We start from the raw sequence: 57,671 nt of genomic DNA on the forward strand, positions 1-57,671 counted from the left end.
CGTCGACGGTTTTGTTCTGCATCGAGAAGCCGTTGAGACGGTTCGACAGGTCGATCAGATCGGTGAAGGGGCCGTCCACCAGACTGCCCATCGAATCGAGCATGGTTCTCACGGCCACGATGTCGTTGCCGTACGAGGTGTGCTTCTCCACCAGAGTCCATTTGGGGCTGTTGAATTCGTCGCGCAGCTTGCGGGTGGAGGCCACCAGCTGCTTCGAGGCGGTGCCGATGTCGGTACTGCCGCCGCAGCCGAGGGCCGAGTTGGCCAGACTTTCGGCGGAGTCGATCATCCTGTTGGCCTCATGCCACATCGAGATCGCGGAGACGACGTACACACCCACCACGGAGAGGATCAGGCCGAGGATCGCGGAGGCGGCGCCGATGGCGATTCTGGTGGGCAGGGATGTCTGCTCCAGAATCCGATGTCCCTTCGACTTGCAGTGTCGTGGGTATGCCTGCATAACAACCGCCCATCATGTCGTCTGTATGTCGTCCGTCGTACGCCCCGCGGACGTCCCGTATATTCGCCGTGTGCCGCGGCCCGCCGTCCCGCGCCGATCGGCGGCCGACATGGCATCACATGGCATGCACAGGGTCAGATGATACATGCCGTACTTTAAAACGCCGGCGGAAGTTCCGGCACCACCACATTTTGTTGACGCCGTCCCGCCGGCACGCACGGCACCGCAGCCGGGAACCGTACCGACCGGCCGATCAGTCCCGCACGGCTCAGTCCTTCCTGGCTCAGTCCTTCACGTCCACGATCTTCTGACCGTATTTCTCCGCCAGCTCGCGCAGGTTCCTCGGCTCGCCGTAGATGCCCACCAGCTCACGCATGCGATCCTCGTTCTCCTTGCCGAACTTGGCGCAGCGGCTGATCGCCTTGGCGGCGGTGACGAACTTCGGCGGGAACGACTTGCTGTTGAAGTTGTCCGCGTACATCACCACCTCCTGTTCGAGGTTCTTCGGCGTGTAGTTGGCCGGCGGCAGCGGCAGATGCTGCTCCTCCACCATCTTCTTGGTGATGCCGACGCCGGTGTGGTTGCGGCAGAACTCGGCGATCTCCTCGTCCACGCCCTCGGCCTTGAGCAGATCGTAGCCGGCCAGTCCGTGCAGAATGTACCGGTCGCGGTCGAAGCTCACCGGCTCGCCGTTGGAACCGTCGTTGTCGATCACCGAATACGTGCCGATGTCGTGCACCAGCGCGCCGACCACGGCCTTGTCGGTGTTGAACAGACGCGGGGGGATGCGCGTCGTGTACTGACGGATCATGTCCTCGCCCAGCGTGCAGCGCTGCACGAAGAGGTTGTTCTGCCTGCGGCACAGCTCGCGAACCATGCTGGCCACGATCATGCAGTGTCGGTAGACCAGCTCGTACGCCTCCTGCGAGGGCGCGTACTTGCGGTGAAGCTCGTCGATCTCATCGAAATTAGGAATCATGCCTTCTATCTTAGGGAGGTGAGAGACTTAGGCACATGAACGATGTTTCAATTTCGGAGGCAAAACAGCTGACCGCCAAGCTGGCCATAGTGGTGGTGACCTACAAGCGTCAGGAGTTGTTGAAGACGCTGTTCGATTCGATCGAGCATTCGACCCTTGCACCGTGGCGCATCGTCATCGTCGACAACGAGAATTCCGAGCTCACCCGCGGCATGGTCGAGGAGTTCGGCGAGCGGATCACCGCGCAATGGGGCAAAACCATCGTCGATGCCGCCGGCAATCTCAGCCGCGTGGTATACGCGCCGCAGACCGAGAACCTCGGCGGCGCGGGCGGATTCTCGGCCGGCGTGAAGAAGGCGTATGATCTGGGCGCGGAATGGTTCTGGGTGATGGACGACGATGTGGCCGTCGAGCCCGACGGCATGCGGATGCTCGCCAAGTGGATGCCCTCGCATGATGTGATCCAGGGCAGCCGGTACGACTACGACGGCGGCCCGTTCTACTGGCAGTACGATTTCATCGTGCCGTTGGGCATTCCCAATCCGATCGCCCCGGCCGCATTCGGCCACGCCGGCTACCGGGTGATGAACACGCTGTGCTTCGAGGGCGGCCTGTTCCGCCGGAGCATCGTGGAGAAGGTCGGCTTCCCCGATCCGCGGTTCTTCATCTACTGGGACGACACGATCTACGGGTATCTGGCCAGCAAGGTCACCAATCCGATCGTCGTGGCCGATCGCGTCATGCGCCGCACCCGTACGATCGGCAACTGGGACATCGCCGGCCTCCGCCAGCTCAATTCCACCTCCGACATGAACCGCTACCACATCATGCGCAATCGCGGCTACATGGCCCGCTATTTCATGGCGAACGGCGATTACCGCCCGTTCCTGTTCGCGATGGGCACCGTCGCCACGTTCGCCAAGGAGGTGATCCGTCTGGTCGCGGTGGATCGCGAGCATGTCGGCAGCGGTCTGCGGAAACTGGTCCGAGGCTGGTGGGATTCGCGCGCGCTGATGCATGATCCGGATTGGAAGCCGATCCAGCCGCTGAAATAACGGCGATAGCCGCATTAACCGGAATACCCGGAATCACGACCCTCGGCGCAACGCTGCGGGAGACGCGGAACGGAAGCGGATACGCCCCCTGACTCAGCGTTCTCCCAGACTTCTTGCAGAATCACCGTAGGGTTCGGCAAGAGAAATCTCACACAGAGCGCCCATAGTGGGAGCCACGGGACGCCTCCGACCTGCCTACGCATGCGCAGGTCGCGCGTCCCGGCCAATGTTGGATGGAACTGGAGAAGTACATGTTCGTTCTGAAGAACGCGTGGTCGGCGATGTGGCGTCGCTGGTGGCGCACGCTGTTGCTGATGCTGCTGGCACTGGCGGTGTCGTTCGGCTCGATGATCGGCCTTTCGGTGCTGAAGGCCGAAACCACGGCGACCACCACCGACTACGACAAGCTCACCCCGGCGGTCACCTTCCGCCCCGATCGTGAAACCATCACCGAAGTGAAGGGCAAGGGGGACGCCGGCAAGGTTGACTGGACGAAGTACCGGCTCTCCTGGAACCAGTATTCCGAGTATGTGCAGAAGAGCGGCGTGCAGCTCACCAACGCCTATTACGGCGAAACCGCCACCGTTCGGCTCGACAGGCTGAAGAAGACGACCAACGCCTCGGACGGCGCCGATTCGATCACCGGCAAGCTCGCCGACGACACGTTCGCCATCACCGGATTCTCCGACGAGAACGCCGCGCAGGACGGTCTCAACGGCAAGTACACGATCGTGGACGGCGAGGATCTGAGCTACGACGAGAACGGCGCCGGGCAGGCTCTCGTCTCCGAAGCGTTCGCCAAGGCCAACGATCTCAAGGTCGGCAGCACGTTCACCGCCACGAACCCCTCGAAGACGTCGACCAGGCAGAATCTCAAGGTGACCGGCATCTACCGCAACACCGGGAACGTGACCGAACGGCGGACCGGTCTCGACCCGGAGAACACGATCTACACGAACTACTACACGATGACCGTGCTCGGGCTTTCCACCACGGATCAGAGCGGCACCTCCACCAATCTCGATGTGGCGATGATCCTGCAGAGCCCATCCGATTACGACAAGTTCGTCAAGGCCGTGCGCAAGGCCAAGCTGTCCAACGATTACGTGATCGGCTCCACCACGCTGGACGACTACAACGCCAAGGTGGCGCCGCTGAAGTCGCTGGCCGCGAAGATCCGGCCCGGTCTGATCGTTCTGGCGGTGGCGGGCGCGGCGCTGGCCGTACTGCTGCTGATTCTGGGCATGCGGGGACGCCTCGAGGAGGTCGGATTCCTGACGGCGATCGGCGTCGGCCGCGGCGGCATTGCGAACCAGTTCTCCCTGGAGGCTCTGTTCCCGCTGCTGGTGGGCTGGGCGATCGGCGTGGCTGCGGCCGCGTTCTCGGTCGGGCCGGTTTCGAACTGGCTGACCGCGGGCGCGAATGCGAGCGTTGACGCCGGTATGATCTGGACGATGGTGTGGATCGGCATCGGCGTGCTGGTGGCGAATGCGGTGATCTGCACGATATGGGTGGCATCCATCAAGACGACGACGATGCTCGGTTCCCGAATGGAGGCGTGACGATGAGCGACAAGACGACCGATATCAGCGATCTCGGATTGCACGATACCAACGGAGACGATGCGGATATCAGCGACATCGAGATCACGTACGACGACGTCGACCACAGCCTTGACGTGAAACCGGCGGCATCGGATGCCGACGGAGAGGCCGAGGAGGTGGAGCATGCGGCCAGTACGGTGGACGGCGAGCTGAGCCGGCATAAGGACACCTTCACGTTCAAGACCTATCCGACGCTGGCCATGAGGCATGTGTCGGTCGCCGCCGGTCGGCGCGGCAATGGCGGCGACGTGCTGCACGACGTGAGTCTGGAATTCCATCAGCGCAAGACGCATGCGGTGCTGGTCTCATCCGAGGCCGAACGCATGGCCGTCGTGGGCGTGCTGGCCGGCATCGTGCAGCCGAAGGCCGGCAAGGTGCAGTTCAAGAGTCAGGATATGCACGAGTTCACATCGCAGGAGTTCCGCGGTCATTTCCTGGGATTCATCCCGCAGATCGGAGCCGTGCGGTCGGATTGGAGCGCCTCCCGCAATCTCGTGGCCGCCATGGACGCCTCCAACCGCAACTTCCTGCGGCCGAAGCCGATTCTGGCCGAGCAGCTGCTGGATCAGGTGGGCTTCCCCGAGGAGCTGGCGAACAAACCGCTCAAGGAGCTGAAGGAGGTCGACCGTCGACGTGCGGCCATCGCCCGCGCCCTGTGCTGCGAGCCCTCGGTGGTGCTGGCCGACGAGCCCATCGCCAGGTTGGGCGATGACGCCGCCGAAACGATCTACGATCTGCTCGCCGGATTGACCCGTCACGACGACTACTGCGTGATCATCGTCACCGAGGATCCCGATCTGGCCGCCCGCGCCAACGTCACCTACGAGATCTAACAGCCGGTCAGCGCTCTAAGCCTCATAGGGTCCCATAAAGCGAGAGCCGTCGAGGTGAATCATGTGATCAGGAGTGTCGGCGCACCAAGCTTCCGTTTCCCAAGCAAGCAGGGCAAGGTATCTTTGCATGGTCTTGCGATCGGGGAAACAGGAGACGAGGACGACCTTATCCCACTGATCGGCGAAAAGACCGTGCAATTCGGCTTTGCGCGTCACGTCTATCGGGCCATGAGTGCTGGCCGCCTCCATGAGGAACAGCCATCCGCGCTCCGCATCCCATGCAATCACGTCGGGAGCCTTTTCGCGGGTCTTAAGGTCGATGCCGAGTCTTTCCATCAGCTCGGCATCGACCACACCATGCTGATGATCGGTATCGTCGATGTACACGATATGACAGGCGGCCGCAAAACGCGGCAACATTTCTTCGATCATCGACTTGATCAACACCGACTGGCCGCTGGGCGACAGTTCCATCGAAGAACCGGATGGCAGGATGACTGGGGTTTTCGGCAGGTTTCGCCGTTCTTCGGTCAGTGACGCGTACGAGACATGCTCGCGAAGGAACCGTTTTAGTTCGATCTCGAAAACCGACTTGCCATAACTGCGGAATACTTCCAGCGCCGCATCGGTGATGCGATAATTCCACTTCGGCGAGTTGATAGGTCGATCGGACCGGTCAGCGTTCTCCTCGACGATTTCGGCCATGATGAACTGGTGCAGGGTGAACCGGCGGATTGTCTCACGCGTATTCGGCTTGTAGTCCACGCCGAACTGATCGCGGATCCAATCCATGATCGCACGAGTACCCAGCATTGGATTCGTGGCCTGATCCCAGGAATCACCATCCTTGAGATGCAGCAGGGCCAGCAGGGTCATGGCACTACGGTCATTCAACTGATCCTTGCCGACTTCGAAGTCGCGCAGAATCTCAAGCGCCTCATCAATCAGCTTGCTTGCACCCATGAGAACAGCCTTCCAATCGTTTCGTCGATATGACTTTGGGATGCATCGGCGTCAATGGGGAGACTATCGGCCAATGCTGTCAGCTGCGCCTTCGTCGGACACGGCATCTGCCGTAGATCGGTAGCATTGACCTGCGTACTACCGGAAATCTGCCGGTACCACTCATCGATGACCGATGATGACATCCATAGCGTCAGACCGCAAGCCACTTTGTCGTCCAACGGCACCGTTCGACGGGATGTGCCTTGATGCACGTAGTTCAGCTTGTTATCTGCCACAAATCCCACGCTGCTGCACAGATACGATGCATGGATGCGACGCGACTGCTCCTTGGCGGAGAAACGATTCACCATGCAGTAGCTGCCGGCAGGAAGTATCACATTACGCGAATCGACTCCATCGGTCACCCACTGTTCTCGATCGCATTCGACCGGATGCACCATCATCATGCCGTTTTGATTGTCAGACCAGTACAACGGATGCCCCTTCGGTCTTTCCACGGCCGATAGCACATCACGGTTGCGGAACCACACCAACTTACCCGTAGATACCCATAATCCTTGATCGGATATCGTCCCGAAGCCCGACAAGCGCGGATCCTGCGGCTGAATGCGCACAATACGATCACGACCCATCAGCAACGCCTTAAGCGCCACCGATTCATGCGGCTGACTTTCCAACGGCGCGACCGGCATGGCTTCAGCATACACCGAGACTTTTTTGGTCTGAGGTCGCTTGGAAACCTTCACCAGCATGATTTCCTGCAGAATATTCATATCCTTGAAGTGCTCCTGCCGCGACCTATATACGGCCAGTACGTCAAGACTGCACTCGTTCAGCATCCACTTGCGGAAATCCTTGAAATAATCGCCGTTCATCCATGACCGCGGGATGATGGCCACGCATTCGCCGCCTTCGTCCAACGCCTGAATGGCCGTCACCAGAAAAGCGGTATATAGATTCGTGACTTTCACTCCACCATTGCTTGTGGCAATCACTGTCGGGCTGATCTTCTTATACGGCGGATTGAGAATCACCCGATCAAACTGAGTGTCCAGCAACACCTCAAAAACCGATTTATTGATAACTGTGACATCCTCGCACACCTGCCGCAACGACGATTCAGAGACCTGTGCAAGATCAGCGTCCTGTTCAATGGCGACAACGCTGCTGCCTCGCGTGGACCGTCTGGCCGTCACCGCGCTCAGAATACCCGAGCCTGAGCCGAGGTCAAGAATCCGCACCGGCTTGTCAGTCGGAGTAAACAGACTCACCGCCTGCTCGGCAATGGGCATGGGGGTCAGAAACTGCTCCCACTGCTGCTGTCGCTCCGGGGAAAGCGACGCAGCAGCCTCGTTGCGAATCTGTGCGATGGTCTTGGATGTCATACCCAACACAATAGCCTCAGCCGAAAACCGCGAGCGCCCCCTGTTCCTGTCTGGTCGACCCGCCGATCTGCTCGAACCAGACCATTGCCAATCCGCTTGGACGAACCCGTTCGCGGCTATTCATGGAACACGCCGTCGCGGATGTTCACATATCCTTCCGGTTCGATCTGGAACGTGGAGTGTTCCACCGACACGGGGAAATGATCGCGCACGCAGCATTGCAGCGAGGTGAGCACATCCGCGTAGTCGTCGACGTTCTCGGCGTCCACCACCACATGGGCGCTCAGGGTCGGCAGTCCGGTGGCCACGGTGATGGCGTGCAGATCATGCACGTCCACCACATGCGGCACGTTCTGCAGATGCGTGCGCACCGCGTCGAGGTCAAGCCCCTCCGGCGTCTCCTCCAACAGCACTCTCATGCTGGAGTGCAGCAGCTTGCCGGCCCGCGGAATCATCATCAGCGCGATCACCACGCCGGCGATCGAATCGAAGTTCGACCATCCGGTGGTCATCACCAATACGGCCGAAATCACCACGGCCACCGAGCCAAGCGCATCGTTGACCACCTCGAGGAACGCGGCCCGCATATTCATGTTGGACTGCCGGTCGCCCATCAGAATGATCATCGAAGCGATGTTCGCCAGCAGACCGAGCACACCGAAGAACAGCAGCAGCCTCGGCGCCTGCATCTGCTCTCCCCCGCCGAGCAGCCGCTGCACGGCCTCGACCAGCGCGAACAGGCCCACCGCCAGCAGGGCCAGCGCGCCGCCCGCCGCGGTCACCACCTCAAGCCGCGCCCAACCCCAGGTGCGTTCGGCACTGGGCTTGCGGCGCATCAGCACGGCCGTCACCGTGGATGCGGCGAGCACCGAGATGTCGGTGAGCATGTGGCCGGCGTCCACCAGCAGCGCCAGCGAGCCGGTGACGGCGGCACCGGCGATCTCCGCCGCCAGAATCGTCGCGGAAAGGCACAGCGCGGCGATCAGCCGTCGTGCGTGCCGGGGATCGCCGATATTCCCCGCGGAGTGCGTATGGGTCTGTTCGCTCATACGAGAGAGCCTACTCCTGCCTGATCTCCCGTCGGCGAATACGAACCTCCCGCGGTGATGCTACGCGGCCGACTGCGCAATGCTACGCAACCGATTGCACGGTGTCGCGCGGCCGGCTACTTCTGGAATACGTCCGGACGCTCCGGATCCCCCGGCTCGGTGTCGAGCGTGCCCTCGACGTGCAGGAACTCGCGCCAGAACTCCAGCGGCTGCCCGTAGGGTCGGGCGTCCTCGCCATGCGCCTGAAGATCGGCCTTGGCCTCGCGCACGTCCACCGCTCGCAGACCGTCGAAATAGCTCAGCAGACCCTCGAACTGCGCCCGATCGTAGAACAGGTTGGCAACGATTTCGGTCAGACGCTGGGCGCGCGGCAGCGGCAGCGAATCCCAGTGTCGCAGCTCGATGAAGTTCTTGAGCCGCACGTCGTTGAAATGCGTGGAGATCAGATGATTGATCTCCGCCTGGTTGAGTTCGCGATCCGGATACAGGTCGGCCGCCGTGTCGAACGGGGCCGCGAATACCGGCTTGTCGCCGGTGTATTCCGGGGTGTGCGAAAGATCGGCGATGAACACCGGAGTGGTGAGCACGTCCACCGCATAGTGCTCCCAGTCGTAGTTGTCGTCGTAGAGCCCCCACAGCTGGTCGGTGCGCTGCGGATCGATGTGGTCCCACATCTCCTGACGCAGCAGCGGGAACGGATTCGGCTCCTTCTCGAAGAACGGGGTGTTGCGGAAGAACCATGCCAGAATCGGCCCGACGGCCGTGCCGATGCGCAGCTTGTCGATGGAATCCTTCTCGCTGAAGTAGTCGATGCTCACCTGCGTGGAGGCGGAGGCGCGCATCATGCAGAACCCGTAGCGGGCGATGTGCGAGAAATACTTCTGCATCGCATGGTAGCGGGACTTCGGAATGATCTCGATCTCCTTGTAGGAGGTGTCGGGCTGGTAGCCGAAGTTGATCAGACGGATGCCGAAACGGTCGAGCACCGGATCGAGATCCCTGCGGAATTCGTGGTACAGCGCCTCCAGATCGTCGGCGTGGTTGAGCACGCCGAGCGAGCATTCGATCTGACCGCCCGGTTCCAGCGACACCGAGATGCCGTCGCGCCCGAGGCCGAGCAGATGGCCGTCCTCATAGTATTCGCGGGTGGGATCATAGAACTGCGCAAGCGCCTGCAGCACATTGCGAATGCCGTGCGGTTCGGCGTAGGTCACCGCCTTGCCGGTGCTCTTGCGAATCGGCAGATGCTCGATCTCCACGCCGAATCCACGGTGGTCCGGGGTCTTGACGCCGGATTCGATGAACCGGACCAGACTGGCCACATGCCTGGGATTGGGAACCGTGGTCTGGTGGGCGTAGTCAAAGGCTCGTATCGTCATGTCTCCCGAGACTACGCGACCATCGTCGGCAACACCCGAATGACGCTATACGAATAATCGATGACCGATCATTGGCATGCGGCTGCGGGGGCATGCGGCTGCGGGTTGCCGCCGCCCGATGACCGGCGTACGGCGATCGATGCGCGGCTGCCGGCCTACAGCGCCTCGATATGGAATTCGCCGGTACGGTTGGATGCCACGATCATCCGGTTGTTGTCCAGGGTCCGCCATCCGTCTCGCTCGCGCTGCTCGAATCCGGAGCTGGCGGCCACCACGCCGCCGCCGGGAAGCTCGCGGTAGCGGATGCGACGGTAGTCGTGGGCGTGTTCCTTCTGCCCGTAGCGTGCGTACAGGTCTTCGATCTCCGGCTCGGGGTCGAGACTGCCCACGGCATGCACGCAGATGAATTCGTCGCCGGTCTGGATCATGCAGTTGTACGAGGACTTCGGATAGCCGCCACGAAGATCCTTCACCGCCTCGCGCACGGCGTCGGGCAGTTCGCGACCCTTGTGGTAGTAGGCGAGCACAAGGGCGAAGTACACGGCGGAATCGCTTTTGCCACCGGTGCGCAGCATATCGACTTCGGAGACCGGCTTGCTGGGGGCTCGTACGATATTGCGCTGCTGGGCGTCGGAGATGTCGCCGTTGTGGATGAAGGAGACGCCGTCCGCGAAGAAGGGCTGCTGGTTCTCCATGATCAGCGGCAGACCGGACGATGCCAGCCGCAGATGATACAGCGCGCCGCGGGCGCCCTGGCATTCGATCGAGCGGAACACCGGATCGGCATAGGCCGATGACGTGGATTTGTAGACGCTCACATTGTTCGACGGCGTGGGGGCGCCTCCGTCGCGCACGCCGGACGGCTGGAGCGGATCGGTGACCAGGGCCGCGCCCCAGCCGTCGTTGTGAATGATGGCCATCTGCTGAAACGTCTCAAGTTGGGAGTTCGTCAGCACGTCATCAAGACTCAGGTTGTCCCCCGGTGTAGCGTATCCCAACAATCTGCACATAGTCCCCCACCATAGCGGCAGACCGATACGACGTGCCACCGGCGTTATAGCGAATGGCTATAACGCCCGATGCACCCGTTTGCCGCCGTCACCTTGGTCGTCTCCGATCCACAGCCTACTTGGCTTCAACGGTCGTCGTATCGGCCGACGTCGTATCGGCCGACGTCATCTTGGCCGACGTTCTCGGCCCGACGCTGGAGGCCGGCCGCAGATCGAAATTCGGCTTGGCTCCCCTACGCGCCCTACGCGCCACGGTTTCGCCATCTACCACGGTGGCGCGTTCCGCCCCGGCCCGCTCCACGGCAGGGGACTCCGCGCGGGATCCACGGCGACTCTCACGCTCAGCCGCCGCGCTTTCCGCCTCGGCCACGGCCGCGGCACGGATGTTCTCGGCCTCCTCATGCTGCTCGGCACGGATCTGCTGCAGGGTGATCGGCCGCTTCGGCTTGCGCAATGCCACGCGCTTGAGCGCCGGAACCTTGTTGGTGGAGACGAACAGCGGCTGCACCTCCACCACCGGGTTGTACGCGGCCAGACCGAACCATTTCACCGGATTGCCGGCCACATGGCGAATCGCATACTTCACCCGCAGCGAGGTCGCGCCACGGGAGGTGATCTTGGATTCCGGCATCAGCGCCTTGTGGACCAGCACGTACTGGATCGTGCCGATCTCCGGGTCCTCGTCCACCTTCGGGTAGATCACGGTCTGACGCGGCAGGGTCCCGTCGTTGATCAGATCATGCATGATCTGATGCAGATACGTGGCCACGTTCTGACTCACCTTGAATCCGAGGCGGATGCGCACACGGAACAGGAAGCTGGTGCCGAAGTTCTCCACCGAATACTCGCGCGTGAACGGATCGTCGGTCACCTGCACGGAGACCGCCCACCATGCGCGGGCGCGCTTGGGATGGTTGGCGAAGATCGAGTAGAAGATGTCGGTGTCGAGCCGGCGGAGTTCCGGATCGGAGGTCAGATACACCAGATTGTCGGCGTAGTAGGGGATCTTGAAGTCGCGGTGCAGCGCGTCGAGCGCGGGCAGGAACTCCTTGGGCCACATGTGGCGGCGCTGGGAACGCTCCACCTTCGTGCCCTGATCCCACGTATACATGACGCCCAGAATCGCGAGCGTGAGCAGCATCGTGAACCAGCCGCCATGCAGGAACTTCGACATCGACGCGATGAAGAACAGCGTCTGGATGGCGAGGAACAGGATCGCGAACACGATGGCGAACACCCGGCGCTTCCACGCGCACCAGATGTAGGCGGCCAGCAGGATCGTGGTGGTGATCATCGTGATCGTCAGCGCCAGACCGTATGCGGCGGTGATGTGTTCGGAATCCCGGAACAGCGCGAGCACGCTCAGCGTCGCCACGCACAGCACCACGTTGATGGCCGGAATGTACAGCTGGCCGCGGGTGCGGGCGGGGTACCGCACCTGCAGGTGGGGCATCCAGTTGAGGCCGGTGGCCTCCGAAACCATGGTGAACGCGCCGGTGATCAGCGCCTGCGAGGCGATCACGCCGGCGGCCACCGACAGGATCACGGCCACCGAACGCAGGTTCGGCGTCATCATCTGGAAGAACGGGTTGAGGCTTTTGACGTCATAGAGCTCGGCGTTGCCCTGATTGCGCAGGATCCACGCGCCCTGACCGAAGTAGTTGAACACCAGTGCGATCTTGATGAACGGCCAGGTGGCGTAGATGTTGCCGCGGCCCACATGACCCATGTCGGAGTACAGCGCCTCGGCACCGGTGGTGGCAAGGAACACGGTGCCCATCACGGCCAGACCGGCCTTGTTGCCCGGGTCGAACAGCAGGAACTCGATGCCGTACCACGGGTTGAGCGCGGCGAAGATCGTCCAGTCCGTGCCGATGTTCACCACGCCCACCACGGCGAGGAACGAGAACCAGATCATCACCACGATGCCGAACACCTTGCCGATGCTTTCGGTGCCGCGGGACTGGATGGCGAACAGCACGAGGATGATGCACACGGTGATCATCAGGGTGAGACTGTCATTGCTGTCGAACAGCGGTTCCAGCTGCGGGATGGTCTGCAGACCCTCGACTGCGGAGCTGATTGAAACCGCGGGGGTGAGCACGGAATCGGCGAGGAACGCCGCACCGCCGATCATGGCCGGATACGCCAGCCATTTGCCGTACCGGCGGACCATCGAGTACAGCGCGAAGATGCCGCCTTCGCCCTTGTTGTCGATGCGCATGGCGATCAGCACGTATTTGACGGTGGTGATCAGGGTGATCGACCAGAACAGCAGTGACAGCAGGCCGAGCACCGACTGCCGGTCGGCGTACTGGAGGCCTCCCTGCCCCGCCACGAACGACTGCGCCATGTACAGCGGGGAGGTGCCGATGTCGCCGTACACCACGCCGAGCGCCACGATCGACATGGCCAGCGTGACGCGATCCGGACCGCTCTGAACCCCGCGCCACCATTTGCCGAGTCGGGTCCTCGGGGCCTTCTGGGCCTTCTTCTGGGTTTTTTCGGCTTCCTTCTTCGCCCGTTCGGCCTCCGCCTTCTCCTCGGGCAGCACGATGTGCCGGGAGGTTTTCGGAGCCTTGACAATGCCCTTGAGCTGCAGGGATCCGGTGTCCGTCACCGACACGGGAGGAATCACCTTCGTCACCGGAGGAACGGTTTCGTCCGGTCCCGTGGCCTTATCGGTTTGCTCGGACTGTTCGGATCGGCCTGTCTTATCAGCCTTGGCGGATGTATCGGACTTCTCGGATCGGTCCGTCCTCAGCGATTGCTCGTCCTCCTGTCCGGGACCGGTACTTCCGGCCTCCGTATCTTCGGCGGCGTGTTTGGCGATGTCGCTCTGCTTCGCCATGGCAACCTCCAACATTCAACACAACGGTATTCGTCACTGCATCGGCTGCCGGGCAGCCGCGATCCAGGATTGCAGATTCATAAAATCTTTGCATTTTCCTAACGCGAAGAAAAAGGCTACCACTACCTCGCCAAAAGCGCGAACAACGCTTGCCCTCCATATGTGCAAACAGCGGCAACCGTTGAAATCACTGATATTTGCGGCCGAAAAATCCTAACGGTTTCCTAACGGTCGCTAACGACATTCGAACATCAGATGCCATATACGGACTGGGTGTTCCGTCTGGTGATCGCAGCCATGTCGTTGACGTTGATGCCCAGCACATCCGCCATGGCGGTGAGCGTGTAGGGGATCATGTACGGTGCGTTCGTACGGCCACGATACGGCATCGGCGTGAGATACGGAGCGTCGGTCTCCACGAGGATGTGATCCCGGGCGATCATGCGCAGCGAGTCGCGAATCCCCCCGTTGCCCTTGTAGCTCACCGTTCCCGAAAAACTCAGATACCACCCCTGCTCGGCGGCGATACGCCCCATGTCCGCATCCCCCGAATACGAGTGGAACACGGTGCGTTCCGGCGCTCCGTCCCTGAGCAGAACCTCGATGCAGTCGGCATGCGCATCCCGATCGTGGATCTGCATCGGCAGATTCAGCTCCTTGGCCAGCGCGATATGCGCACGGAACGCCTCACGCTGGTATTCCCGAGCCTCATCGCCGGTACGGAAATAGTCGAGACCGGTTTCACCGATGGCCACCACCTGCTCGGGGAACGTCGTCGCCAGCCGATGAACCTCGCCCAACGCCGCGTCGAAATCGATATCATGCCACGGCTGGTACTTGAGCTCCAGACCGTCCGGCCCCTTGGCCCCGCGATGCCCATGCAGCACGGATTCATTGGGATGGATGGCCAGTGCGGCGTGCACGCAGCCGGGGAATTCGTTCGCCAGATCAACCGCATCGCGCAGATGGGGGTATTCGCATCCCACGTCGATGATCCGTCGGACCCCCACGGCCTCGGCCTGCTCCAGAATCTCCCGCTCGCTGTAGACCGGCACGGGCGGCTGCCCCTTGATCTCGGCCTCATGTGCCATGGCCGCGGAAAACGGCACCACCGATTTCACATGCGTGTGATTGTCGTAGGTCCATTCGGTCAGCGGCTCCGGGGCCGGCGCCCAGCTTCGATTGCGATGATGCTTGCTCATGCGCACCAGTATGGCGTGAGGGGTTCCCGAACCGCCGTGCGGAACAAAAGAACGTGCGGAACAAGGAAAACGGCGGAACAAAGAAAAACCCGGCGGGATTGGCCGCCGGGAAATCAGAGAAAGGAAGAGAGAAGAGAAGGGTTCAGTTATGAGGATTCAGTTATCATCCGCTTACCGAGTGGTTCGGCGTGCCGCACCATCCGCGGGATGTGTTCGGATCCTTCCGGGTTGCACCTCCGGGGTTTCCGTTGACAACTCTTATATAACTCGCCCTTACTGAATGCAACGATGCCATAACCTGAAAATAACCTGAAAATCATGCGCGGGAAATGTGCGACCGGTGTGCCCGAAATCCAGACCGATGGCGGTTTTCCGTACCGTGTCGTGGTTTCGCGGCCTGATCCATCGAACCCGAACCGTCCGGGCATGCAACTTGGTCAATGCGATCATTAAGAAGCCGATTCGGACGTATTCATAAGCACTTCGACCAAGTAACGAGGCTGATGAGCGGTTCCGCCAGTTCACCCCAAAAGCCGATCGGAAAAGAAAAAGCCCGGTGGGAGAAAACACCGGGCTAGAGAGAAGAGAGAAGAAGGGTTCAGTTATGAGATTCGACTGGGAATCTCGCCGGCGGTGCTATCCGCTGACATGACTGATATAACCAGCCCTTTCTTGGCGGAACGATATGGGAACCTGAATCTTTCCTGAAAATGTGTGACGGAATCGTGAAATGTGGCAGGCCGTGCTGGCTCAGCCACATTCCACGGCGGACATTGCAATCATCCGTCCGATCGTCCGTTTCCGGCGATCGGGCGGAATCACTTCGCCTCCTCGGCCAGCTTCGCCTTGGCAGCGGCCAGACGCTCCGCCTCCTTGGCGCGACGGGCATCAAGCTCGGCCTGGAATCGATCAAGCTCCTCCTGCACGGCTTCCTTCGGAATCTTCGCGAAGATCGGCTTCGGCTTCGGCACTGCGGCACCGACCTCGATGGGCTCGCTCTTCCACGGATGCACGTTCACGCCGAGCTGGTAGTCGCCGGTGATGATCGGGTAGGTGAATCCCGGCTTGTCGAGATCCTCCACCTCTTCGATGTGCGGCAGCGGGGAGAACGTGCCCTTGCCACCGAGCGCCTCCCACACCTTCTGCGCGGAATGCGGCAGGAACGGGGCGAGCAGATGGTTGGCGTCGGATACGGCCTGCGCGGCGACGTGCAGCACGGTGCCGAGTCGCGCCTCGTCGTCCTTGATCTTCCAAGGTTCGACGGCGGAGATGTACTTGTTGATCTCGCCGACGATGCGCATGGCCTCGGCCAGCGCGGCCTTCTGGTGATGCTTTTCGAGGAACCCGCCGACGGTGTCGAACGCGGCGACGGTCTGCTCCAGCAGCGCGCGATCCTGATCGGTGAGCTTCGACTCGTCGACGGCGGGGATGGCGCCGAAGTTCTTGGCGATGAGGTTGGCCACGCGGTTGACGAGGTTGCCCCATGCCGAGGCGAGCTCCTCGTTGTTGTGGCGCACGAACTCGGCCCAGGTGAAGTCGGAGTCGGAGGATTCGGGGCCCGCCACGGAGATGTAGTAGCGCACGGCGTCCACCGGGTAGCGGGAGAGGATGTCCTTCACATAGATCACGATGCCGCGGGAGGAGCTGAACTTCTTGCCCTCCATGGTCATGAACTCGGAGGCCACGACCTGCTCGGGCAGGTTCAGCGGGCCGAGCTCGCCGGTTTCGCCGCCCTTGGAGCCGGCACCGTTGTAGGCCAGCATTTCGGAGGGCCAGATCTGGGAGTGGAAGGTGATGTTGTCCTTACCCATGAAGTAGTAGCCGGGGGTCTGCGGATCATTCCACCAGGCGCGCCACGCTTCGGGATCGCCCTTGCGGCGGGCCCATTCGATGGAGGCCGAAAGGTAGCCGATCACGGCGTCGAACCACACGTACAACTTCTTGTTCGGGTTGTCGATCCAGCCTTCCACCGGCACCGGAATACCCCAGTCGATGTCTCGGGTGATGGCGCGCGGCTTGACCTCCTTGAACAGGCCCTTGGAGAAGTTGATGACGTTGGTGCGCCATCCTTCGCGGGTGTTGAGCCACGCGAGATTGGCTTCGGCCAGCGCGGGCAGGTCAAGGAAGAAATGCTCGGTCTCCTCGAAGCGCGGGGTTTCGCCGTTGATCTTGGAGACGGGGTTGATCAGGTCGATCGGGTCGAGCTCGTTGCCGCAGGCGTCGCACTGATCGCCACGGGCGCCGTCGGTATGGCAGATCGGGCATTCGCCTTCGATGTAGCGATCGGGCAGGGTACGGCCGGTGGAGGGGCTGATGGCCACCTGCTGCACACCCTTGTAGATGTAGCCGTTCTTCAGGCACTGTCTGAACAGCTCCTGCACCACCTTCTCATGATTGCCGGTGGTGGTTCGGGTGAACAGATCGTAGCTGAGGCCCAGATCGCACAGATCCTTGGCGATCACACGGTTATACCGGTTGGCGAGCTCCTGGGCGGTGAGGCCCTCCTTTTCGGCCTCCACCAGAATCGGGGTGCCGTGCTCATCGGTGCCGGACACCATCAGCACGTCGTTGCCCTTCATGCGCTCGAAGCGTGCGTAGACGTCCGAGGGGACGCCAAAACCGGCCACATGGCCGATGTGACGGGGGCCGTTTGCGTACGGCCAAGCGACGTTGACAAGAATATGACTCATAAAAACCGATTATGTGCGTTACAGAGGACAGCGCAGACCGTTCCGCAGGACGTGCACCGACCGGCAGACCGCGGGTTATGCACGATTGTCCGACCGGTATTGTGCATAACCGAGAGCGGTTATCCACAACGAATGCTCGTATGCGACGGAATCGTCCACTTTTCCACATTTCTTCCGCCCCGGTTTCGCTGCGCACCGCTTCCCCCTAATGTCGGCACCATGAATACAGCATCAACGACTATGAAGTCGACCATCATGCACCCGGCGACGACGCCGGCGACCCTGCAGCCGACGTCCACGAGATTGCCGACCGCTCTCGCAACGCCTGACCGCGCACCGGGCATTCCACCGTATATCGGCGACATCGCGAATGCCTGTCTCGCACAGGACAGGCAGACCCGCGCAAGACGAGGAGCGAGATGCGCCGGAACCGGACCGGGACGTTCCCGCTCCCGCACCGGTACGAGGCCGCGGTCTCCCGCCGATGGCAGATCATCAGGAACGCATCCTTCGGGACGACCGACGCGGTTCTCATCGGAGGACTCTGCAAGACGCGACGACGCCGATCGTCCGCGGAAAGTCCTCCCCGCGATCATACGGATCGGAGACGTCACCGGAGACATGGGACTTGAGCGACTGGTGGAGCGGCAAGTACTGGTTCGATTGGACGACACCTGCGCCTATTCCACGTCGCAGGCCGGAACGCTCTACGGCAGGGCCTCGATCGCGGAGCAAATGGTGCCGTTCGGAGCGGCTGCGGCAGGGCCGCTGGCGATGTGGATATGGCAGGGAGGCCGATTCCCCAATCGAGTGGATGTGATTTCGGGGTCGCATTTCCGCGCCAGAATCCACGGAAGACAGATCATCGCGCACAACAGGCGCACGCCACCGGAGCAACTGATGCGACTGCGGCAGCTGCTGGTCACCTCGCCGATGCGCACCGCATGCGATCTGGCCTGCATGAATCTGCCGGAGCAACGTCCGGCCCACACGGAAACGTTGATAGCGAAGATGCTTGACGCCTATGAGATCAAGGCGTCTCAATGCCTGAAAATCCTATGGGAGAATCCCCGTTGGCCCAATCATGGCCCTGCCGTGCGCATGATGACGAACGTGGAGGAGCTGATGCTGCTGAATCGGCAGCAACGGGAGCTGACCGAAGCGAACATCGACGACGAGGCCGCGGCCATCGGAACAAGCAGCGGAACCGACCATGCGCACGACGAGGGCACGGCATAAACGGCATCGACGCGCGCACGCGCGGGACGATCCGCGGCACGACGAGCGTCTTACCGGCATCGGGAAACGTCCCCGAGCCGAGCGGCAGCGGGTAGCGGCACCACCCCCGCCACCGTTGCGGCTTACGGTTGGCGTGGCGTGTGATCCGTCCACCGAACCGGACGTGCTCTGGCACATCGCACGGGAGGCGCCGGAACTGCGCATGTGGCTGATCGCCAACACCGCAGCCACCCCGGAGCTCCTGGAATTCGTGGCTCAGGCCGGCGGTCCCGGAGTAAAGCGCGCCTTCGACGTGCTGTTCGAGTCGATGGAGGACGATGCCCGCACCGCTGCTGTCTGAAGTGCTGCCTGAAGCGCCGCCTGATTACTGCTTGATCTGCAACACCGCCGAATAGACCTGCTTGCGATTGGCGAGCGAACCATCGACCATCGGATGCTCCTCGATCACCTCGGCGATGGCCTCCTTGATGCGCAGACCGTCCTCCAGAGCACGATCGATGGCCAGCACCGCCAGATCCTCCACGCTCAGCGAGGATGGTGCCATCTCGCGGGCCTCATCCTCGGAGGCTCCAGCGATCACCAGCACGATCTCTCCGCGAGGCGGATCGTCGATCACCCCCTGACGGATCTCGCCGATGCCGCCTCGGCGGACTTCCTCATAGTCCTTCGTCAGTTCGCGGGCCAGCGCCATCTGACGGTCCGAGCCGAAGGCGGAGAGCAGATCGTCCATCGACTCGGCGATGCGGTGCGGCGTTTCGTAGAACACGATGGTCCGCCGTTCGGACTGCAGCGAGCGCAGACGCTGCACGCGATCCGAATGCTTGCGGGGCAGGAACCCTTCGTAGCAGAATCGATCCGTGGGCAGGCCGGACAACGCCAGGGCGTCGAGCACCGCGCTCGGCCCCGGGGCGCAGGTGACCGGGAGCCCCCGTTCGATGGCCCGACGCACGATCGCCAGACCGGGATCGTTGATTGTGGGCATGCCCGCGTCGGAAACGACGAGCACGCAGGCGCCCGTCTCCACCTCGTCGAGCAGACCGTCCGCCTTGCCCCGTTCGTTGTGGTCGTGGTAGGCCACCACCCTTCCGCCGACATGCACATCCAGTCGACGGGCGAGATCGTACAGGCGTCGGGTGTCCTCCGCGGCCACGATGTCGGCCTGCTCCAGCAGTGCCGTCAATCGTGCCGAAGCGTCCGATACGTTGCCTATGGGAGTAGCCGCAAGCACCACCGTTCCTCGTGGAATCTCCAGAATACGACCATCCCGATCACCGTTTGTTGACGACTGCATACCTTCCAGTATCCACGATCCACGTACCTAATCCGGCAATGGCCCCGGAAGCAATATGAATAATAGTTAAATTCTGCCGGGTTTTGCCCCTGTTTTTATCCCCGTTCGTCGAAGTCGATAATAGAGTGGTAGGTATGGCCCAGATATTCAATGCACCCTCAAAGGCGATCCTCAAGTCTCAGATCGCCGAGCATATCGCGGAAACGCCGAAAGACACCCGCGAGAACCCCAACGCCGCTCATTACGAGCCTCTGCCCAAGGACAGGTTCTTCGACCGTGAGCTGAGCTGGCTGAAGTTCAACAAGCGAGTGTTGGAGCTCGCCCAGGACGAGACCCTTCCCGTGCTGGAGCGCGCCAACTTCGCCGCCATCTTCGCGTCGAACCTCGATGAGTTCTTCATGGTTCGCGTGGCCGGCCTCAAGCGCCGCATCGACACCGGCATCGCCGTGCCGAGCGCCAGCGGCCTGAGCCCCCGCCAGCAGCTGCGCGCGATCTCCGATCAGGCCCACCGCCTGCAGGACGAGCACGCCGGCTACGTGATCGAGCACATCCTGCCCGATCTCGCCAAGGAAAACATCGTGCTGCTCAAGTGGAGCCAGCTCACCATCGCCGAGCAGGAACGACTGAGCAAGTTCTTCCGCCATCAGGTCTTCCCCGTGCTGACCCCGCTGGCCGTGGATCCCGCTCACCCGTTCCCCTACATCTCCGGCAACTCGCTGAACCTCGCCGTGATCGTGGAGAACCCGAACTCCGGCAAGTCGCACTTCGCCCGAGTGAAGATCCCGGACAACCTGCCCCGTCTGGTGGCCGTCGACGACATGACCGACGACGAGGCCACCGATGTGCGCTACGGCTTCGTGACGATGGAGAACCTCATCATCGCCCATCTGGAGGCCCTGTTCCCCGGCATGATCATCAAGGAGGCCCGCTCCTTCCGCGTGACCCGCAACGAGGACATCGACGTCGAAGAGGATGACGCCGAGAACCTGCTCAACGCCATGGAGAAGGAACTGCTGCGTCGTCGCTTCGGACCGCCGATCCGTCTGGAGCTTTCCGAGAGCACCAGCCCGTTCCTCTCCCAGCTGCTCGCCGACCAGCTTGGCGTGAACGACGAGGAGGTCTACCGCCTGCCCACGCCGCTCGACGCCACGGTGCTGTTCGAGCTCGGCGGAGTGGACCGCCCGGACCTGAAGTTCCCGAAGTTCGTGCCCACCACCAACCGTCAGATCGCCGAAGTGGAATCCAGCCGCGCGCAGGACATCTTCGCCGCGATCCGCGAGCGCGACATCCTCCTGCACCACCCCTACGACTCCTTCTCCACCTCCGTGCAGGCGTTCCTGGCTCAGGCCGCCGCCGACCCGAAGGTGCTGGCCATCAAGCAGACGCTGTACCGCACCAGCTCCAACTCCCCGATCGTGGACGCGCTGATCGACGCCGCCCACGCCGGCAAGCAGGTGCTGGCCCTGGTGGAGATCAAGGCCCGCTTCGACGAGGACGCCAACATCGCCTGGGCCCGCAAGCTCGAACGCGCGGGCGTGCATGTGGTGTACGGCATCGTCGGCCTCAAGACCCACTGCAAGCTGTCGCTGGTGGTTCGTCAGGAAGCCGATGGTCTGCGTCGCTACTGCCATGTGGGCACCGGTAACTACAACCCGAAGACCGCTCGTCTGTACACCGATCTCGGTCTGCTCACCTGCGATCCGGTGGTCGGTCAGGATCTGACCCGCCTGTTCAACCAGCTGAGCGGCTACGCGCCGAAGTCAAGCTTCCACCGTCTGCTGGTCGCCCCGCGCGGCATCCGCACCGGCCTGATCGAGCGCATCCGCCGCGAGGAGACCGCGGCCCTCGCCGGCAAGCCCGCTTGGATCAAGATCAAGGTCAACTCCATCGTGGACGAGGCCACCATCGACGCCCTGTACCGCGCCAGCCAGGCCGGCGTGAAGATCGACATCGTCGAGCGCGGCATCTGCTCGCTGAAGCCCGGCGTGCCCGGCATGAGCGAGAACATCCGCGTGCGTTCGATCCTCGGCCGCTTCCTGGAGCACAGCCGCATCTACGCCTTCGCGAACTCCCAGGGTCCGCAGATCGGCGAGGGTCCGGCCTCCGGCCCCGAGGTGTGGATCGGTTCCGCCGATCTGATGCACCGCAACCTCGACCGTCGTGTCGAGGCGCTGATCCGCATCACCGCCCCCGAGCAGATCGAGGAGCTCATCAAGTACGTGGATCTGCAGATGGCCGACACCACCAGCAGCTGGCACATGCAGCCCGACGGCACGTACGTGCGTCATTCCACGGATGACGACGGCAAGCCGCTGATCGACAGCCAGGAGGCTCTGATCAAGAAGCACACGCGTCGTCCGCGTCACAGCTGATCCGCCGAAATCTGCGAACGGCAGATTCGTGAACAGCCCGGATACCAATTCGATAACGGTATCCGGGCTGTTTGCATATCGGTCGCCGTTGTCGCTCTCGGTCATTTTCCGCCACCCTCAGTACCGCGTCCACACCGAATTGTTGTCATTTATTGCACTCCAATGACCCTGAATCAATCCAACCGCTCCATAATGGAAGTGTGTTTTTCTGCATAGGTGCACATCACCGCACTGCCGCAGTGAAGCGCAGATCATAACAAGCAGTCGTCGATCAACCGTTTCGCGGTTACCGAGGCCGTGCCCGCACGCCCCGCCGCAAACGGACCGACGACGAACAGAGAAGGAACATCGCATGAGTAGTACGGTCGTCGAAGCAGCCGGCGGCATCGTATACCGCTGGCGCGATGATATTCGGCTCGAAGGCCCCAAGGCCAAGGACCCGGATATCATTTTGGATAATCTGGAAGTATGCGTCGTCCATCGACCGAAATATGACGATTGGAGCTGGCCGAAGGGCAAGCTTGACATCAATGAATCGCATCGGCATGCCGCCGTGCGCGAGATCGGCGAGGAGACCGGCCTGCCGGTGGCGCTGGGCGCGTATCTCGGAGAGATCGAGTATCCGCTCGAAGACGAAGGCAAGCCGGGCAAGCGACGCTGCAATCCCAGCAAACCCCGCAAGCATGTGCTGTACTGGAACGCCCATGTGATCGATCCGATCGCCGCGGAGAAACGCCGGTACGCCTTCGGCCCGATCAACACCGATCCCAATGAGGTGGACAACATTCTCTGGATGTCGCCGGCCGACGCACGGCACAAGGTCACGCATGTCCTCGACCGCGATATTCTCGATCAGTTCGTGGCCAAGGTGCGCGGCGGGATTCTCGGCTCCCGCATGTTCCTGCTGATCCGACACGGCAAGGCCGAGGGACGTAAGTTCTGGGGCGGCACCGATGCCGATCGACCGCTCACCCCGCGCGGAGCGGCCTACGCCTATGCGCTGACCCGCGAGATCGCCTGTTTCGGCATCGACCGGCTGGTCACATCCCCGTGGAGACGCTGCACCGGCACCATCGAAACATTCTCCTGGCAGACCGGACTTCCGGTGCATATGGCCGACGATCTGACCGAAGACGCCTTCGCCGACCATCCCGATTCCGCATGGGCGTGCATTCTCGGCGAAATGCAGCATACGATCGACTCCGACGAAACCACGGCGGTGTGCATGCATCGGCCGGTGATCGGTGGAGTGTTCGAGCATATGCGCAATCTTTGCGTGTCGAAGGCGCTGGCCAAGCGGCTTCCCGCGAAATCGCCGTATATGGCCACCGGACATGCGGTAGCCTTTAATATCGTTGAAGCGGACGATGGTCCGGCCATCATCGATATTCAGAAGGTAAATCCGATTGTCTACTAATTCATCTGCCTATGGTTCCGCTTCGGTGCGCGCCGCCGGCTCCGGTTTCGCCGCGGCACGCTCCGGCGCAGCCCGGTTCACCCGGCCGGCGCAGCTCGACGCCGCGCTGATCGATCAGCTTTCCGGCGGCGTGGATCCTCAGCGGCTCAGCGATATGAGCCACACCACCGCAGCGTCACTGCTTGACCGCGTGCATCATACGCAGGATCCGCAGGTGGTGGAGCGCGTGCTGACGCTGGTGGAGCGCGAAGGGGTGGATCTTGTGGCCGAGCTGTGGAGTTCGGCCGAGTCGGAGTCCCTGCCCGGCGTGCTGTGGCGGCTGTATATGCTGCGCACCTGGATGCGGCGCAATCGCGAGGGCATTTCGCGCCTGTGGCGTTTGGGCGAGCCCGTGGCCACCACGGCGTCGGCCATCGCCGGCGTGGATCAGGCACCGACCGAATCGGATATCGCCCGTACCGCGGATTCGATTCTTTCCGGTGCGTTCACCGGCGATTTCGCCGTGGCTCTGGAACGGGCCAGCGCGTTCTGTTCGGTGATCTCGGCTGGTCTGATCACCGAAGTGAAGCGCCGGCAGACGGAATCGGAGCGTCTTGGGCTTTCCGAATCGGAGGCGAGGGCTGCGCTGGCGAATTCGGGCGCGCCCCATATGGCGAAGACCGCGAAATCACTGGCCGGCACGGCGAAGGATTTCCAGGCCGGAGCCGGCCTGTGGCGCAAGGGCAGACTGGAGTAGCTGGCATAGCGGAAAACGGGGCTGGGGCGGCCGGCGAATACCGGTCGGCACCACTGCTTCAGTGTTACTCTGCCTTCCCCTCCGAGGGGAAGGTGGCCGGCGAATGCCGGTCGGATGAGGTGGCTTCGATTCATCGGCGCGGTTCCTCACTCGGCCAGCGCAACTCCGGCCGTTGTTTTGCACAGACACCCACCATGCCGTACACTGGGTGTCGCGTCGGGCCGTGCATTGCCCCGGGCTCCATTTTTTGCCGCTGCGAGCGGCCCTTGCGCCGACAGGCGCATTCACGGTCCGGCGTTCCTTCTTCCTACATTCCGGCGATCGGCATCCGCACTGCGATCGGCATCCGCACCGCAAGCCGGTCGTATATCCACCCCATCACCACTGACTGTCCTTGACGATCTTGTACGTATTGCCGTCATCACCGAACCAGCCGGAACGGCTGTCGACGTAATCCTGTGCCTCTTCCATCGTCACACCTTCGACCACAGCCTGATCATCCGTGAACCATCCGCCCACCTTGACCACGCTGTAGGTCGGATCGCTGAAGAAGAATCCCATGTCCATTCCTTTCTCGGAAGTTTTCATCGTCACTTACGGGAACCGGACAATTCGGCAAGGAGCTACGGGAGCCATCCGGCAATCAAATCACACATTCTCATGGAATTCCCAGCTAACACTCACAACACGTTGAACCTTACGGGGTTATATAGGAATCACGGTTCAACAACCGCAATAACTAAAACCCTTTCTTCTTCTCTCTTCCTCTCTGGCCCGGCGGTCTTCTCTCCCGCCGGGCTTCTTCTTTGTCTCCCCTTTTTACCGCATCTCCAGGTTCGCCGCAGGTTCAGGCGGGGCACCAACATGAACCAGTCGCATCGTCACGCAGCTCAGGTACCGTCACGCGGACCGGGTACCGTCACGCGGACCGGGTACCGTCACATGGACCAGGTACCGTCACACGGATCACCCGGACCATGTGACGCAATGATCAAACCATTGATATTCCAACGTTCTGACGAGTGCGTCACGCGGACCACCTAGCCCATGTGACGCAAGACGAACCACGTGACGCATTCCACCAGCCCAAGTGACGGTACAGCAACGGCCCCATACCGAAACGCGAAGAGCCCATTCAGACCGGAATCCGTGAACATCTTTTGAGCACAATATTCCCGGAATCAGGGATAATCAGGGGCGAATCCGTATGCACAGGGTATGGGAAAGCCCTTGAAACCTCAATGATTTCAAGGGCTAGGACGTGCCCCCCGTGGGATTCGAACCCACAACCCACGACTTAAAAGGACGCTGCTCTAACCGTTGAGCTAGAGGGGCAACTCTTCTAAGATACACGCCTTGGACGAACAATACAACTCAGACCGGCAAACCGGTGGATCTGCCGCCAGATCCACCGCCGGATCAACCCACGAACGAACGGATCAACCCATCCAGACTCACATCCAGATGGATCAATCCACATCCAGACGGTATCCCATGCCGGTTTCGGTCTTGAGGTATCGCGGATGCGCCGGATCGGGCTCGATCTTCTTGCGCAGCTGCGAAACGTACAGGCGCAGATACCCCGAATCGTTCACATGCTCGGCGCCCCAGATCTCGGTGAGCAGATCACGACGGGTCACCAGCTTGCCGGCATTGCGCACCAGCACCTCCAGCACCTTCCATTCGGTGGGGGTGAGCTTCACGCGCACCTGCCGTCCCTTGCGACCGCGGAACACGGCATGGGCGGTCAGATCAATGGTCACGTCGCCCAGCGAGACGGTCGGCGAATCGTTTTCCTGAGGCGCCCGCCGCAGCAGCGCGCGAATACGGGCCAGCAGCTCGTCGATCGGCACGGGCTTGGTCACGTAGTCATCCGCGCCGGCGTCCAGCACGGCCACCTTCTCCCGCTCATCGGTACGACCCGAAACCACGAGGATCGGCGCATCCGTCCAGCCGCGCACCCCCTGGATCACGCCCATGCCGTCCATTTTCGGCATGCCAAGATCCACCATGAACAGATCGGGATGCTCGCGCACGGCCACGGTGATGCACTCCACGCCGTCCTTCGCGGTCACGATGTCGTAGCCCTGCGAATGGAGGGTGATCTTCAACGCCTTCAGGAACTGCGGATCATCGTCCGCGATCAGAATCTTCATCGTCAGTCCTCACTCTTCTCGGCTAGATCCTTCTCGTCTAGACGCTTCTCATCTCGTTTGGAATCCGCCGTATCATGACCGTCGGCATCGTCACCATTCGCACCGTCATCGAGATCCGCGACGGAATGCACGACGATGTCGTCGGCGGGATCATGCGCTTTGCCGGAGCCAGAGCCGGAATCGGACGAACCGGAATCCGAACCGTCCGTGCCGGAATCCGCGGAACCCGCGACACCACGCCGATCATCATCCGACGCCCCGCCGCGCGTGATGCCGTAGTTGATGAACCGGTCGAGCCCACGCTCCTCGGACGGACCACTGCCCGGCAGCGGCAGGATCACATCGGAAACGGCACCGGACACGTTGAGCGTATCCTGCTCGAGCACGCCGGCGGAATCCGGCTGCTCGCTCTTCGGAATCGGCTGACCGGTCTTCATGTTCTCCCCGGCCGTGCGCAACGCGATGACGATGGTCAGACCGCCGCCGGGCGTATCCTCCGCCGAAATCACGCCGCCCATGGACTCCACGAATCCCTTCGACAGGGCCATGCCAAGCCCGAGGCCGGTGGTGTTGTCGGTGTCTCCGAGCCGGTGGAACGGCACGAAGATCTCCTCCTTGCTCTCGTCGGGCACACCCGGCCCCTGATCCACGACGCGGATCTCCACGATCCCGTTGAATGTGGACGCGGCGATGCGCACCCGCTTGTCATCGGGCGTGAACCGCAGCGCGTTGACCATCACGTTCGACAGCGCCCGCCTGAGCAGGGCGGGATCGGCGACGACCAGCGGCAGACCGGGAGCGATATCGAGATCGACCTTCCACGGGCCGATGTTGAGATCGTCGAACAGGGGGATGATCGCGCCGACCACGTCGGTGGCCACCAGCGACAGCGGCAGAGCACCCTCCCGCAGTCGGGAGACGTCGAGCAGATCGGTCACCAGCTTGGTCAGCTGCTTCAACCCGTTGCTGGCCACGGCGAGCAGTTCGCGACGATCGCGTTCGCTCGCCGCATGACCCATGCGCTGCAATCCCGAAACCGCGGTGGTGGCGGCGGCGAGCGGACGGCGAAGATCGTGGCTCACCGCGTTGAGCAGCGCCGTACGGATCTTCTCGGCCGCGGCGAGCGGCTCCACCTCGCTGGCCTTCTTCGCCAGATCGTTGTGTTCCAGCACGGTCTGGATCTGCGAAAGGATTGCGGTGAGAATACGCTGGTCGGACGCTTCGATGGAGTGGCCGTACAGTTCCAGCGACGGACCGTGCTCGTCCAGCGTGACGGTGTCGCGCTCGAAGCTGACGCCGTCCTTCGGCAGGGACGGCTCCCCGTCGGAAATGACCACCTGCCCGTCTTTCAATACCCTCACGCAGGTGAAGCCGAACGCCTCGCGCGTGCGGTGCACGATGGCCTGCAGCGGATCGTCGCTGCGCAGCACGGCACCGGCCACGCTGGCCAGCATTTCGGATTCGGCGCGCGCACGCTGGGATTCGCGCGCACGGGTGTCGGCATGGTCAACGACGATGGCGACCGTCATGCCCACGATCACATACAGGATGATCGTGATGAAGTCGGCGAGTCGGATCACATGGAACGTACCCACCGGAGCCGTATAGAGAAAGTCGATGGCCAGACCGCTGAACACGGCGGCCACCGTGGCCGGTATGATGCCGCCGATGACGGCGGACGCCACCACCAGCAGCTGCAGGATCAGGGCGTCACGCTGCGCGAACTGCGTGGAGCTGAAGTTCAGCAGCAGCCAGCTGACGGTAAGCACCGACACCACCGCGAACAGGAATCCGACCAGACGCCGGCTCAGCGCCATCGACTCCCGATGCTTCGGCAGGTAGAAGCCCCGGTTCGCGAACGAATGGGTGACGATATGCACGTCGATATCGCCGGACTTCTCGATGATCCCGTTGGTGGCCGAAGGCCGTCCCAACCAGCGCGACAGCATGCTCCTCCGCGACACTCCGACGATCACCTGCGTGGCGTTGTTCGCGCGCGCGAAGTCGAGCAGCGCGTCGGGAATGTCCTCGCCGACGATCTGGTGGAACGTGCCGCCGAGCTTTTCGACGAGGCTGCGCTGCTGGGCCAGCAGCCCCGGATTGGATCCGGCAAGACCGTCCTCGGAGGTGACGTGCACGGCGATCAGATCGCCGCCGCCTGATGCGCGGGCGACGCGGGCGCCACGACGAAGCAGCTGCTCGCCTTCCGGGCCGCCCGACAGCGCCACGATCACACGTTCGCGGGTCTCCCACTTCGCCTTGATGTTATGGGAATCGCGGTACTCCTTGAGCGCCTCGTCAACCCGTCCGGCCAGCCAGAGCAACGCCAGCTCTCGCAAAGCGGTGAGGTTGCCGACGCGGAAGTAGTTGCTCAGCGCCGCATCGACCCGGTCCGGCTTGTAGACCAGACCCGCCGACAGACGCTCGCGCAGGGATTCAGGCGGAAGATCGACCATCTCCACCTGCGTGGCCGAACGCAGCACCTTGTCGGGCACGGTCTCCTTCTGCGTGCTTCCGGTGATCTCGCGCACCACGTCGTTCAGCGACTCGATGTGCTGCACGTTGATCGTGGTGATCACGTTGATGCCGGCGTCGAGCAGATCCTCCACGTCCTGCCAGCGCTTCTCGTGCACCGAACCGGGAACGTTCGTGTGAGCCAGCTCGTCCACCAGCGCCACTTCGGGATGCCGTTCGATCACGCCGAACAGGTCCATCTCCTCCAGCTGCATACCACGGTAGCTCATCTGCCGACGCGGAATGTACTCCAGCCCCTGTGCGGAGAGCTCGGTGGCCTTGCGCCCGTGCGTCTCCAGCAGCGCGATGGCAACATCCTTGCCTTCGCTCTTGAGCCGATGCCCCTCCTTGAGCATGGCACAGGTCTTGCCCACACCGGGAGCAGCACCCAGCAACACCCTGAACGATCCTCGTGCTCTAGCCATCATGCCCCCAATCAGTCCGTTTCAACTCTAGCCGAAAGCCATCGATGCCGCGTAAATAACGCGGAAAGGGTGATGACGCCAAACCACCGCGTCATCACCCCTACGTCGCCAGAGTCGCCTCTCGACGGCACCGCTGGATATCAATCACACACTCGAGACAGGCAGTTACTGCAGCTTATCGAGATCAAGGTTCAGCGTCACCACGTTGACCGTGGGCTCGCCGATGAAGCCCAGACCGCGACCGGTCGTGTTCTTCTTCACCACGTTCTCCACCTGCTCCTCGGTCAGACCACGGGCATCGGCCACACGCTTGACCTGAATGGCCGCGTATTCGGGGCTGATGGCCGGATCAAGACCGGAGGACGACGACGTGGTCGCGTCGGCCGGAACGTCCTTGACGCTCACATGCTCGCGCTCGGCGATCTGCTTGCGCAGGTCGGTCACCGACTTGATCAGATCGGCATCCTGATGGCCCTTGTTGGTGCCCGAGGAGGCCGAAGCGTCGTAGCCGTTGTCGCCGGCCGCGGACGGACGGGACTGGAAGTACTGCGGCAGGGCGTTGCCCTTGTCGTCGGTGAAGGACTGGCCGATCAGCGAGGAGCCGACCACCTGGCCGGAGGCGTCCTCCACCATCGAACCGTTCACCTTGTCGGGCATGCCGAGCTGTCCGATGCCGGTCATGACGAACGTGTACACGATCACGATGACGGTGAACACCAGCACGGCCTTGAACCCGGCCCAATAGCTACGCAGATTCAATGACATTGCGGATTTCATTGCATACACTCTTTCCTTGCGGTTCCCTGCGCCGGATCAGAATCCGGGGATCAGACGAACGAACAGATCGATGATCCAGATGCCGATGAACGGAGCGATGATGCCGCCCAGACCGTAGACCGAAAGGTTGCGGCCGAGGATCTTCTCGGAGGCCTCCGCACGGTACTTCACGCCCTTGAGGGCCAGAGGAATCAGGATCACGATGATGATCGCGTTGAAGATGATGGCCGAAAGCACGGCGGACAGGGAGCTATGCAGTCCCATGATGTTGAGCACGCCCAGACCGGGGAACTTCTCCATGAACATGGCCGGGATGATGGCGAAGTACTTCGCCACATCGTTGGCGATGGAGAAGGTGGTCAGCGCGCCACGGGTGATGAGCAGCTGCTTGCCGATCTGCACGATGTCGATCAGCTTGGTCGGATCGGAGTCAAGGTCGACCATGTTGCCGGCCTCCTTGGCAGCGGAGGTACCGGAGTTCATGGCCACACCGACATCGGACTGAGCCAGAGCCGGGGCGTCGTTGGTGCCGTCACCGGTCATGGCGACGAGCTGGCCCTTGGCCTGCTCCTTCTTGATGTAGGCGAGCTTGTCCTCGGGCTTGGCCTCGGCGATGAAGTCGTCGACGCCGGCCTCCTTGGCGATCGCAGCGGCGGTGAGCGGGTTGTCGCCCGTCACCATCACCGTGCGGATGCCCATCTTGCGCATGTCTTCGAAGCGCTCACGCAGACCCTTCTTGACGACGTCCTTGAGCTGGACGACGCCCAGCACCTGCATGGACTTGTCCGCGTTCTGCCTGGCCACCACCAGCGGGGTGCCGCCGGCGTTGGACACGGCCTTGACACGATCATGCATGGCGTCGATGACCTCCTGGCCAACGCCCGCACCCTCCTGCTCCAGCCAGTTCTCGACGGCCGAGGTGGCGCCCTTGCGGATGCGCTCGCCGTTCGGCAGATCAAGGCCGGACATACGGGTTTCGGCGGTGAAGGCCACCGGGGTGGCACCCGGAACCTCGTCGAACTCCTTGCCCTCCTTGCGGGCGAGCTCCACGATGGACTGGCCTTCGGGAGTGGAGTCGGCCAGCGAGCTCAGGGCCGCGGCCTCGACGATGTCGTCGTGGCTCACGCCGGGAAGCGCGTGGAAGTTTGAGGCCTGACGGTTGCCGTAGGTGATGGTGCCGGTCTTGTCGAGCAGCAGGGTGGTGACGTCGCCGGCTGCCTCGATGGCGCGGCCGGAGGTGGCGAGCACGTTGCGCTGGACCAGACGATCCATACCGGCGATGCCGATGGCGCTCAGCAGGGCGCCGATGGTCGTCGGGATCAGGCACACCAGCAGGGCGACCAGCACGGTCAGGCTCACGGAGGCGCCGACCGAGGATGCCTGCGGGTTGATGCACAGCACAACCACCAGGAAGATGATGGTCAGGGAGCTCAACAGCACGTCCAGAGCGATCTCGTTCGGGGTCTTCTGGCGGTTCGCGCCTTCGACCAGGGCGATCATCTTGTCGACGAAGGATTCGCCGGGCTTCTGGGTGATGCGCACGACGATGCGGTCGGAGAGCACGCGGGTGCCGCCGGTCACGGCCGAACGGTCGCCGCCGGACTCGCGGATCACGGGGGCGGATTCGCCGGTGATGGCGGATTCGTCGACCGAGGCGATGCCGGAGATGATGTCGCCGTCACCGGGGATCAGATCGCCGGCCTCGACCACCACCACGTCGCCGAGCTTCAGATCGGAGCTGGGAACCTCGACGATGGAGGACTGGCCGTAGCCGTTTTCGGGGCCGCGCACATCCGGGTCGTTGACCTCGTCGTAACGCACGACGCGGTGGGCCGGAGTGGTGGTGCGGGTCTTGCGCAGCGCGTCGGCCTGAGCCTTGCCACGGCCTTCGGCCACGGCTTCGGCAAGGTTGGCGAACAGCACGGTGAACCACAGCACGACGGCCACGATCCAGGTGAAGTAGATCGGCTCGCCCATGGTCAGGGAGGAGTCGAACAGCTGGAAGATGCCCAGCAGGGTCAGGAACGCGGCGCCCACCCACACGATGAACATGACGGGGTTGTGCCACATGTTGCGCGGATCGAACTTCTTCAGCGCGTCCGGCAGGCTCTTGACGAGCATTTCGCCAAGCGACTTGTTGTTGGATTTCTTGACGTCGGCCGCGAGATCGCTCGCGTTGTTCACGGCGCCATTCACAGTAGCGGTAGACATATCAGGCCACCAAACCTTCTGCCAACGGTCCCAGAGCAAGCGTCGGGAAGAACGTCAGCGCGGAAATAAGGACGATAACGAACACCAGCAGACCGGTGAACAGCTTGTTGTCGGTCTTCATCGTGCCGGAGGTTTCGGGCACGATGTCCTGCTTGGCGAGGGAGCCGGCAAGGGCGATCACCAGCACGATGGGCAGGAAACGGCCCAGCAGCACGGCCAGACCCAGCGCGGTGTCGAGCCACGGGGTGTCGGCGGTGATGCCGGCGAACGCGGAGCCGTTGTTGTTCGCGGCCGAGGTGAAGGCGTAGACGACTTCGGAGAAGCCGTGGTTGCCGCTGTTGTTCAGCGACGTGTCGAAGATGGACTGGCGCGCGAACGGCAGGGCGAAGCTCAGGGAGACGCCCACGACCACGGTGATCGGCATGACGAGGAAGTACAGCGAAGCCATCTTCATCTCGCGCGGACCGATCTTCTTGCCGAGGTACTCAGGGGTGCGGCCGACCATCAGGCCGGCGATGAACACGGCCACGACGGCCATCACGAGGATGCCGTACAGGCCGGCGCCCACGCCACCCGGGGAGACCTCGCCGAGCATCATGTTGAGCATGTACATCATGCCGCCGAGCGCGGTGTAGGAGTCATGCATCGAGTTGACCGCACCGGTGGAGGTGGAGGTGGAGGTGGTGCCGAACAGGCCGGACCACACGTTGCCGAAGCGCACTTCCTTGCCTTCCATCGAGCCGCCGGTGAGGGCGGTGATCGGGTCGTTGGAGAACGATTCGGCGGTGACCACGCAGGTGAAGCTCACGGCGAACAGGATGACCATGGCGCCGAGCAGCGCGTAGCCCTGCTTGACCTCGCCGACCATACGGCCGAAGGTGCGGGTGAGTGCCACCGGGATGCACAGCATGAGGATGATCTCGATGAGGTTCGTCCACATGTTCGGGTTCTCGTACGGGTGGGCGGAGTTGGCGTTGAAGAAGCCGCCACCGTTGGTGCCGAGCTCCTTGATGACCTCCTGGGAGGCCACGGGGCCCTGCATGATGTTCTGGGTGCCGCCGGCGATGGTGTGCACTTCGACGAAGCCGGCGAAGTTCTGCGCCACGCCGAGAGCCATGAGGATGATGCCCATGACGATGGCGATCGGCATGAGGATGCGCATCGTGGTACGGGTGAGGTCGACCCAGAAGTTGCCGATGGTCTCGCTCTTGCGCAGGGCGAAGCCGCGCACGAGGGCGATGGCCACGGCGATGCCGACGGCCGCGGAGACGAAGTTCTGCACGGCGAGGCCGGCGAACTGCACGGTGTAGCCGAGGGTCACGTCAGGCGAGTAGGACTGCCAGTTCGTGTTGGTCACGAACGAGGCGGCCGTGTTGAACGCCAGCGGGCCGGGAACGTTGTCGAAGCCCAGGTTGTAGGGCAGCCAGTGCTGCACGCGCTGCAGCAGGTAGAGCACCAGCACGCTCAGCAGGGAGAAGCCCAGAATGCCGCGAAGGTAGGCCTTCCAGGTCTGACCCTTCTTGGAGTCCACGCCGATGATCTTGTAGATCCACTTCTCGAAGAACAGATCCTTGTCGGATGTGAACACGTTGTACATGTAATCGCCCAGCGGCTTGTACAGTGCCGCCAGAATGAGGGCAATCAGGCCGAACGCCAAAATCGCATATACGTACACCATAGTGATGAACCTTGTTTTCTAAAAAGTCTTCAGAATTTCTCAGGACGGCACAGGGAGTAGATCATGTACGCGATACCCGCGACTCCCAGAATTACGCCAAGAACAGTGAATGCGGTCATCATAGCTTATCCGCCCACTTTCCGAACAGGTCGAACACGATGAATATCGCGACCGTGCCGACTACATAAGCCACATCAACCCACCAGGGCATGTTCTCTCCTTCTATAGAAAAAACCCAGCGACTATCGTCCGATGCCTATCAACAAGATGCCCGCGACGTACGTTGTCAGCGTGACGTCGTCGCGGCCCATCCCCATGCGTTGCCGCATGACTATTGACGCGGCATCGCACACGTCACTGGGTCATTGCAGTTTTCAATGCTATGGATGTGCGTCGGAGCCGGAAAGCGTTTTTATGCTTTCCATACGTGCGGCGATTCATATGGCGGCGATTCATTAACGGCTTCCTAACACATGCCGACAGTTGCCTCGGCGATGTCGCGCGACACCACTGACGTAACCGGACGCCGACTGACTCGGACGGACGCCGACTGCGCGACAGGGCACAGGCTGCGTCACCGGGCACAGGCTGCGTCACCGGGCACACCCATACCGCGTGACGCGGTCATGAAACCGTTGAAATTGCAACGATTCCGGCGCGGCGTCACCGGGCATACCCATACCGCGTGACGCCAGCCGGCGCGAGTCCTGAGTGAGTACGAACGGGGACAAAACGAACGGATGCGAACGGATACAATATGTGCCGTGGAAGTCAGCCCCGAAACCCGTGAATTCATTCGTATGCACCGCACCGATGACGTGCGCGATCTGGCCCTGCACGCCAAGGCCGGCGACGGCGTCGATCTGCCGACCGCATTGGAGCAGATCGACGGATGGCAGCGGGCGCGGGTCAAACTGCCCGATTGGGCGGACCGCGACGGCATCATCTATCCGCCGCACATCTCGATGGAACAGTGCTCCTCGCAGACGACGGCGCTGTACAAGGCCTCCGTGGCGCGGCGGCTGATGGACACGACGACCGATACCCACGCCGACACCGGCCCCGCAACCGGCAACGCCGCCGTACCCGCAACCACGCTCATCGATCTGACCGGCGGATTCGGCGTGGACTTCTCGTATATGGCCCGGTCGTTCTCCCACGGCGTCTACGTGGAGCGGCAGGCGAATCTGTGCCGGATCGCCGAGCACAACATGGCGGCGCTGGGATTGGAAAACGTCACGATCGTCAACGCCGATGCCGAATCGTATCTGGACGATACGTCGATGGCCGAGCCAAACGCCACAGCAGAGCCAAACGCCTCGGCGGCACCGAACGCCACTACGACCCCGGGCTCCACGCTGATCTTCCTTGATCCGGCCCGGCGTGACGCGCACGGCTCGCGCACCTATGCGATCGCCGACTGCGCACCCGACGTGATCTCGCTGGAATCCCGGCTGCTGGATCGCGCGGCTACCGCGATGGTCAAGCTCTCCCCGATGCTCGACTGGCACAAGGCCATACAGGACCTGGGCGGACCGGGAATCGTGCGCGAGGTGCACATCGTTTCGGCCGGCAACGAATGCAAGGAGCTGCTGATCGTGCTGCAGCGGTCCGTATCGGAGCAGGCCGGCATCCGTATGTATTGCGTCAACGACGGCGACGTGATCGACTATACGATCGGCGAAACAGAGGGGAATGACGTCGATCAGACCAACGACGTCGACACGGGCGCTCCGGCGGATTGCCGATACGTCTACGAGCCGAACGCCTCGATCATGAAAGCGGGATGCTTCCCGCTGATCGAACGGCGATACGGGGTGCGGCGGATCGGCCCGAACAGTCACCTGTTCGTCTCGGCAGACCCCGTGGACGGTTTTCCCGGCCGCGGATTCGCCATCATCGGCACGACCGGCATGAACAAGCGCGAACTCAGGGCCGCGCTGGCCGACATCACGCATGCGAACATCACCGTTCGCAACTTCCCGATGCCGGTGGCTGCGCTGCGCAGGAAGCTCAGGGTCAAGGACGGCGGCGACATCACGATCTTCGCCACCACCACGGCCGAGGGACGCCACATCCTGCTGATCGCCAAACGAATCACCTCATCCGACTAGCTCCGCCGGGCACCACATTCATAGCTTCCCCTCGGGGGAAGCTGGCAGCCGAAGGCTGACTGATGAGGGGGACACGGGCGAAGCACGAACCACACCGGCTCACTTCTCCGCGTCATGGTAAAACGGCAATCATCGGCCTGCCCGCACGCCACGACAATGAAACGACGACCGACAGGCGAACAGCAGTACACAGAACAGGAGCACGAGATGATCAACGAGGATTACAAGGCGATGCTTGGCGGCAAGTCCGTCATCCGCGAGCTCAGCGAATACGCCACCGCACGCGGCAAGGAGATCGGCTACGAGAACGTGTTCGACTACAGTCTCGGCAATCCCTCCGTTCCGGCTCCCTCCGCGTTCACCCACGCGATGGTGGATCTGTACGAGCACGGCGACCCGGTGTCCATTCACGGCTACTCCCCCTCGCTGGGCATCCCCGAAGTGAAGGATGCGATCGCCGAATCGCTCAACACCCGCTTCGGCATGACCTACACCGGCAATCACATCTTCCCCACCACGGGAGCGGCCGGCGCCCTCGCCCACGCCATGCGTGCGGTGACCAAGCCGGGCGACGAGATCATCACGTTCGCACCGTACTTCCCCGAATACCAGCCGTACGTGAACGGCACCGGCGCAAAACTGACCATCGTTCCCGCCGATCTCGATAACTTCCAGATCAATTTCGAGGCCTTCGAAGCCGCCCTCAATCCGAATGTGCAGGCAGTGCTGATCAACACGCCGAACAACCCCTCCGGCGCAGTCTACTCCGCCGAAACCCTGCGACGTCTGGCCGACGTGCTGCGCGACAAGCAGCGCGAATACGGCCACGACATCTTCCTGATCAGCGACGAACCGTACCGCGAGATCGTGTTCGACGGCGGCAAGCAGGCGTATCCGGCGAAGTTCTACGACAACACGCTCACCTGCTATTCGTGGTCGAAGTCGCTGAGTCTGCCCGGCGAGCGCATCGGCTACGTGGCGGTGAACCCCGCGGCCACGGACGCCGATCTGCTCGTGCCGATGATGGGGCAGATCAGCCGCGGTACCGGCCACAACTGTCCGCCAAGCTCCATTCAGCGGGGCGTGGCCAAGGTGCTCGGCGAGACCAGTGATCTTTCGGTGTACGAGACGAACATGAACCTGCTGTACGACGCGCTCACCGGCATCGGGTTCGACGTGGTGCGCCCCGGCGGCACGTTCTACATCTTCCCGAAGGCGCTGGAGGCCGATGCCAACGCCTTCTGCATGAAGGCCAAGCAGTACGATCTGATTCTGGTGCCGTCCAACAGCTTCGGCGTTGAAGGCTACTTCCGCATGGCCTACTGCATCGACACCGACAAGGTGAAGCGGTCGATTCCCGCGTTGGAGCGCTTCGCCCGCGAGGAATACGGCCTGTAACCATACGGGAAGACCGAGCGCTTCCAGCAGCCATTCAGAAAACCTCCAAGGTTTCCGTCGGGAAGCCGCAGGCAATATTGTCTGCGGCTTCAGTGCCCCTTTCGTTTTCGGTCGTTGAATGACAATCAGCGAACACAAATCAACGAAACGAAAGAGGCCATCATGCAGCCACAGAATCCGGCAAACAGCAACACCGGCGAAAACCCCGAAATCAACGCCACCCAGCCCGGGAAAACCACGCAATCCGCCGCGGGTACTCAGTCCAGCACAGCCGCTCAGCCCAGCACAGCCGTTCAATCCGCCGCAACCGTCGAAAGCGCTCAAACCTCGTCAGCCGTCGCACAGGGCAGGCTCGTCGATCAGCCTGCGGATGGCGAGCGAACCGAGATCCACCCGCAGAACCCCGGATATCGGCAACACCCTGATTACCCACAGAACCCTGATTACCGGCAGAATCCCGATTACCGGCAGAATCCCGATTACCGGCAAACCACTGACTACCAGCAGAACTTCGACTACCAGCAGAATCCGTACGTCCAAAACGCGGCTACGAATCCCGATCCCTGCGCCGGCGAAACACCCACTTCCACCACTCCGTTACTGCACCCACAGCCCCAGCAGACGACCGGCACGAAGAAATCCTCACGATCCAGGAATTCCAACCTCGGCGGACTCAGGGGAAAGACGCTGGCCATCGTGGCCGGAGTATCGCTGGTATGCGGTCTGATCGGAGGCGTCGGCGGAGCGGCGATCGTCACCGCGATCGCGGACCATGATCGCAATACGTCTCAGATGCAGATGATGCCCAACGGCAACGGACAATTCCGCAACGGCCAGCGCGGATTCGGCAGCATGAACGGCTCGGACAACAGTGGGACCGGCAACAGTGATTCCGGTAGCAGTGATTCCGATAACAGCAGTAATTCCAACGGTTCCAACGGATCATCCGATTCCGGCAGTTCGTCCACCGAAGGCAGTTCGTCCGGCTTCCTCACCGAATCCGACGGCTCGCTTATCCAGTCGTGACAGTCCCGACAGTCGTGACAGTCCCGACAGTTCTGGCAGTCCCGACAGTCCCGACAGTCCCGCATAATCCTGACCACCCCGATCGACTCCGACCGGCGTCACACGGTACAGGTCGCGTCACGCGGTGCAGGTATACCATGTGACGCACTCTCCAAAAGGTTGGAATTTCAACGATCTGACGATCACGTCACCCGGTGCAGGTATACCCCGTGACGTCTCCCGGCGTCACTTCCGCACGGTCGCCAGATCCTCCACGGTTCCGCCCCACGCCTTCTGCAGTTTCTGCGCCGGCTGCTTCTTGCCGACGATCACCCATTTCGTGCCGGTGAGCGTGGCCCAGTCGGAACCGGCCGCCTCACCGGAATGGGTCTCCAACAGCTCCAACGCCTTGCTCTGCAGCGGCGCCTTGTACATCGCCACAACGGACTTGCTGTCGAAGGTGGCGTACGCGGTACGGGTGCCGACGCAGAGTTCGATGCTCTTCACGCCCGGATAGTTGCTCGCGTCCGCTGGCGTCCAACCTCCGGGGCATGCCCCGTACGCGGATTCCACGCCCTTGCGCATCGCGGCGGCATCGGTCACCGGAGCCTCATCGCGTACCGGCTTGGTCACCAGACCGTCGGAGAACATCGTGTTCACGGCCAGTCCGCATCCGGAGAACAGCAGCGACAACACCACGGCGAACACGCCCCACACCGTGGATCGGGTTCGCCCGCCGAAGGCCTTGGCACGTAGCCGCGCCCCGATGATCAGGATGATCGTCGTCACGATCATCACGCCCGATGCGATCAGCAGACCGTCCAGCGACAGATCCTTGATCACCGGCACCGATTCCGGGGCGATGGCACGAGCGGCCACCGCGCACGCGACCGCCACCGAGATCAGTCCGCAGATCGCGCACAGCTTGCCCCATGCGCCCGAGGCGGAGCCCCCGTTCACCCCGTAATCTCCGCGACGCCCATCACGACGCCCATCGTTGCGGTCGGCCCGACGATCATGCCTCCGAGACGATTTGCGATACTCCCCTACGTGATATGTACTGGTATGCGCCATCTTCATCTCCCTCGCATCGTCATGGCGACCGACATCCCTTTTCAGTCTAGGCCGCATAATCGCCGCCGCGATAGCCCTCAGGTATGATCCGGGTGGCACTACGGCCGATGTAGCGCTACGGTAATCGTAGTGCTACTATGGTCGTTGCCATTCGGCGATCGTCCGCGAACATCCATATCGATCAGTTCGCCGGATCGCCGCAATCCGATGACACCGGAGACTCCGTCAAACCCGGAGACTCCGTCGAATACGGAGCATCCCGGCCGATCGGAAATCCAGCAAACCGAGGGGGAACGATATGCGGAACGTCCTGCGCGTGGTGCGCCGTGATCTGCTGCGCCTGCTGCGCGTACCGGCCGCGTGGGTGATCTGCGCCGGCCTGATCGTCATCCCCTCGCTGTACGCATGGTTCAACATCGTGGGCTTCTGGGACCCGTACGGCAACACGTCGAAGATTCAGGTGGCGGTGGCGAACGAGGACGCCGGCGCCAGCAACGATGTGCTCGGCGACATCAACCTCGGCGATCAGATCGAAGCCAGCATCAAGGAGAACCATGATCTCGGCTGGCATTTCGTCACCAGCGAGCAGGCGCTCGACGAGGTGAAATCCGGCAAAAGCTATGCCGCGTTCATCATCCCGAAGGACTTCAGCAGCGATCTGACCACGCTGCTCACCGGCGACTTCCGCCAGCCGAAGCTGATCTACTACGCGAACGAGAAGGCCAACGCCATCGCCCCGAAGATCACCGACATCGGCTCCGGCACACTCGACCGACAGATCAACAGCACCTTCGTCTCCACGGTGAGCGAGGTGGCGGCCACCACGCTCAACAAGGAGATGGGCGCGGCCGAAGGCAAGATCACCAGTCATAGGAACAACGTCTCCTCGGAACTCAACGGCGCGATCGGCAAGATCCGCAAGGCCCGCGGATCCATCGCCGAACTGAACGGCACGGTGTCGGACGCGAAACGCAAAACCGCCGACGCGAAGACCTCGCTCGATCAGGTGCGCGCGCAGACCGATCTGCTGACGGCGAGTCTGAAGACCACGTCCGGTCTGCTGAACTCCACGCAGACCTCGATGACCCGATTCTCCACGTCGATGTCCGGCACGCTCGACACCGGCACCGGACTGCTCTCCCAGGCGTCGAACAAGGCGAACGCCTCGGTGGGCAAGGCCTCCGGAACCATTGCGGGCGCGCAGGGCAAGGTCGACGCGGCGATCAGCACCGGCGAGGCGATCACCGCACGCAACGACGAGATCATCGGCGAGCTGCGACGGGCGGCCACCGCCATTCCCGCGGATACCGCGGCCGGCCATGCGTTGAAGCACCAGCTGCAGGCCGTGATCGACGGCGATCAGTCCACCGGGCAGATCGGTCTGGCGGCCCGCAACGAAACCACCAAGCAGACGTTGAAGAACCTCGGCCAGCTGAGCACCGACACCGGCAACACCGCCGACGCGGTGGCGAACGCCACCGGCGCGATCAACACCGCCACGCAGCACACCATCGACACGGCGAACGGCTACCGCAACACGCTAGGCGGCACCACGCTGCCGCAGATCAACGGCGGACTGGCCGGATTGAGCTCCACGGCGAGCACGCTGAGCGCCACGATCAGCAATCAGCGGCATCTGATCGACCAGACCGGCACGATTCTCGATCAGCTCGACTCCACGCTCGACACCACCGGCAAGGCGCTGAAGTCCACCGACTCCACGCTGGCGAACATGCAGAAGGATCTGGAGACGGCCCGCACCGACGTGTCGGCGCTCACCACCTCCGACGTGCTCGGCGATCTTATCGGCACCGACGGCAAGCTCGACGCCGATAAGATCTCGGAGTTCATGCTCTCCCCCACCACCCTGAAGACGGAGACGCTGTATCCGGTCAATTCGTACGGCTCCGGCATGGCCCCCCTGTTCACCGATCTGTCGCTATGGGTGGGCGCGTTCGTGCTGATGGTGATCATGCGGCTTGAGACCGACGACGAGGGCATCGAGGGGCTGACCGTCACGCAGCGGTACATGGGACGCTGGCTGCTGCTGGCGATGATGGCCACATTGCAGGCCATCGTCTGCTGCATCGGCAATTTCGTGATCGGCGTGCAGGCGGCGAACGCGTGGGCGTTCGTGGGCACGGCCGTCATCACCTCGCTCACCTACCTGAGCATCACCTACGCGCTGTCGGTCACGTTCCAGCATGTGGGCAAGGGGTTATGCGTGGTGCTGGTGATCGTGCAGATCCCCGGCGCCTCCGGACTGTACCCAATTGAGATGATGCCGGGGTTCTTCCGCCATCTCTACCCGTTCTTCCCGTTCACCTATTCGATCGACGCGCTGCGCGAGACGATCGGCGGCTTCTACGACGGCCACTGGTTCCAGTATGTGGGCAAGCTGCTGCTGTTCGTGGCGGCCAGCTTCGCGCTCGGTCTGATCGCCCGGCCGTACCTGACGAATCTCAACCGTCTGTTCGCCCGGGAGATCGCCGAAAGCGACATCATCGTCGGCGAACAGGCGGAGATCCCGTACCGCGAATACCGGTTCTCGCAGGCCATCCGCATGCTCGCCGACCGCGACGAATACCGTGCGCAGATTCGCCGGCGTGCCATCCGGTTCGCGCGCCGATACCCCCGTCTGCGCGTCGGCGCCCTGATCGCCGGATTCGTGGTGCCGGCAGTTCTGGCGGTGGTGTTCTCGGTGAGCCCGTACTTCCGCGACGCCAGCCGCAAGGTGATCATCCTCGGGGCATGGACCCTGTGGATCCTGATCATTCTGGGCTTCCTGATCGCCATCGAATACATTCGCGACAACATCGAACGCCAGCTGCTGCTGAGCTCGATGAAGGATGATGAGGTGCGTTCGATGTTCTCGTTCTCCATGCGCGACAAGCTGCTCAAGGTCCGCATCCCCTCGCTGCCCTCATTCGGGCGCAAACCGGAAGGAAAGCATTCGGCATGACCCGCAACACATCCCATTCCGCGAACCCGAATCCGATCTGGCGCCTGTTCGTCGGCGATCTGCGGCGCATCAGCGGCAACGTGGTGTCGATCATCATCGTGATCGGCCTCGTCGCCATCCCGTCGCTATTCACCTGGTTCAACGTTGCGGCCAGCTGGAATCCGCTGAACAACACCAAGAACCTCACGTTCGCCGTGGCCAGCGTAGACGAGGGATACAAAAGCGATCTGGTGCCGCTGAAGGTCAACGTGGGCGATCAGGTGATCTCCGCGCTGCGCGCCAACGGCCAGCTCGCCTGGACGTTCACCACGAAGGACGACGCGATCGACGGCACGAAGTCCGGCAAATACTATGCGGCCGTGGTGATTCCGGAGTCGTTCAGCAGGGACATGATGACGTTCTTCGACGACGATGTGACCCATGCGAAGCTCAGCTACTACACGAACGAGAAGAAGAACGCGCTGGCCCCGCACGTCACCGGCGAGGGCGCGGACGAGGTGGCCGCGGAGATCAACCAGATCTTCGCGAAGACGCTGTCCGACGTGGCGTTGAACATCGCCTCGTCGCTGTCGAACTATCTCGACGACGCCGACACGAAAAGCCGCATCGCCAACCTGAACGGTCACATCGGCGAGATTTCCGGCCAGCTGGCCGATGCCGCCGACACGCTCGGCACCTATTCCGAGCTGGTGGATTCGGCGGATTCGCTGCTTTCCAGCTCATCGACGCTGCTCAATCAGGCGTCGGGCGCGGCCAAGGAGGTGAGCGCCGACGCCTCCGGAGCCAAGCAGTCGGTCGGCACGATATCCGACGCGATGTCGTCTTCCGCCACGTCCCTCTCGAAGGCCCTGAAAACCAGCGCGGACAGCTACCGGGCCGTGGGCGACGACATCGACAAGGTGTACGACGCCGTGGGCACGCAGAGCACGAACAGCGCGAAATCGCTGCGGGATCAGGCCGATGCGGTGAACACGCAGATCGAGTCGTATACCACGATCCGCAGGAATCTCGCCTCGCTGGCCGATCAGATGGGATCGCTGTCCAGCGGCAACGATGTGAGCGGCAGCGGGATCGGGGAGACCGCGGCCGGCAACGTCAGCTCGGCGATCAATTCCGCGCTGACCCAGCTGGATTCGGTGATCGCGCTGCAGACCAGGCTGCGCGACAATCTCAACGCCGCGGCCGGCAGAATCGAATCCGGCAACGCGACGGCGCAGAAGGATCGTGCGCAGATCAAGGCGCTGGCCACGCAGGCCAAGAACAGCGTCGGCACGCTGCGCAGCGACTTCGACAGCGACATCAAGCCTAAACTCGACGAGCTTTCCGCCAATGTGAGCACGCTGGCTGCGTCGCTGAACGCCAACAGCGGCAAGCTCGACGAGGTGACGGCCGATCTGACCGACGGCGCGACCTCGGCCAGCGGCAAGATGGCCAGCGTGAAGCAGACGCTGAACGACACCGCCCGGCAGCTCAACGATTCGGCCAACAAGATCAAGGCCACCAGCGAGAACGTCTCCTCGGCACTGAACAGCGGGGACGTGGACGCGCTGAAGAAGGCACTCGGATCCGACCCGGAATCCCTCGCCGCATCCCTCACCTCGCCGGTGGGCGTGACCCGCAGGGCCGTGTTCCCCGTCTCGGACTTCGGCTCGGCATTGGCCCCCTTCTACACCTTCCTGCCGCTGTGGGTCGGATCGCTGCTGATGGCGGTGACGCTGAAGACCAATGTCTCACGGCGCATACGCGCACAGCTGGGCGATCCCCGGCCCCATCAGATGTATCTGGGACGATTCGGCGTGTTCGCGGTGCTGTCGCTGCTGCAAAGCACCTGCTTGTGTCTGGGCAATCTGCTGTTCCTGCACGTTCAGGCCGTGCACCCGCTGCTGTATATGCTGTCCGGCTGGTTGGGAGGATTGACGTTCATCTTCATGATCTACACGCTGGTGGTATCGTTCGGAAACGTCGGCAAGGCGATCGGCGTATTGTTCCTCGTCGTGCAGATATCCGGTTCCGGGGGCGCGTACCCGCTGTCGGTGATGCCGGACTTCTTCCAGAACATCAGCCCGTTCCTGCCGGCCACGCATGCGATCAACGCGATGCGCGCCGCCACGGCAGGCATCTATCAGAACGATTACTGGAAGGAGATCGGCATGCTGCTGCTGTTCGTGCTGCCGACGCTGCTGCTCGGCCTGGTGCTGCGCAAACCGCTGGTGAAGTTCAACACCTGGTATGTGGCCAAGGTGGAGAGCACGAAGCTCATCAGTTAGCCGCAGACGAATGTGCTTCGCTGTCCGGCACAGCCAACACTCCTCCTCGCCTCGCCTTCCCCTCAAGGGGAAGCCCGAAAAGACCCGGAATACCCGAAAATCGTAGAGTTTATTAGAGGATCACAAGGAAAGAGCACACCATGAATTCCGTACGCGCGGAACGCACGCGCAAGGAGACCGATCGCAAGATCATGCAGGCGACGGTGGAGATCGCCGTCTCCAAGGGGCTCGGCCGCGTGTCGATCGAGGAGGTGGCACGACGCAGCGGCGTGGCCAAGACCACGATCTACCGTCGGTATCGCAATGCCGACGATCTGCTGAGCAAGATCACCGCGCTGGAGATCTCGTCGTCTCCGGAGCTGACCGATCTGGCTCCCACCCGTGAGAATCTGGAGCTGCTGCTGCGCCGCATGGCCGGCCGGTTCGCCGACAGCATCGGCGTGAAGGCCGTCGGCATCGTGCTGAGCTCCGAGGAGGGGTTCTTCCACAACATCGTGCGGCAGGTGATCGACCCGGAGGAGCGGACGCTGGGCGAGTTCTTCCAGCGCGGCATCGATGCGGGGATGTTCATCGCCGGGCTTAACGCAAAGTTCCTGTTCGGCACGATCCTCGGTTCGATGATCGCCTGCGAGGCGCTGGAGGGGGCCGTCAGCAGCGACTGGCCACACGACATGACCGCCCTGATCTGGCCGTCAATAGTCCGGTAGCCGCAGGGCTTCCCCCTCCGGGGGAAGCTGTCGGCCAAAGGCCGACTGATGAGGGGACAAAAAGATACCAAGCCACAGCAAACCCGCCCCCTGAGCCGGCTTCCCCCTCCGGGGGAAGCTGTCGGCCAAAGGCCGACTGATGAGGGGATTAGGGAACGACGTGAACTGCACCCCACCTCATCCGACCGACTCCGTCGGCCACCTTCGCAAGAGTGGACGGCCTGCGGCCGCGGCTTTTCTGCTCGCCTGTCGGCGAGTCCTCGCCTGAAAATGCCTCTGGCATTTTCTTCACGGCTCGGCCTAAGGGGAAGGCAACAGTGGAACCCCCACTACGCCGGATGATTCCGCAGATCCCGCTCGATCCACGCCATCACCAGTGCGGCGAGCTGATCGATCTCCTCGTCGGTCAGCGCCCGACCTTTGGGGATGCGATGCCACTTTTCGATGCACCCGCGGCAGCAGGTGGCCGTGGCGTGCTGCGCGGTGAACACCGGATGACCTCGCCACGGCGTCTGCTTGCCATCCTTGTACGGTTCGGCCGACCCGACCCGCTTGGCGAGCATTTCGTGCGCATGCCGGTCGATGGTCGTCTTGCCCTTGGCCCGCGCGTACGCCCGATCCTTGTCGATCAGCACGAATTTCGCGCGGAACCGACTTTGCCCCAGCCTGTCCAGCGTCCGCCCGATCCACGCAGCGTATTCGTCGACGTCGATGCGCCCACCCGTTTTGTCTGCTTCCGCTGCCCTGCTGTTTCCCTGAGCATCAGTCATGAACGATCACCCGCCATTCTGGACTTTATAACTCTGGCTATCCTGACTATTGTGGTTGCCTTGACGCCACCGTACAGCCACTAACGCTCACCACGTCATATCATCAAACGCCACCGTATGCACCGTAGGGTCCGTTTCGGCGACTCGAAGCAGGTCATCGGTGAACCCGGATTTCGAAAACAGGTAGTATTCGTTTCTTTCATACCGGAAAATCTGACTCTGTCGCCGCAACGTCTTCAGGTCCTCCATGCCGACCCGCGCATTTTTCCACTTGCATTCGCCGAACAGGGCGACATCAGGATCCTCTCCCGTTGCCATGATGTCGATCTCCTCCTGCCTGCGGGTGTGGGGATCAGCGCCCCACCATCGTCCGGATTCAAGCATCAGGAACGGCAATACGTCTCCTCCGTTGTGCCGCCATAGCCATTCAAGGCATACATCCTCGAACACCGGGCCTAGGAACGCCGGCAGTTGCGACATGGTTCTTCGCGCCGCCAGATCGACATGACCCGATTGGATCAACGACATGTTCGGAGGAACGAATCGATACCAGAACCTGAAGAAGGAGTCCGCGAGACGATAGATCGCCTTACGTGAGTTCTTCTGACCGAATGGTATCTCACGATGCACCAGATCAAGATCGATGAGATTTCGGATGTACGTACTGCATGCCGAGGAATCAAGATGCACAGCGGTGGAGATCTCGCTCATACGCGAGGCACCAGACGCGATCGCCTGAATAATGCCGTTGTATTCCATCGGGTTTCGCAGTTCCTGCTTCAGCAGATTGTCCGGCTCTTCGAACAGATAGCAACCAGGGTCGAACATATTACGCTCGATGTTCTCCTGTATGCCGATCGTATCGTCGATCTGCCGTAGATATTGCGGGATACCGTCGGTCAGCGAGTAGGAAGCCAACGCATCCTGCGCAGAGTAATGTGACAGGAACGTCTGGACATCGGCAAATCCAAATGGCTCGACCTTGATCTGTGCCGTTCGTCGGCCATACAGCGGGCTTTGATAACCCAGCACTTGGCGTTCCATGAACGACATCGACGAACCACACAGAATGACCATGAGATGGCTGGAATCCTTGTGCCGATCGATGGCGTGCTGCAGCACAGAGGAAACGGAACGATCAGCCTTGGCAAGGTACGGATATTCGTCGATGACCAGTACTACGCGTTCTTGCTCAGCCAACGCGAAAATGGCTTCGACGGCGGCGGCGAAGCTCGGGTAGATCGGGAAAGAATCCAGTCCGTCGTTGCCGTTAACGAACAGTGCGATGGCACGGCTCAATTCTTCAAGATTCCTTGCTTCGCTTGCCTCCAACGCCGAGAAGAATATGGCTTGACGATGTTCGGGTCGGGAATCCGAATGAGAGCTGTGCGCGCCGACGAATTGATTGATCAGCGTGGTCTTGCCCACACGACGACGGCCATACACAATCACGCACTCGAAATCACCGGTGTCATACCGTCGGTTCAGTACCGACAGTTCACGATCTCTGCCAATGAAACCTGCCATGTTGCCCTCCGAGCGATTTACGAAGCACTGCGGCGAACTGTTATTGCTTCATCCCACATCTACCGCACAACGCATTTTACTAAATCACGATTTACTAAATCATAATCTACTAAATCATAATTTAGCAAATTGCAGAAATTCTAACATGTTAACGGCGAATTCCAACATGTTAGAATTCTGCAAGGTCAGTGAAAGGATAGGAGCGGCATCCGGCTCGACATCCGGCTCAGAACAGCGGGCGGCAAAGGACTTACGCACAGCGAAGGCCGGCAGACGGTGTGGAACGACGCCCGCCTGACCTCACTCGCCCTGACCGGCAATGTGGCGGTACAGCTCAGGATCGAGCGGCTTCGCCAGCCGCAGCGTCGCCAACGTCACCCTCACATCCCGCTCACCCGAGGAATCCGGCTTCTCGGTCAGCTCGGCACGCTCCAACGCAGCGACATGACCGACGTAGTAATACTTCTTGTCAGCGGCCTCAGCTTTACGCATCACGAACATCGGAATGAAATGCGTGCTGTCCCAATCGGGACCGACGCCTTCCCTCATCCATTGGAATTCAGGCGAATTCGGCGTGCGCCCGTTCTTGCTGAACCAAGCCATCTCCTGCGGATTGATGAATCGATCCTCATACTGACTGTTCGCATACTTGACGAAAATCGGCATGGTGCCGGTCTCCTGATGCCGGAAATACCCGCCGACGTTCTGCCCGTTAAGCTCCTTATGCCAACCGCACAGGCGCATCACATCCGCAAGCGAATACTTCTGCTCATACAGGAATCCACGATCCAGCGCCCGGTGAGCTTTCGCCGATCGCTCAAACAGATCCCGACAGTTGCGCAATCCCACCCGCAGCGTATCCGCAAAGAAGATACGGAACGTCCGATTCTTGGTCAGCAGATCGGTGAACGCCTTCGTCAGACGGCACACACCGTCCGCGTTACGCTCCACCAAGGGCGTGCCGCCGAATCGTGACCGGCTCGCATCGAAATATGAATAGTCCAGCACGTGCATGGCCGATTCAAACTGGTCGGAAGTCACATAGGCATTCGGGAACCGTTCACGGATCCGCTGGGCAAGATCGGCCTCGGCAATACCGGCGGACGGCTTCCACCCGTCGTGTTCGCCATCCAGCCTATTCAGGCTTTCATCCGGGAACCGGCACAGCTCATCGAGAATCACCAGCTCGTGCGGTCGCAAACCGGGAAGCAGCACCGACGTGGCCATTTTCAGAATGCCGTTTTCCACCTCGGAAACCGGATCGAGAAGATCAATGAAACCATCACCTTCGTGCTTCTTCCCAAGGCTGAGACTCTGCTCACGGGAACGGACGAATTCGAGGTAATTGCTCTTCTTCTTCGCCAGAGTCATAGGCAGTGACGGATCATAATCGTAGACGTCCGTAAGCATGGGGATACGGCCATATTCGTAGCGAATCTGCCGATACTGTTCGGCGAGCTTCTTCATCTCGGACCAGTCCGCCGTATCCAGCGAACGAAGGATCCGATCCTTGGCTATCGGGTCGAAACTGATGGACGACAACCCGATCGACGTGCGCTGCAAGTTCTTGCGAGCGATGTCGCGATCTCCGGTATTGCCATACAGCGCAACCGGAATGAGATAGTTGTTGGCATAGTTGCCGATGAAATCGATGACCACCACACGGTCTTTATGCGGGAATTTACGCAGACCACGCCCGAGCTGCTGGGTGAACACGATGCTGGACTGCGTATTGCGCAACATCACGATCTGGTTCAACGACGGAATATCGATACCCTCATTGAACAGATCGACGGTGAACAGGTAATCAAGCTCCCCGTTTTCGAGCTTTCTAACCGCGTCTTCACGCTCTTGCTGGGTAGGGCACCGATTGCTGGTCACAGCCTGCGTTCTGTAGTTGCGCTCCATCTGCTGGTTGAACTGCTGGTTGAACAGGTCGGAAAGCCGTTCAGCCTCATCCTGACGGCTGCAGAACACCAGTCCCGTGATCTGCTGGCGATACTGGCCATACAGATTGAGTTGATCGATGATGTGATGAACCCGCTGTTCGGAGGTCAGCTGCTTGATCTCATAGACGAGCTGACCGGAAGCACTCAACGAGGAATTATGGGCGACATCAATGGATTTGCCATCGGAACCGAGGTATTCCGTAGCCCCATGATATTCGAACGGGCACAGCATATCCTCTTCCAAGGCTTTCTGCAGTCGCACCTCATAGGCGATGTTGTGACCGAACAGTTCGAAGATATTGATGCCATCGGTACGCTCAGGCGTGGCCGTCATGCCGAGCATGAAGCCCGCATCCTTGAAATGATCGATGATCCGCCGATAACTTTCAGCGCCGGCATGATGCACCTCGTCGAAGAGAATGTAGTCGAATTCGTCAGACGCGAACTGCGCAAGCACATCCGGCTGGCTCAAGGTCTGAACCGTGGCGAACACGTATTTGCGATCGTATTCCTTGCTGGAACCGGAGAACAGGCCCAATTCCTCGTCCGGACATCCAAGCACCGTTTTGAACGATTCCATCGACTTGACGAGAATCTGCTGCCGATGGGCAAGATACAGCATCCGCTTGGGACGATACTGCTGTACATCGAAAGCGGAAAGGAAGGTTTTTCCGGTACCAGTTGCGGATATGATAATCGCCCGATGCTCGCCTTCGGCGCGGAGTTGTCGGAGATTGGCGAGCGCCTCGACCTGCATGTCGTTCGGTTTGATCTCCTGATTTCTCAGGGTTTCGAGCGTTTGACGGCGAGGAGGCTCGTAGTTCTTGAAATCCTCTTCGTACTGTTCGATCCATTCCTCAGTCAGAGGGACCGAATCCCTGATCTGCGAATCCAGTTCGTCGCGGAACTGATCGACCAGCCCGCCTTCGGGGAGCGATGAGACCCGCAGATTCCACTCACGCTGAGCGGTCAATGCAAGGGAGGTGAAATTGGAGCTGCCGACGTACAGGTTGAAATACGGTTTGCCGGTTTTTGATTCGTTGGCGAAGATATAGCCCTTGGGATGGAATTTCGGATCCTCACCCTTGCGAATGTCGGATCCGTCGCTCCAGATGCGGACGTCAACGCCGTATTTGTCTTTCAGGCCGAGCAGCTCCCTGAACGCGTTGGGATTGTTGAAGTATCCCTTGGTGGAAGTGATGATGCGGCCGGCACCATGAGTGCCTCTCCCCCGATGCCAGTTGATGAAGCTCTGCTGAAGCCGGCCAACGGCTCCGGCGCTCACGAAGGCGACCGACATGTCGAAATCGTTGCAGTGTTCGATTTCGGTGGAAATCTCACCTTCCATGGTCAATCCGTCATGATTGGAGATGAGCTTCGGCGAGAAATCGGCAGGCGCATCATCATTCGCCTGAACCAAGCCGGCAATTGCACCATTTTGTACGAGCATTCGCGTTGCGTCCTCGACGGTTGACCGCTGCGCCGAGTGCTGATCCTGCAGCTCGTTCATCTGCTCGTCCGCATGCATCTGTTCCGGGAGTTCCGCATGTTCCGTATGCTCCGCAATTTGCTGTGTCATGGCTTCACCTTTCGGAAGAGGGAGAGGAAGAGGAAGAAGAGGAATTGAACCTCATGCCGGAGATAAGTTCCACGGCTTTGTGGTCGGCGGGGGCCCAGTCGAGGGCGGGCATGTCGGCGGGGGTGAGCCAGCGGAATTCCTGATGCTCGGTGCGGCGGGGCTCACCTGCGAGCAGATGGCAGACGAACACGGTGAGCGTCACCGTGCCGAAATCATAGTCATACGAATCGGTGCACACTTCGTCGCCGATCTCAACCTCGCACAGCAGTTCCTCCTCGATCTCGCGGCGAAGGGCCTCGCGTGGGGTCTCGTGCGGTTCGATCTTGCCGCCGGGGAACTCCCATTTGCCGCTCAGCTGCTTGCCGCCGCCTCGCTGCGCGCACATCACCTTGCCGTCGCGCACGATCGCCGCGCCCACCACGCGAATCTGCTTGCGGCCGCGCAAAGTCGCACCTTCGTTGGTAGCTTTTGTTTCATTCACGCTCATGCTCGCCCTCCTGCGCCCTCCTGCACGGTTGATTCCCATCCAGGATACCCACGCCGGCAAACGAAACATCGAGTTGTGAGGCTTGCCTCCGGAACCCCGCCGATTCGCGCTGCAGAAATCCGCGGAAAATCAAGCGTTCGTCATGCGCTCAGCGACGAAATAGACGGTTTCTCCCAAACAAAGCCTCACAACTCCGGTTTTTCCGGTTTTTCCGGTTTCCGCTACTTCGAGGCCTGGGTGCGGGCCACGTCCAGCGCCTTGTTGAAGGCGTCGGAGGTCCAGCTCGCCCCGGCCACCTTGTCGACCTTCAGCCCCTTGAGCGGCTTGCCTTCGACCACACCGGGAATGGCCTTGATGAAATCGTTCTGGTGGTTCTTCGAGATCGTGGTGAACGGGTGTCCCACCACCTGCACGTCGGCCACCTTGCCGCCGGCGATCTTCAGCGTCACGTCGATGCTGTCCTCGCCCACCGGACCGTACTGGCCCTTGATGGCGTAGGTGCCGTCCTTGTAGTTGCCGGTATCCTTGGCGGTCGCGGACGCACCGGACGACGCCGAGGCGGACGCACCCGACGAGGACGACGAGTTCGACGAGTCGGAGGGTGCGGCGGACGATTCGCCGGAGCTGCCGGCATACTCGTCGTCCATCGGCACGGCCGAGGACTTCGGGCTGCCGCATCCGGCCAGCAGCGCGCTCGTCACGACCAGGCCGGCGAACGCGGCGGCCGCGGTTTTCACGGAGGTCTTGCAGTCGGCAGAAGTATGGTGAGTCAATAAGGTCTCCTTCCGGGATAGAAGTGTAGTCGATTGCTGGAAGGTTAGCGGGGGGATTGCCGTGGTTCGTGGCTCGGCCACCCCCACCCGGCAAAGCCGGGAGCTCCCGCCAGCGGGGGCGGCATCTATTTCAACGGAGACACCAAGCCCATGTAAGGCGGGAGCTCCCGCCAGCGGGGGCGGCATCGCCCAGCCGCTACTCGCTCAGCGGCTCGGCGCCGGTTTTCGCGGCCTTGGTGGGGTCGGCGAATCCGATCGGAGTGTCGCCGGACTGCGCGCCCTCCGCGGTGGATCCGGTGGAGGCCGGCTTGCCGCCAGCCGCCTCATACGCGGCGCGGGCGGCCTCGTCGTTCCACTTCTCCCCCACGAGCACGCCGTGGTTGAGCATGATCTCGCGTTCGGCGCAGCTGGCGACCAGCGCGTCATGCGTCACCACGATGATCGTGGTGCCCTGCTTGTGCAGGTCACGGAACAGGTCGAGCACGATCTTCTCGTTCTTCTCGTCCAGGTTGCCGGTGGGCTCGTCGGCGAGGATCAGCTTCGGGCAGTTGATCAGCGCACGGGCGATGCACACGCGCTGCTGTTCGCCGCCGGAAAGCTGGCCGGGCAGGTGGTGGGCACGGTCGGCGAGCCCCACCTTGTCGAGCGCCTCCATGGCCTGCTTCTCGTTGACCACCGAATGGTAGTACTGCGCCACCATCACGTTCTCCACGGCGGTCAGATGCGGCACGAGATAGAACTTCTGGAACACCAGGCCGATGAGGTTCTTGCGCACGTCGGCGAGCTGGGTGGCGTTGAGGTCTTCGAGCTTGCGGCCTTCCAACGACACGGAGCCCTTCGAGGGGGTGTCCATGCAGCCGATCATGTTCATCAGCGTGGTCTTGCCGGAGCCGGACGAGCCGACGATGGCCAGCCATTCGCCTTCCGGCACGGTGAGCGACAGATCGTCGACGGCGTGCAGCGATCCGTAGATCTTCGAAATGTGATCGAGTTCAAGCAGCATTGGAGTTTCCTTTCTACCTTTCTACTCCTCGCGTTACTCCTCGCGGAGCACGACGGCGGGGTCGATGCGGTTGGCGCGGTGGACGGGCGGGATGGAGGCGAGCACGGCGATCAGGGCGCTGAGGATCACCGAGCCGATGGCCAGCGGCCAGTTGAGCGACAGTGTGCGGTTGAAGACGACCGTGGTGAGCACATGTGCCAGACCGTAGCCGGCCGCCGTGCCGATCAGGCCGCCGATCAGGCCGTAGAACGCGGATTCCATATAGAATTCGAGGCCGATGCTGCTGCTGGAGGCGCCGAGCGCCTTGCGCAGGCCGATTTCGTATCCGCGCTGGGAGACGATCGACGAGATCGTGGTCGATACGCCGACCAGGGTGAGCACGAGCACGACCAGCGAGACGATCCAGAACAGGGTCTGCAGCATGGTGATGATGCGCGTGTCGGATGAGGTGATCTTGGTGACCTGCTGCGCCTTGACGTGCATGGAGGTCATGTCGTTGATCGAGGTGACCGTTTGGGTCAGATCGTCGCCGGTGGCGGCGGAGGAGTATTCGATCACGTCGGCGCCGCGTTTCGTTCCGGTGAGCTTCTGCACGTCGTTCAGCGTGGCGTAGATGATCGAATCCTCGTTGCCGCCGGTGTCGACGATGCCGCCGACCCGGAATTCGGTGCCGTTGGTCTCCATGATGTCGCTGGAGACGCGGCCGCTTTCGTTCGGCGCGGCGGGAGCGGAGGAGCCGGACTGCGCCTGACCGGACTGTGCGGCATCACCGGACTGCGCGGCATCACCGGACGTTGCGGACGCGCCGCCGGAAACCGTGGACCCCGCGGCACCCGTGGATCCCGACGTCGATGCGTTGTCGGACGATCGGTAGCCGATTGTGATGCTTGATCCGATCTCGGCGCCGAGCGCGTCGGCCACGTCCCGGCCGATGAGCACGGATCCGCTGGACGGCCAATCGCCGTCCACACTCCAATGATGGTTGAGATTGCGCACCTGAGTCGGATCCACGCCGGCCATCACGTAGGGCGCGGCGTTGACGCGCACGTTCTCGTAGCGGTACGTGGCGTAGCGGGCATTGCCGCGGGCGCGCACCATCTCGGTGGTGTGGTCGACCATCGCCTCGTCGATGCCGGTCTTATGCCCGTCGGTTTCGATGGGCGTGACGATCAGGTTCGCGCCGTATGAGCGCATCTCGTCGTTCATCTGCTGCGGCACGGCGATGCAGATCGCCGTCAGGCAGAACAGCGTGGCCGCACCCACCATCGAGGCGATGACGGCCATGATGGCCCGGGAGCGACGGCGGAACACCGCGCCCCAAAGCATCTTGAAGAACATTCGCGTATTGGAAGTCATCGGTTTACCGGCCATGAAGCACCTCCGCGGGACGCAGGCTCAGAATGGAACGAATCGAGGAAGCCGACGCCACCAGCACGGTGATCGCCAGCAGCACGAACACCAGCACGAACACCATCGGGCGCATCGTGATGCCCGAGCCGAACACCACATGACCGACGATCTGCGCCACGCCGGAGCCGAGCAGCGCGCCGACGATCGCACCGACCAGCGAGATCGCCGCGGTTTCGGCGAGCATCAGGCGGGACACCGATCCGTCGGTGGCGCCGATGGCCTTGAGTAGCGCCAGCTCGTTGGAACGCTCCGAAATGGATGCGGCCATCAGGTTGGCCACGGCCACGGCCGCGGCGATGAGGCTCAGCGCGGTCATCAGAATCATCACGGCCTGCGTCTTCTGCAGCACGTTGCCCTGCAGCGCGGCCACCTGACGCACCTGCTTGGCCACGGCCCCCGGAATCACCTCTTCGATCTGATAGGCGATGGAGCTCGGGTAGGCGGTGCAGTACCAGGTCTCCCACTCCTCCTGGCTGAGCGCGGCCGGATTCTTCGCGGCCTTGCGCGCCAGATCGTTCTCCGGGGTGGTGAGCGCCTTGACTTCGATCTTGTCGACCGAGCCGGGCAGGTCGGCCAGCATCTGCGCGGTGGACGAGGCGATGTACAGACCGGAATTGTCGTCGTCTCCGGAATCGTAGACGCCGGTGATCGTGATCCGCTGGGTGTTGTGCTTGCCGGAGGTGGTGGTTTTGTTCAGTGTGATCGTGTCGCCGGTGGAAACGCCGAGCTGCTTGGCGAGGGTCGCGCCGATCACACCCTGATCGGAATCGTCCTTCGGCCAGGAGCCGTCGAGCTGCCACCACGAGCGCATGCCCTCGACGCCGGCCACCGTGCTTTCTCCGGTGGAAAGCTTGAGCTGCTTGCTGAACCAGGTGCCGGTCACTGGCGCGGTGGTCTTGCCGCCGTCACTGGTGATCTGCGCGTGGAAGTTGAGCTGCGGGGCGAAGTTGGTGATGTTGAAGGCCCAGAAGATCGTCTTGATCTTCGGCACGTCGGACTCCTTGAGGAAGGAGGTCGGGTCGGTTTCGGAGGAGACGCCGGTGCCGTCGGTGTTGTAGAGGTCGGAGACCACCGCGTCGGATTTCGGCTGCACGGTGATGTTCGAGCCGTATGTGGAGAGTTCGGCGTTGAGCTTGTCGCCCACGTCGAACACCACGCCCAGCATCGCCACCGACACCGTGGCCGAAAGGCATACGGTGAGCGCGATGAGCAGTCGCCGGCGAAGCTGACGGCTGAACGAGCGATAGATCATTCGCAGAAAGAACATTTCGCTCCTTTACTTGAAATGAGCACTTAGCGCATCCAGATCGGCGGTCTGGATGGTGATCTTGCCGTTGCCGGTCTGGTAGGGCAGGGGGACGGGGTTGCATCCGCCCTTGAAGCCGATGGTCGCCAGATTGATGGCCACCTCGCACTTCTTGCAGATGATCTTGCCGTCCTTCTCGTAGTAGCCGGCGTCGCCGCAGTTGTCGCAGGCGTCAAGGCCGATGCCGTAGGCGCCGCCGTTCTTCTTGATGATGATGAACCGCATCACGGTGCCGTCCTTGGCCTTGTATTCGAAGCGGTGCAGATGGCCGTCCTCCACCTGGCTGAACGGGATGGTGGCTGTGGTCTTGGTGAGCGAATACGCTTCGGGCGGCGACAGCGTGGGGGCCTTGTTGATTTCGGCCACACCGAACGTCAGGGTGACGGTCACGCCGATCATCGCCACCAGACTCCATGCGGCGGTGGCGACGGCACGGCGACGGAACGCCTGATGGGTGCGGGCGATCGCCGCGTTCGCGCCGGTCATCGGCATGCGGAAGCCGGCGACCACCGAGGCGATGGCCGGCACGAGGAACACCCACGCCTGAGCCTGGATCATCCACGAATTATGGTTGATCGACCAGGCGAGGAACACGAACAGCGTATGGGGGAAGATCAGCACCTTGACCTGGATGATCTGCAGCAGGGCGGTGGCGTGCTGCAGCAGCAGGATGACCATCATGGCGAGGACGGCGAAGGTGAACGCCGGGCGCACCGCGGTGGAGCGCATGGTGCGGAAGATGGCCGCGATGACGGCCGACGCGGCGACGCCCAGCGCGAATCCGAGCGCGCGCAGCAGCATGGCCGAGGTGAAGACCGGATCGCCGGGTTCGACCCAGATGGTGAGCTGGAGGATCACGTCGGGCAGGGCGTAGAACACGGTGAGCGCGATGCACAGGGCGGCAACTCCGTTGGCGATGTGCATCCAGATCGCGTGCTTCTTCCAGTCGGTGACGATCCAGTGGGCCGCGGCCACCAGCGCGATGGCGAGCACATCGACGATCACGCAGGCGATGAGCAGCGGGAAGTTGACGAAGGTACGCTGATTGATGACCGCGGCGG

At 61.9% G+C, this 57,671-nt stretch carries 40 protein-coding genes, 1 tRNA gene and 1 pseudogene (2 of these 42 cut by a window edge); 14 read left to right on the forward strand and 28 right to left on the reverse strand.

Annotated elements, in window-relative coordinates; genetic code table 11:
• Both Uis1B_RS01690 and Uis1B_RS01695 read right to left on the reverse strand, forming a co-directional pair.
• Positions 1-460 carry the 5' end (the start) of a DUF4012 domain-containing protein gene (locus Uis1B_RS01690; RefSeq protein ID WP_101614938.1) on the reverse strand. 1,682 nt of this gene lie to the left of the window's left edge, so the window shows 460 of its 2,142 coding nt (coding positions 1-460); the start codon lies at positions 458-460; the stop codon falls past the left edge of the window.
• Between the two features lie 283 nt (positions 461-743).
• The gene (locus Uis1B_RS01695; RefSeq protein WP_101614940.1) at positions 744-1,448 is read right to left on the reverse strand and encodes an HD domain-containing protein; all 705 of its coding nucleotides are present in this window, start codon (positions 1,446-1,448) and stop codon (positions 744-746) included.
• A gap of 26 nt (positions 1,449-1,474) precedes the next feature.
• Here Uis1B_RS01695 and Uis1B_RS01700 point away from each other — a divergent pair, with 26 nt between their 5' ends.
• The 3 genes from Uis1B_RS01700 to Uis1B_RS01710 all read left to right on the forward strand — a co-directional run bounded on the left by Uis1B_RS01700 (position 1,475) and on the right by Uis1B_RS01710 (position 4,931).
• A complete protein-coding gene (locus Uis1B_RS01700; protein WP_101614942.1) occupies positions 1,475-2,494 on the forward strand; it encodes a glycosyltransferase family 2 protein in 1,020 nt (339 codons plus the stop codon).
• Positions 2,495-2,727: 233 nt separating this feature from the next.
• Complete coding sequence (locus Uis1B_RS01705) at positions 2,728-4,056, forward strand: ABC transporter permease family protein (protein WP_101614944.1); 1,329 nt, start codon at positions 2,728-2,730, stop codon at positions 4,054-4,056.
• A 2-nt stretch (positions 4,057-4,058) separates the two neighbouring features.
• Positions 4,059-4,931 (forward strand): ATP-binding cassette domain-containing protein, encoded by an 873-nt coding sequence (locus Uis1B_RS01710; protein WP_165782676.1) that lies wholly within the window; start codon positions 4,059-4,061, stop codon positions 4,929-4,931.
• Between the two features lie 15 nt (positions 4,932-4,946).
• Here Uis1B_RS01710 and Uis1B_RS01715 read toward each other — a convergent pair whose 3' ends face one another.
• The 8 genes from Uis1B_RS01715 to metG form a co-directional block, all read right to left on the reverse strand.
• A complete protein-coding gene (locus Uis1B_RS01715) occupies positions 4,947-5,894 on the reverse strand; it encodes a BsuBI/PstI family type II restriction endonuclease (protein WP_101614948.1) in 948 nt (315 codons plus the stop codon).
• Complete coding sequence (locus tag Uis1B_RS01720; RefSeq protein WP_101614950.1) at positions 5,876-7,282, reverse strand: Eco57I restriction-modification methylase domain-containing protein; 1,407 nt, start codon at positions 7,280-7,282, stop codon at positions 5,876-5,878. Before Uis1B_RS01720 ends, Uis1B_RS01715 begins: the two co-directional genes overlap by 19 nt.
• Positions 7,283-7,398: 116 nt before the next feature.
• A complete protein-coding gene (locus tag Uis1B_RS01725) occupies positions 7,399-8,331 on the reverse strand; it encodes a cation diffusion facilitator family transporter (RefSeq protein ID WP_101614952.1) in 933 nt (310 codons plus the stop codon).
• Between the two features lie 116 nt (positions 8,332-8,447).
• A complete protein-coding gene (locus tag Uis1B_RS01730; protein ID WP_101614953.1) occupies positions 8,448-9,710 on the reverse strand; it encodes a glutamate-cysteine ligase family protein in 1,263 nt (420 codons plus the stop codon).
• Positions 9,711-9,865: 155 nt separating this feature from the next.
• The gene (locus tag Uis1B_RS01735; protein WP_101614955.1) at positions 9,866-10,720 is read right to left on the reverse strand and encodes a class II glutamine amidotransferase; all 855 of its coding nucleotides are present in this window, start codon (positions 10,718-10,720) and stop codon (positions 9,866-9,868) included.
• A 115-nt stretch (positions 10,721-10,835) separates the two neighbouring features.
• Positions 10,836-13,571, reverse strand: coding sequence for a KUP/HAK/KT family potassium transporter (locus tag Uis1B_RS01740; RefSeq protein WP_101614957.1), 2,736 nt, complete (start codon positions 13,569-13,571; stop codon positions 10,836-10,838).
• A gap of 251 nt (positions 13,572-13,822) precedes the next feature.
• On the reverse strand, positions 13,823-14,773 hold the full coding sequence (locus tag Uis1B_RS01745; protein WP_101614959.1) for a TatD family hydrolase: 951 nt from the start codon (positions 14,771-14,773) through the stop codon (positions 13,823-13,825).
• An 818-nt stretch (positions 14,774-15,591) separates the two neighbouring features.
• Positions 15,592-17,463, reverse strand: coding sequence for a methionine--tRNA ligase (gene metG, locus Uis1B_RS01750; RefSeq protein WP_101614961.1), 1,872 nt, complete (start codon positions 17,461-17,463; stop codon positions 15,592-15,594).
• A 621-nt stretch (positions 17,464-18,084) separates the two neighbouring features.
• On the opposite strand from metG, the gene Uis1B_RS01755 reads away from it, so the two are divergent.
• Positions 18,085-18,702: a hypothetical protein gene (locus Uis1B_RS01755; RefSeq protein ID WP_101614963.1), complete on the forward strand. Its 618-nt coding sequence runs from the start codon at positions 18,085-18,087 to the stop codon at positions 18,700-18,702.
• A 133-nt stretch (positions 18,703-18,835) separates the two neighbouring features.
• On the forward strand, positions 18,836-19,042 hold the full coding sequence (locus Uis1B_RS01760; RefSeq protein WP_101614965.1) for a variant leucine-rich repeat-containing protein: 207 nt from the start codon (positions 18,836-18,838) through the stop codon (positions 19,040-19,042).
• Positions 19,043-19,066: 24 nt separating this feature from the next.
• Here Uis1B_RS01760 and rsmI read toward each other — a convergent pair.
• A pseudogene (gene rsmI, locus Uis1B_RS01765) lies at positions 19,067-19,948 on the reverse strand (16S rRNA (cytidine(1402)-2'-O)-methyltransferase); the annotation flags it as partial.
• A gap of 179 nt (positions 19,949-20,127) precedes the next feature.
• Between rsmI and Uis1B_RS01770 the strand changes: the two are divergent.
• The 3 genes from Uis1B_RS01770 (at position 20,128) to Uis1B_RS01780 (ending at position 24,518) form a co-directional block, all read left to right on the forward strand.
• Positions 20,128-22,365, forward strand: a complete 2,238-nt coding sequence (locus Uis1B_RS01770; protein WP_101614969.1) for an RNA degradosome polyphosphate kinase — start codon at positions 20,128-20,130, stop codon at positions 22,363-22,365.
• A 352-nt stretch (positions 22,366-22,717) separates the two neighbouring features.
• A complete protein-coding gene (locus Uis1B_RS01775) occupies positions 22,718-23,782 on the forward strand; it encodes an NUDIX hydrolase (RefSeq protein ID WP_101614971.1) in 1,065 nt (354 codons plus the stop codon).
• A gap of 25 nt (positions 23,783-23,807) precedes the next feature.
• Positions 23,808-24,518, forward strand: coding sequence for a hypothetical protein (locus Uis1B_RS01780; RefSeq protein ID WP_207763358.1), 711 nt, complete (start codon positions 23,808-23,810; stop codon positions 24,516-24,518).
• 378 nt (positions 24,519-24,896) lie between these two features.
• Here the strand turns inward: Uis1B_RS01780 and Uis1B_RS01785 are convergent, their stop codons facing one another.
• The 7 genes from Uis1B_RS01785 to kdpA form a co-directional block, all read right to left on the reverse strand.
• On the reverse strand, positions 24,897-25,079 hold the full coding sequence (locus tag Uis1B_RS01785) for a hypothetical protein (RefSeq protein WP_101614975.1): 183 nt from the start codon (positions 25,077-25,079) through the stop codon (positions 24,897-24,899).
• A gap of 701 nt (positions 25,080-25,780) precedes the next feature.
• Positions 25,781-25,853, reverse strand: a tRNA-Lys gene (locus Uis1B_RS01790).
• A gap of 134 nt (positions 25,854-25,987) precedes the next feature.
• Entirely contained in the window at positions 25,988-26,674 is a 687-nt protein-coding gene (locus Uis1B_RS01795) for a response regulator (RefSeq protein WP_101614977.1), read from the reverse strand.
• Between the two features lie 2 nt (positions 26,675-26,676).
• Positions 26,677-29,616: an ATP-binding protein gene (locus Uis1B_RS01800; protein ID WP_207763356.1), complete on the reverse strand. Its 2,940-nt coding sequence runs from the start codon at positions 29,614-29,616 to the stop codon at positions 26,677-26,679.
• Between the two features lie 162 nt (positions 29,617-29,778).
• Complete coding sequence (gene kdpC / locus Uis1B_RS01805) at positions 29,779-30,390, reverse strand: potassium-transporting ATPase subunit KdpC (protein WP_101614979.1); 612 nt, start codon at positions 30,388-30,390, stop codon at positions 29,779-29,781.
• Between the two features lie 36 nt (positions 30,391-30,426).
• Positions 30,427-32,601, reverse strand: a complete 2,175-nt coding sequence (kdpB, locus tag Uis1B_RS01810; protein ID WP_101614981.1) for a potassium-transporting ATPase subunit KdpB — start codon at positions 32,599-32,601, stop codon at positions 30,427-30,429.
• Between the two features lies 1 nt (position 32,602).
• Positions 32,603-34,279 (reverse strand): potassium-transporting ATPase subunit KdpA, encoded by a 1,677-nt coding sequence (kdpA, locus tag Uis1B_RS01815; protein WP_101614984.1) that lies wholly within the window; start codon positions 34,277-34,279, stop codon positions 32,603-32,605.
• 764 nt (positions 34,280-35,043) lie between these two features.
• Here kdpA and Uis1B_RS01825 point away from each other — a divergent pair.
• The 3 genes from Uis1B_RS01825 (at position 35,044) to Uis1B_RS01835 (ending at position 38,817) form a co-directional block, all read left to right on the forward strand.
• Complete coding sequence (locus tag Uis1B_RS01825; RefSeq protein ID WP_101614988.1) at positions 35,044-36,393, forward strand: THUMP-like domain-containing protein; 1,350 nt, start codon at positions 35,044-35,046, stop codon at positions 36,391-36,393.
• Between the two features lie 207 nt (positions 36,394-36,600).
• Positions 36,601-37,791, forward strand: coding sequence for a pyridoxal phosphate-dependent aminotransferase (locus Uis1B_RS01830; RefSeq protein ID WP_101614991.1), 1,191 nt, complete (start codon positions 36,601-36,603; stop codon positions 37,789-37,791).
• Positions 37,792-37,953: 162 nt separating this feature from the next.
• On the forward strand, positions 37,954-38,817 hold the full coding sequence (locus Uis1B_RS01835) for a hypothetical protein (protein WP_101614993.1): 864 nt from the start codon (positions 37,954-37,956) through the stop codon (positions 38,815-38,817).
• A 225-nt stretch (positions 38,818-39,042) separates the two neighbouring features.
• Here the strand turns inward: Uis1B_RS01835 and Uis1B_RS01840 are convergent, their stop codons facing one another.
• Positions 39,043-39,870: a hypothetical protein gene (locus tag Uis1B_RS01840; protein WP_133124795.1), complete on the reverse strand. Its 828-nt coding sequence runs from the start codon at positions 39,868-39,870 to the stop codon at positions 39,043-39,045.
• Between the two features lie 298 nt (positions 39,871-40,168).
• On the opposite strand from Uis1B_RS01840, the gene Uis1B_RS01845 reads away from it, so the two are divergent.
• From Uis1B_RS01845 to Uis1B_RS01855, 3 genes are all read left to right on the forward strand, one after another.
• Positions 40,169-42,832, forward strand: a complete 2,664-nt coding sequence (locus Uis1B_RS01845; protein WP_101614997.1) for a YhgE/Pip domain-containing protein — start codon at positions 40,169-40,171, stop codon at positions 42,830-42,832.
• A complete protein-coding gene (locus Uis1B_RS01850) occupies positions 42,829-45,099 on the forward strand; it encodes a YhgE/Pip domain-containing protein (protein WP_101614999.1) in 2,271 nt (756 codons plus the stop codon). The genes Uis1B_RS01845 and Uis1B_RS01850 overlap by 4 nt, the downstream gene beginning before the upstream one ends.
• A gap of 140 nt (positions 45,100-45,239) precedes the next feature.
• Positions 45,240-45,806 carry a TetR/AcrR family transcriptional regulator gene (locus Uis1B_RS01855; protein ID WP_101615001.1) on the forward strand — a complete coding sequence of 189 codons (567 nt, stop codon included), beginning with the start codon at positions 45,240-45,242 and terminating at the stop codon, positions 45,804-45,806.
• 329 nt (positions 45,807-46,135) lie between these two features.
• Here Uis1B_RS01855 and Uis1B_RS01860 read toward each other — a convergent pair whose 3' ends face one another.
• The 9 genes from Uis1B_RS01860 to Uis1B_RS01900 form a co-directional block, all read right to left on the reverse strand.
• Positions 46,136-46,576, reverse strand: a complete 441-nt coding sequence (locus Uis1B_RS01860) for a DUF4186 domain-containing protein (RefSeq protein ID WP_101615003.1) — start codon at positions 46,574-46,576, stop codon at positions 46,136-46,138.
• An 87-nt stretch (positions 46,577-46,663) separates the two neighbouring features.
• A complete protein-coding gene (locus tag Uis1B_RS01865) occupies positions 46,664-48,103 on the reverse strand; it encodes an ATP-binding protein (RefSeq protein WP_101615005.1) in 1,440 nt (479 codons plus the stop codon).
• Between the two features lie 300 nt (positions 48,104-48,403).
• On the reverse strand, positions 48,404-51,502 hold the full coding sequence (locus tag Uis1B_RS01870) for a DUF3427 domain-containing protein (protein WP_243390217.1): 3,099 nt from the start codon (positions 51,500-51,502) through the stop codon (positions 48,404-48,406).
• Between the two features lie 133 nt (positions 51,503-51,635).
• Positions 51,636-52,118 carry a (deoxy)nucleoside triphosphate pyrophosphohydrolase gene (locus tag Uis1B_RS01875; RefSeq protein ID WP_101615008.1) on the reverse strand — a complete coding sequence of 161 codons (483 nt, stop codon included), beginning with the start codon at positions 52,116-52,118 and terminating at the stop codon, positions 51,636-51,638.
• A 221-nt stretch (positions 52,119-52,339) separates the two neighbouring features.
• Positions 52,340-52,891: an FMN-binding protein gene (locus Uis1B_RS01880; RefSeq protein ID WP_243390204.1), complete on the reverse strand. Its 552-nt coding sequence runs from the start codon at positions 52,889-52,891 to the stop codon at positions 52,340-52,342.
• Positions 52,892-53,087: 196 nt separating this feature from the next.
• Positions 53,088-53,894, reverse strand: a complete 807-nt coding sequence (locus tag Uis1B_RS01885) for an ABC transporter ATP-binding protein (RefSeq protein WP_101615010.1) — start codon at positions 53,892-53,894, stop codon at positions 53,088-53,090.
• Positions 53,895-53,927: 33 nt separating this feature from the next.
• Positions 53,928-55,265, reverse strand: coding sequence for an ABC transporter permease (locus Uis1B_RS01890; protein WP_243390205.1), 1,338 nt, complete (start codon positions 55,263-55,265; stop codon positions 53,928-53,930).
• Complete coding sequence (locus Uis1B_RS01895; RefSeq protein WP_101615012.1) at positions 55,255-56,571, reverse strand: ABC transporter permease; 1,317 nt, start codon at positions 56,569-56,571, stop codon at positions 55,255-55,257. The genes Uis1B_RS01890 and Uis1B_RS01895 overlap by 11 nt, the downstream gene beginning before the upstream one ends.
• 9 nt (positions 56,572-56,580) lie before the next feature.
• A protein-coding gene (locus Uis1B_RS01900; protein ID WP_101615014.1) for a DUF2318 domain-containing protein crosses the window boundary here: on the reverse strand, positions 56,581-57,671 show its 3' portion. 178 nt of this gene lie beyond the right edge of the window; 1,091 of the gene's 1,269 nt are visible here — the last part of the coding sequence; the start codon falls outside the window, past its right edge; it ends in the stop codon at positions 56,581-56,583.

The sequence above is a fragment of the Bifidobacterium margollesii genome (assembly GCF_002860355.1).
GTDB lineage: Bacteria > Actinomycetota > Actinomycetes > Actinomycetales > Bifidobacteriaceae > Galliscardovia > Galliscardovia margollesii.

Coding starts and splice junctions, on each gene's coding strand:
- Uis1B_RS01700 (WP_101614942.1), top strand. CDS start 1,475: ATGAACGATGTTTCAATTTCGGAGGCAAAACAGCTGACCGCCAAGCTG.
- Uis1B_RS01705 (WP_101614944.1), top strand. CDS start 2,728: ATGGAACTGGAGAAGTACATGTTCGTTCTGAAGAACGCGTGGTCGGCG.
- Uis1B_RS01710 (WP_165782676.1), top strand. CDS start 4,059: ATGAGCGACAAGACGACCGATATCAGCGATCTCGGATTGCACGATACC.
- Uis1B_RS01715 (WP_101614948.1), bottom strand. CDS start 5,894: ATGGGTGCAAGCAAGCTGATTGATGAGGCGCTTGAGATTCTGCGCGAC.
- Uis1B_RS01720 (WP_101614950.1), bottom strand. CDS start 7,282: ATGACATCCAAGACCATCGCACAGATTCGCAACGAGGCTGCTGCGTCG.
- Uis1B_RS01725 (WP_101614952.1), bottom strand. CDS start 8,331: ATGAGCGAACAGACCCATACGCACTCCGCGGGGAATATCGGCGATCCC.
- Uis1B_RS01730 (WP_101614953.1), bottom strand. CDS start 9,710: ATGACGATACGAGCCTTTGACTACGCCCACCAGACCACGGTTCCCAAT.
- Uis1B_RS01735 (WP_101614955.1), bottom strand. CDS start 10,720: ATGTGCAGATTGTTGGGATACGCTACACCGGGGGACAACCTGAGTCTT.
- Uis1B_RS01740 (WP_101614957.1), bottom strand. CDS start 13,571: ATGGCGAAGCAGAGCGACATCGCCAAACACGCCGCCGAAGATACGGAG.
- Uis1B_RS01745 (WP_101614959.1), bottom strand. CDS start 14,773: ATGAGCAAGCATCATCGCAATCGAAGCTGGGCGCCGGCCCCGGAGCCG.
- metG (WP_101614961.1), bottom strand. CDS start 17,463: ATGAGTCATATTCTTGTCAACGTCGCTTGGCCGTACGCAAACGGCCCC.
- Uis1B_RS01755 (WP_101614963.1), top strand. CDS start 18,085: ATGGGACTTGAGCGACTGGTGGAGCGGCAAGTACTGGTTCGATTGGAC.
- Uis1B_RS01770 (WP_101614969.1), top strand. CDS start 20,128: ATGGCCCAGATATTCAATGCACCCTCAAAGGCGATCCTCAAGTCTCAG.
- Uis1B_RS01775 (WP_101614971.1), top strand. CDS start 22,718: ATGAGTAGTACGGTCGTCGAAGCAGCCGGCGGCATCGTATACCGCTGG.
- Uis1B_RS01785 (WP_101614975.1), bottom strand. CDS start 25,079: ATGGGATTCTTCTTCAGCGATCCGACCTACAGCGTGGTCAAGGTGGGC.
- Uis1B_RS01795 (WP_101614977.1), bottom strand. CDS start 26,674: ATGAAGATTCTGATCGCGGACGATGATCCGCAGTTCCTGAAGGCGTTG.
- Uis1B_RS01800 (WP_207763356.1), bottom strand. CDS start 29,616: ATGATGGCTAGAGCACGAGGATCGTTCAGGGTGTTGCTGGGTGCTGCT.
- kdpC (WP_101614979.1), bottom strand. CDS start 30,390: ATGAAATCCGCAATGTCATTGAATCTGCGTAGCTATTGGGCCGGGTTC.
- kdpB (WP_101614981.1), bottom strand. CDS start 32,601: ATGTCTACCGCTACTGTGAATGGCGCCGTGAACAACGCGAGCGATCTC.
- kdpA (WP_101614984.1), bottom strand. CDS start 34,279: ATGGTGTACGTATATGCGATTTTGGCGTTCGGCCTGATTGCCCTCATT.
- Uis1B_RS01830 (WP_101614991.1), top strand. CDS start 36,601: ATGATCAACGAGGATTACAAGGCGATGCTTGGCGGCAAGTCCGTCATC.
- Uis1B_RS01835 (WP_101614993.1), top strand. CDS start 37,954: ATGCAGCCACAGAATCCGGCAAACAGCAACACCGGCGAAAACCCCGAA.
- Uis1B_RS01840 (WP_133124795.1), bottom strand. CDS start 39,870: ATGGCGCATACCAGTACATATCACGTAGGGGAGTATCGCAAATCGTCT.
- Uis1B_RS01845 (WP_101614997.1), top strand. CDS start 40,169: ATGCGGAACGTCCTGCGCGTGGTGCGCCGTGATCTGCTGCGCCTGCTG.
- Uis1B_RS01850 (WP_101614999.1), top strand. CDS start 42,829: ATGACCCGCAACACATCCCATTCCGCGAACCCGAATCCGATCTGGCGC.
- Uis1B_RS01855 (WP_101615001.1), top strand. CDS start 45,240: ATGAATTCCGTACGCGCGGAACGCACGCGCAAGGAGACCGATCGCAAG.
- Uis1B_RS01860 (WP_101615003.1), bottom strand. CDS start 46,576: ATGACTGATGCTCAGGGAAACAGCAGGGCAGCGGAAGCAGACAAAACG.
- Uis1B_RS01865 (WP_101615005.1), bottom strand. CDS start 48,103: ATGGCAGGTTTCATTGGCAGAGATCGTGAACTGTCGGTACTGAACCGA.
- Uis1B_RS01870 (WP_243390217.1), bottom strand. CDS start 51,502: ATGCTCGTACAAAATGGTGCAATTGCCGGCTTGGTTCAGGCGAATGAT.
- Uis1B_RS01875 (WP_101615008.1), bottom strand. CDS start 52,118: ATGAGCGTGAATGAAACAAAAGCTACCAACGAAGGTGCGACTTTGCGC.
- Uis1B_RS01885 (WP_101615010.1), bottom strand. CDS start 53,894: ATGCTGCTTGAACTCGATCACATTTCGAAGATCTACGGATCGCTGCAC.
- Uis1B_RS01890 (WP_243390205.1), bottom strand. CDS start 55,265: ATGGCCGGTAAACCGATGACTTCCAATACGCGAATGTTCTTCAAGATG.
- Uis1B_RS01895 (WP_101615012.1), bottom strand. CDS start 56,571: ATGTTCTTTCTGCGAATGATCTATCGCTCGTTCAGCCGTCAGCTTCGC.